The following is a 57,296-nucleotide window of genomic DNA, read 5'->3' on the forward strand; positions in this document are numbered from 1 at the left end:
ACGGCCGGCAAGTTCGACGACGAGCACTACCCCGGCTACACCATGGGGCGGGCCGCGGAAATGCTCGGCACTACCCAGAACTTCCTGCGCAGCCTCGACGAAGCCGGCCTGATCGAGCCACAGCGCTCCCCCGGCGGGCATCGCCGCTACTCCCGTCACCAACTGCGCATCGCCGCGCGCGTACGGCACCTCGTCGACGAGGGCACGGCCATCGACGCCGCGTGCCGCATCATCACCCTCGAAGACCAGCTCCACCAAGCCCAACGACAGAACACCCGGCCCCAACCCGCCGCCGGCTGAGCCACGAGGTGTGCCGCCGAGGCCCCGCAGGTGGCACACCTCGATCGCAGCATCTTGACTTCTACGTCAGGACGCCGAGCGTCGGCGATCGCCCTCAACGAGAAGGGCTTGGCTCGATGAGCGGGAGGTCAACCCCGCCTCACCGGACCGACGACATCGCCTTCATCGGCGCGGCGGCCCTGATCCGAAGATCGATCACGACCTTGCCGTGCACGTGCCGGCCCGCCTGCAGCTCGGCCGCGCGCCGGATCTGCTCGACCGGGAAGCTTGCCGCGATCGGCACCCGGAGCCGACCTGCCGCCACAAGGCGAGCGATCTCCTCGAGGGCACCCGGAGCGGCGTTCGCGCCGTTGGCCGTCGACACGCCGTCGACCTGCGCGGCGATCGTACCGATGCGACCGTCCGGAACGCCGAGTTCCCTCGCCACCTGCACTGTCTCCGTCCCGTGCAAGTCGATGGCGGCGGTGACACCGCCGGGAGCGAGGCCCCGGACTCGGTCGGCCAGGCCCTCGCCGTAAGCGACCGGCTCGGCTCCGAGATCGCGCAGGAAATCCGACGATGCGGCCGATCCCGTCCCGATCACGCGCGCTCCGGCGATCCGGGCCAGCTGGACGGCGAACACCCCGACCCCGCCCGCCGCGCCGCCGATCAGCACGATGTCGCCCGGGCCGGGGCCGACCACGGCGAGGGCGGCGGATGCCGTGCGACCGGCGATCGCGAGGGTGGCGGCGGTGCGGTCGTCGACGCCGTCGGGGGTGTGTTGAGCCTCGTTCGCCGCAATCGCCCCAGCTGCATCGACCACCACGAAGTCGGCGACCGCGCGGGACAGCGCGCCCCCGAACACCCGGTCGCCGGGTGCGAAGCCGGAAACGCCGTCGCCGACCTGGTCGACCACTCCCGCGTAGTCGGTCCCGAACCCCGCCGGCAGGCTCAGGCCGAACCGGGCCGCAGTGTCCGCGTCGGCGGTCATGATCCAGTCCATCGGATTCAGGCCGGCCGCAGTGACCCGCACCCGGATCTGTCCCGAGCCGGCCTGCGGCGCGCGGACCTCCTGGACGTCGAGCACTTCCGGGCCGCCGAACGCCTCGAGCCGGACGGCCCTGCTCCCGTGTTCCCGCATGAGTCTCCTCCGGACGCGCCGAAACGGACTATGCTCCGTTTCTGCAGACGACCCTAGCACAACCGGAGCGTGATCCGTTTTGACCGAGGTGCCGATGCGCGCGGACGCGACCCGCAACCGCGACCAGCTGCTCACGGTGGCGACCCGCATGTTCGCGGCGGCGGACGCCGAGCCGTCGATGCGGGCGATCGCCCGCGAAGCCGGAGTCGGCATCGCCACGCTCTACCGGCACTTCCCGACCCGCGAGTCGCTGGTCGACGCGGTCTACCGAGACCAGGTCGCGCGGCTGACGGCCGGTGCCCACGAGCTGCTCGACCGGCTGCCCCCGGCCGCGGCGATGCGGCGCTGGACAGACTTGTTCGGAGACTGGATCGCGACCAAGAACGGCATGCTCGACACGCTGCTCGCCATGGTCGAGTCAGGCGAGATCGCCCATGCCCAGACCCGTACCGAACTGCTGGCGGCCATCACCACGATCCTCGCCGCCGGCAGCGCGGCAGGAGACCTCCGCTCCGACGTCAGCGCCGAAGACATCGCGGCCAATCTCATCGGCATCTTCACCGTGGCTCCCCTGCCCGAGCAGGCAGCCAAAGCCGGTCGCCTGCTGGACGTGCTGCTGGACGGCCTCCGGCCCATCGCCACGACTGAGCGGCCTTGAACCGCCGGGCCGGAGCCCTGCGTGTCGACCACGTCCTCGGACTACGCCTCGATGACTGGACCTTCCTGTTGATCTTCCTCTCCGCGCCGGCCGTGCTCCACTGGTCTCAGTTCACCGGAGGGCACCTTCATCGGTCCGCCTCACCCCGGCGAAGGTCGACAGTGGACGGTCAGCGGTGGACCTGCCACTGGTCGTTGGCGTGCACCACGGTGCGAGACAGGTTCGGACACAGGAAGTTCGCGGTGGAGGAATTGGAGAGCACCGAGGTGTTGCCGGTGCTCGCGGCCTGCCAAGAACCGTTCAGCTTGATCCGGTAGCTGCTGCTCTCGACGTTTCGGGTGCCCAGCGCGGTGCAGTAGGTCGCGGTGGTGTTACCGCTGGCGTAGACCTCGAAGATGTTCCAGCTGCGGTTGTCCCGGGACTGGTCGGTGCCGGACTGAGTGTAGAGCGTGTCCCATCGGTTGGCGCGATAGTTGAACAGCGACGCGGTCCACGTGTTCCTGCCCGCGTCGGTCTGCTCCACCTTGCCATGGTAGGAGTCGTGGCCGTTGACCGAAGTCACGTAGTTGGCGCGGAAAGCAGAGTCGATGTTGACCGACCTGGCCACGTTCACGCCGACGCACCAGTCCCAGGCCCAGACTTGCTTGGCCCCATTGTTGTAGGCGGTCACCAACTCCACGCAGGACCGTGGGGCCTTCATCGTCGGGGCGTAGAGGGTGTCGCCGGAGACGGTGAGGTCGTTGTAGGCCGACTGGATGGCGTCCTGCCCGGTGACCGCGCTGCCACCGGTGTACACGCCCCAGTCGTCATGGATGCTGGTGGCCTGGGTGCGGTGGCCGGCTTGCCCGGTCCGGATCTCCCGGAACCGGTCGGCGGCGGCGACCTCAGTGGTGCCGTCGAGGGCACCGACCACGGCGGTGCCCTCCGCTGTCATCGGAGCCGGTGCCGCGATCGAGGTGGCCGGTACGCTGAGGAATACCGCGGCGGAGAGCGCGATGAGGGATTTTCGCATCAGAACTCCTTGTCTGAAAGCGCATCGCTCAGGCTCCGGGCCGGCGACGACGCGCGCGAAGGGCGCACGGGGCCGGTGGCCCCGCACGCGGATCAGGAGGTGACCAGCTGCAGGCAGTACTTCTGCGGAATCTCGTTGACCGGCTGGAACCAGGTGTCCCCGCCGGAGGTGCCGGGCTCGGCGCACACCGAGGTGTGGATCAGCTGATGCACCGCGCCCCGGGCGCAGTCGACGGTCTCGTCGAGAGACTTTTCGTTACCACAGTGCGAATGCGTGGTCGAATCCGAGCGGCAGATCTACTGCCGGCCACGGCCACGCTCGACCCGTGCGCGAGCGGGTCGCCGATGGTGCCCCAGCCCGGCAAGAGGTCAGTGAACCATCAGCCGTTGAGGATGCGGACAGGTGAGTAGTCGTTGGCCGGGAAGGAGAATCCGGCGAAGGAGCCCGCCGTTGATGGAGCAGTGGTCGCGCCCACGGTTCCCGCCGCCGTCGTCGAGGAACGCGCCGCCGACCCGACTTCCACCCCGACGCCGAGTTTGCCGTGCGGTGGAAGCGCTTTCTGACTGCGACGTCGTCACCGCGGAGTCGCTATCGCCGACCACGAGCCGGACCGGGGAAACACCTGCCCCGGCCCGAAGAGGTCAAGGCGGAACCGAGGTGGCGAGCGCCGGCAGTACTGCGCCACCCACCACGGAAGCAATCTTTCGACGCATTCTGGGTAGCACCTCCGGGGACAGGGAGATATTCACCCACCAGTGTGAGAAGGGCCTACCCCGTGGTCTAGACTTTCGCCCCAACCTGTCTGATTCCTGTCTCTGCCGCGAAACCCGGCGCAGGACCGGACGATCCATCGGCATGGACCGAGCTCGCCGGCACCGGCGCGTTCACGGTCAGGCGCGCCGAACACGACGGCCGCTACGTCGGCTTCCGGAGCGGCCGGAGGGGTTTCCGCAGTCGGCGTCGGTGATCACGGTGGATACGAAGTGCGCTCCCCTTCCACCACGACCTGCCCGAAAGCCGAGCCAGGTCGGCTCGATCCGTGTGCAGGCGGCGCCGTCCGTCTCACGCGATCGATCGGCTGCTCTCCCCTTGCGCGGGCACGTCGACGACCGTCACCTTCACTCCCACCGCCCGGATCGCCGCCACGCTGCCCGCGTCGGCCGATGAATCCGTGATCAGCTCGTCGACCTCGGTGATGTCACCGATCCGCGCCAGCGTTCGCTTGCCGAGCTTGCTGCCGTCCGCGATGACGACCACCCGTTGCGCGCGGCCGAGCATCGCGCGGTTCGTTCTCGCCTCGTTTTCGTCGTGGGTGGTGATGCCGCCCGCCGCGTCGATGCCGTCGACCCCGATGAAGGCCGTGCCGATGTTGATCGACGCCAGCACCTGCTCCGCCCACGGGCCGACGAGCTCGTAGGACCGCGGACGGGAGACGCCGCCGACGACGACGAGCTTCACCCGGGGCCGCAGCACGATCTCCATGGCCGTGTTCAGCGCGTTGGTCACCACTGTGAGATCCGCGCGGTCGGGCAGCTCCTTCGCCAGCTCGCCCGTGGTCGTACCGCCGGTCAGCGCGATCACGTGCGGCCCCACCGGCAGCCTGCGCACCGCCTGCCGGGCGATCGCCCGTTTCGCGTCCCTCGACCGGCCTTCCCGGTACCGGACCGGCAGCTCGTACGCCATCCCCTGGGCCAGCGCGCCGCCGTGGGTCCGGGTCAGCAGCCGCTGCTCCTCCAACGCGGTCAGGTCCCGTCGCAGCGTGGCCTCGGAGACGCCGAACCGGCGCGCGAGCTCACCGACGCGCAGGCGGCCCGTTTCGCCCAGTTCGCGCACCATCTCCGCCATCCGTTCGGACCGGGACGCACGCGCTCGGGGCCGCACATCGACAAGGCTCATAATTGCACACTATACGACACTTTCGAGCATTTTCACGCATCGTTCCGACAACTCACCGGCAGTAACGCGGCAAACGAACATCCGCGATGCTCGTTTGCGCGGCAACTCTTGCCCACCGGACGCGGCACGACGTACCAAGAGCGGACCGCTTGGCGGAGCCGGCCGAACCGGCCACGACCCGAAAGGTGATGTGGGTGTCAGTGCACCAAAAGCAGCCGGGGCACCAGAAGCAGCCGGACGAAAGCCGCACCGCCGGTGAGATCCGGCAGCAACCCGGCACGTGGCCCGCGGTGGCGCGGACCGTCGCCGCCGTGCGGGCCGACATCGACCGCCTGCTCGGCGACGCGCTCGTCGATCCGCGGACCCGGGTCGTCCTGACCGGCGCGGGGACCTCGGCCTACATCGGGGAAGTCGTGGCTCCCGACCTCGCCCGGCACCTCGGCCGGCCGATCGAACCGGTCGCGACGACGGACATCGTCGCCGACCCGCACTCCGTGGTCGTCGACGACCGGCCGGTGCTGCTGGTGTCGTTCGCCCGCAGCGGCGACAGTCCCGAGTCGATCGCCGCGGCCGAGCTGCTGCAGCGGCTCACTCCCGCGCTGCACCACATCGTCATCACCTGCAACCCCGCCGGCGCTCTCGCCCGCCGCTGGGCCGACGCCAAGAACGCCGTCGTGGTGACGCTTCCCGACCAGCTGAACGACCGCGGCTTCGCCATGACGTCGTCGTTCACCGGGATGACCTTGGCCGCCCTGCTCGCCCTGGGCCTCGAGGTCGACGTGGAAGGCGCGGCCCGGGCGGCGTCCGCCGTCCTGGTCACCGCGGCGAGCCGGGCGGAAGCGGTCGCCGCCGCCGATCCGGCCCGGCTGGTCTACCTCGGTGCCGGCGCCTTCAAGGGACTGGCCCGCGAGGCCGCGCTGAAGTGCCTCGAACTCACCGCCGGCGCGGTCGTGGCGGTCGCCGACACCCCGCTGGGCTTCCGGCACGGCCCCAAGTCGGTCCTCGACGAACGGACCGTCGCGATCATCTTCCCGTCCGGCGATCCGTACACCCGCCGCTACGACGACGACATCACGCGCGAGCTCGTGGAGTCCCTGGGGCGCGAGCGAGTGCTGGTCATCGGCTCCGACGCTCCCGCCGGCGCCGGTGAGTGGCCGATCCCGGGGACCACGCACCTGCCCGATGCACTACGGGCCATCGTGGCGGCCATCCCGGCGCAGTCGATCGCCCTGGCGTGCTCGCTCGCCCAGGGCCTGACCCCCGACAACCCGTTTCCCGGCGGTGAAGTCAACCGCGTGGTCCGAGGGGTCGTCATCCACGAGTTCCCGAACCCGGCGGAGGGCTGAGCCATGTTCCTCGGTGTGGACGGCGGCGGCACGAAAACCGCCTTCTGCCTGGTCGACGCGCGGGGCCGGGTCGCCGCGGAAGCCGGCACGGCCGGCATCTACTACCTGCAGCAGGGCATCGGCATCGTCGAGCCGTTGCTGCGTCAGGGAATCGGCGAGGTGTGCGCCACCGCGGGCATCGACGTCGCCGACCTCTCCTACGCCTTCTTCGGCATTCCTTGCTACGGCGAGATTTCCGCCGACGTGCCGGTGCTCGACGCGCTCCCCCGCCGGATCCTGGGCGAAGTCGGTTACGCGTGCGGCAACGACATGATCTGCGGCTGGGCGGCCTCCCTCGGTGGCGCGGACGGGATCAACGTCGTCGCGGGCACCGGGTCCATCGCCTACGGGGAACACCGCGGACGGCAGTGGCGAGCCGGCGGCTGGAGCGAGCTGTTCGGCGACGAAGGTTCCGGCTACTGGGTGGCGGTCCAAGGTCTCGGCGCGTTCTCCCGGATGAGCGACGGGCGCCAGCCGGCGAGCGCGCTGGCCGAAGAGATGCGCCGGACGCTCGGGGTGACCACCGACCTCGACGCCATCGACATCGTCATGAACCGGTGGCACGGGGACCGCGGGCGGATCGCGGACCTCAGCAAGGTCGTCACCCGCGCCGCGGAGGCGGGCGACCCCACCGCGGCCGTCATCCTCGGACGCGCCGGGCGGGAGCTCGCCCTCCACGTCGAAGCCGGTGCCGCCGCGCTGGGGTTCGAGCCGGACCAGACCGTGCCGGTCTCCTACTCCGGCGGCATGTTCGGCTCGGCCCACCTCCTGGGTGCCTTCCGCGAAGCGCTCCAGCACGGCAGCCACGGCTACGAACTGCGAGAGCCCTTGCTGCCTCCGCACGTCGGTGCGGCGGTCTACGCCGCCCGGCTGGCGGGGCGCCCCATCCCGCTCGACCGGATTTCCGCCGTCCCCACCTTGGAGGGGTTGTCATGAGCGCATCGAAGCGCCGCGCCACCTGGATTCCCTACGCCGGCTTGCTGGTCCTGTTCTGGGGTGTCTGGGGCGCGTTCTCCAGCCTGCCCACCTCCCGCTACGGCTACCCCGACCCGATGGTCTACGTCATCTGGTCGATCACCATGCTCATCCCCGCGTACTTCTCCCTGCGCGGGCAGAAGATCGACCGCCGCCCCATCGCCGCGGCCTACGGCCTGCTGATCGGCCTGACCGGCGCCGGCGGGCAGCTGGTGCTGTTCAAGGCGCTCACCATCGGGCCGGCCTACATCATCTTCCCGATCGTGGCGCTCTCCCCGGCGATCACCGTCTTGATGGCCTTCGCGGCCCTGCGTGAACGGCTCACCGCGCTGAGCTGGATCGGCGTCGGCCTCGCCTTGGTCGCCATCGTCCTGTTCTCGGTGTCTTCCGGCGACTCGCAGGAGACCAGCGGGACCTACCTGTGGCTCGCGATCCTGGTCTGCATCGCCTGGGGCGTACAGGCGTACTTCATGCGCAAAGCCGCCGTCGTCGGGGTCAACGACGCGACGACCTTCGGCTGGATGACCGTCAGCGGGCTCCTGCTGATCCCGGTCGCCCTCATCATGATGGGCGGCCTCCCCCTGTCGTTCCCGTGGCAGGCTCCCGCTTTGACCGCGATCACGCAGCTGCTCAACGCCGTGGGCGCGCTGTTCCTCGTGATGGCCATGAGCCGTGGCAAGGCCACGATCGTCGCGCCGGTCACCAACGCGCTGGCGCCGGTGCTGACCATCGTGCTCTCGCTGATCGTCTTCCGGACCCTGCCGACCGGTTTCCAGGTCGCCGGCATCGTGCTCGCCCTCGTGGGCTCGTCGCTCATGGTCTACAGCACGGAGAAAAGCGGCGACGAGCCGGCCGCGCAGCTACCCGAAGCAGCCCCGGCCGATCGGCGGGAAGCCGCGTCGTGACCACGATCCTCACCGTCACCCTCAACCCCGCGATCGACGTCACCTACCGGGTGGCCGGGCTGGCGGTCGGCGAGACCGTCCGCGTGGCGAACGTGCGCAGCCGCGCCGGCGGCAAGGGCGTGAACGTCGCCGCGGTGGCCCGGCACCTGGGCAGCGACAGCCTGGTCCTCGCGTTGACCGGACGAGCGGAGCCGGACGAGTTCCGGGCCGGCCTCGACCGGCTCGGTCTCCCCCACCACCTGATCCCGGCGCTGGACGCGGTCCGCCGGACCGTGGCGGTGGTGGAGGACAACGGAGTCACGACGAGCTTGCAGGAGCGCGGCCCGGCCGTGGCGGCCGGAGTCCGGGACGAGGTCGTGGCGGCCTTTCGCGCCGAGCTGGCGGCCGGTGCGGGGGCAGTGGTCATCTCCGGGAGCGTGCCGCCCGGGCTCGGCGACGAGGTACCCGCCCGGCTGGCGGTGCTCTGCGCCCAAGCCGGCGTCCCGGTGATAGCCGACGTCTCCGGTGCCGCCCTGCGCGCCGCGGCGACGGCCCGAACTGTGCTCGTGCCCAACCGCGACGAGCTGTCCGAGCTGGCCGGAAAGCGCCTTCACCAATCCGGCGAGATCGTCGCGGCCGGTCGGCAGCTGGTCCGGGACGGCGCCGCCGCCGTGGTCGCCACACTCGGCGAAGAGGGCGTGATCGCGGTGACCGCCGACCACGAGTTCGGTGTCCGGCCGGTCGAGCGGGTCGTCGGCAACCCCACCGGTGCCGGCGACGCGGCCGCCGCCGCGCTCGCCCGCCACCTGGCGGCCGCCGGCGATGTGTCCGGAATGGACTGGCCGGCCGCGCTGGCCGACGTCGTCGCGACGTCGGCCGCCGCTGTCCTGCGCCCCGTCGCGGGCGAAGTCGATCTCGAAGCACGAGCCGGCTGGCTCGGTGCGCTCACCGTGAAGGAGACCGCGTGAACACCGACGCCAAGGACATCTTCGCCGGTCTGCGCGAGGAGGGCGGCGCGGTGGGGGCGTTCAACGCGATCCTCCTCGAGCACGCGGAGGCCATCGTGGCGGGCGCCGAGCAGGCCGGTCTCCCCGTCATCCTGCAGATCTCCCAGAACGCCGTCCGCTACCACGGCTCACTCGACCCGTTCGGCGCGGCGTGCCTGAGCATGGCGAGCACCGCCACGGTGCCGGTCCTGGTGCACCTCGACCACATCGAGGACGAAGCCCTGGTCGACCAGGGTCTCGCACTGGGCATCCGGTCGATCATGTTCGACGCGGCGAGTTCGGCCTACACGGAGAACGTGACGCGGACCCGGGCGGTCACCGACCGGTGCCACGCCGCGGAGTGCTGGGTGGAGGCCGAGCTCGGTGAGATCGGCGGCAAGGACGGTGCGCACGCACCGGGCGTCCGGACCGCCCCGGCCGAAGCGGCCGCGTTCGTCGCCGCGACCGGCGTCGACTCCCTCGCGGTGGCCGTCGGGTCGTCGCACGCGATGGCCGGCCGCGACGCGGTGCTGGACGACGAGTTGATCAGCCGGCTCGCCGGCGCCGTGCCCGTGCCGCTGGTCCTGCACGGCTCGTCCGGAGTCCCCGACGACGGCGTCCGGCGCGCGGTCGAGCGCGGCATCCGCAAGGTCAACGTCGGCACCCGGCTCAACCAGGTCCTGACCGGCGCGGTCCGCGCGACGCTCGCCGAGCGGCAGAGCCTGACCGACCCACGCCGCTACCTCTCCCCCGGACGCGACCGGATGCGCGACGAGGTCGCCCGGCTCTTGGAGCTCCTGGCCGGAGCCTGACCTCCACCACGTGGCGTCGCGGGCCACGCCACGTGGCCCGGCAGTCAGTCCTCGTCGCGACGCCCAACGGCAGCTTCGGGCAGCCGGGCTGGGGAATCCCCGGAGTCGGCCAGCCCGGCAGCGCCCGCCCTGATGCCCCTCGCAGCCGGTCACCTGCCTACCCCTGCGCCGAAGGCGCCGCGCGGAGCGAGCAACCCGGTCGCGAAATCGCCTCTTCCCAGCGAGCTCACCCCGGACGTATAGTCGGCCTCGTTAACACTTCGGGTACCGGAACATACGGGGGCCTAAATGTCCGCTCGCGACACCGCGACTTTCGACGAGCCGGGGCCGGACGCCACTCTCGGCGAGGTCCTCCTCGCCCTGGGCGGGCGGCTCACCCGGCTCCAGACGGAACTGCTGGCGGGCCTCGAGCAGCCGCTCACCATCCGGCAGTACCGGATCCTGTCGCGGGTCGGGGCCGGGCACACGTCGCTCACCGCGCTGTGCAAGCTCGCGCACCGCAACCCGTCGACCATGTCCGAAAGCGTCGACAAGCTGGTCAACCAGGGATTCCTGTCCCGCCGTCCGTCGGCGACGAGCCGTCGCACCATGCAGCTGGACCTGACCACCAGAGGAGTCGACGCACGCGACGCCGCGCGGCGCGCGCTCGACAAGTTCACCGCCGAACTCACCGCGGGCCTCACTCCTGAGGTCCGCGAACAGCTCCTGCCCACCCTCGCCCACCTCTACCACGGCGTCCAGGGCAACCTCGACGACCGGTAGCCGGCCAAGACCCAGGGGGGGTCCGCAGAGCGCACAACACCGGGTTCCCAGCCACAAGGAGGTGGCCCGCCATGCCCCCGTCCCCCGCCACGTCGTCCCCCTCACTGCTCGGCCGGCTCGACGAGTCGGCGTTCACCCCACGGCACCTCAGGATCTACGTCACCGTCCTCTTGGGACACTTCCTGTGCGGGTTCGTCATCAACCTGACCGGCGTGATCCTGCCGGGTGTCATCAAGTCGTTCCACCTCACCAGCGCGTCGGCGGGAGTGTTCTCCTCCGCACTGTTCGCCGGCATGCTCGTGGGCGCCGCCGTCGCGGGCACCGTGTCCGACCGGTACGGCCGGAAGGTGCCGCTGGCCATCACCCTCATGGTTTACGCGGTCTTCTCGCTGGCCGCGGTGTTCGCGTCCAGCTTCGGCGCACTGGTCACCTTCCGGGCTCTGCAGGGGATCGGGCTCGGCGCGGAGATCGCCGTGGTGCTGCCCTACATCGCGGAGTTCGTGCCGTCCCGTCACCGCGGACCGCTCGTCACCGCGGCTACCGCCGCCTGGCTGATCGGCCTGCCGACGGCGGCCGCGGTCGGCACCGCCGTGGTCCCGGCGTTCGGCTGGCGGGCGATGTTCGTGATCGCCACCGTGCCGGTGCTCGTCGGGGTCTTCATGGTGGCCACGCTGCCGGAGTCGGTGCGTTACCTGCTGCGCCGCGGCCGCTTCGACGACGCGAGGGCGATCGTCGAGGTCCTCTGCCGCAGCGCCGGCAAGACCGTACCCACGGAGTACCACGAGACACCCGTAACCCACGGCAGCGTGCGCACGCTCGTCGCCCGGCACTATCTGCGCTACACCATCGCCATCTGGTTCATGGAGGTCTGCGCCGGGGCGTTCCTCTACGGGCTTTCGAGCTGGCTGCCTTCGGTCCTCGAGGGTCAGGGCGTGAGCCTGCTGAAGAGCTTCGGCTACACGGCGATCATCACCACGGCCGGCGTGGTCGGCGCGCTCCTCGCCGGGCAGCTGATCAACCGGATCGGCCGCCGGGTGGTGCTCGGCGGCGGGTTCGTCCTCAGTGGACTGTTCTGCCTGGCCTGGGGCACGACGTCCGCCACCGGCGCGGTGATCCTGCTCGGCTCGCTGGCGACGTTCTTCGGCAGCGGCCTGGCCGGCAGCACGCTCTTCGCCTACGCCAGTGAGCTCTACCCGACCGCGAGCCGCGCGACCGGGCTCGGCTGGGCCGCGGCGTGGCAGAAGGTCGGCGGCCTCGTCATGCCGGTGCTGGTCGGGTTCGTGCTGGCCATGCACACCTCACAGTTCCTGTTCTTCCTGCTCTTCGGGGTCATCTCGGTCCTCGCGGGGATCGCCGCGCTGGTGGCGACCTTCGAGACCCGGGGCCGCACCGTCGAGCAGATCACCCAGGAGATCACCGGGTCGCGGGCGACGACCGACCCGGCGATGGCCCGCTCCTGACCCACCCACCACACCGTGGAGGAACGATGACGATCGACCACGCCCCGGCACCCGCCGGAGCGGGCCTGTCCCCCGAGGATCGCGCGGAGCTTCGGCTGCGGCACCGCAAGATCCGCGACGCGATGGCCGAGCAGGGCGTCGACGTCGTGCTCGCCTACGGGCCGGCCTGGCGGCGGGAGAACATCCGCTACTTCACCGACGTGACCCCCGCCGGCAGCGCCGCGCTCGTCGTGTTCCCGGCCGAGGGCGAGGCGGTCGCGTTCTCGACCCGGCCGTCGGACCTCACGGCATTCACCGCGCAGGGCTGGGTCGGCGAAGCCCGGCGCCTCGACCCGGCGAACCCGGCGGACCTCGCGTCGGTTCTCGAGGACCTGGCGCCGCGGCGCATCGGGATCGCCCACCACGAGCTCGTGCCGCTCGTGCTCATGGAGACGATCCGCGCCGCCGCACCGGGCGCCGAAGTCGGCTCCGCGACGGCACTGCTCGACAACGCAAGGCTCGTGAAGAGCGAATGGGAGCTGGCCCGCATGCGCCGCAGCGCCGTGGTGTGCGCGGCCGGCTGGGAAGCGTTCGTGGACGTGCTCGAGCCGGGGCTGCCGGAATACCGGATCGTCGCCGAGGTCGAGGCGCGGCTGAAGAACCTCGGCGCCGAGGACAACTTCATGCTCATCGCCTCGGGGCGCGACGAGGTCCGCGGCATGACCCCGCCGGGCGACCGCCTGCTGGAAGCCGGCGACATGGTGCGCACCGAGCTGACCCCCAAGATGGACGGCTACTGGCTGCAGATCTGCCGCTCCGCCGTGGTGGGCAAGGCCGACGACGGGCAGCGCAAGTCGTTCGACCTGTTCGACGAAGCCGTCGAAGCCGGCATCTCGGTGGTACGGCCCGGGATCACGGCGCACGAGGTCGCGGTGGCGCAGAACGACGTGTTCCGCAAGTACGGCTACGGCGAGTACTGCTCGAGCCAGTACACCCGAGTGCGCGGCCACGGCCACGGCCTGCACCTCGACGAGACGCCGATCATCGAGGGCAACCACACGGTGCTGCCCGAGAACTCCGTCTTCATCATCCACCCCAACACCTACACGCCGCTGGCCGGCTACCACGTGCTCGGCGACCCGGTGCGCGTGACCGCCGACGGCTGCGAAGTGCTGATCACGACCGAACGCAAGCTGTTCGAGACAGGAGACCTGGCGTGAAACGAGGTTTGCACGTACTCGATCCCGCGGAGATCCCGGACCGGGAATGGCACGAGCGCGTCTCCACGCTGCAGCGCGCCATGGCCGCCAAGGGCATCGACGTCGCCCTCGTCTACGCCGACGTGTCGCGCTCCGACGACCTCGCCTACCTGACCAACCTGTGCCTCTACTGGAACGAGGGAGTGCTGGCGATCCCCGCCGAGGGGCCTGTCACGTTCCTGACGAAGCTCTCGCTGCGCGTGCAGAACTGGATGAAGGCCTCGTCGACGGTCACCGAGTTCAGCGGCGGCAAGAACTTCGCCGACCTGATCGCGAAGTACCTGCGGGGCAAGAAGAACGGCACAGTGGGCTTGGTCGACGCCGCGCTGTGGCCCGCCGACGTGGCCGACGAGATCGTCACCGCGGTGCCCGGCTGGGAGGTCCGCCGCTTCGGTGGGCTGGTGCGCGAACAGCGGCTGGTGCCGTCGCCGGCCGAGACCGAGCTGCTGCGCGCGGCGGGCCGGATCCTGGACGACGCCGCGGCGAAGGCGACCGTCGAGGGCAATACCGCGGGCAGCCGCGTCGAGACCGTGGAACGTGCGTTGCGCGGCGACGGTTTCCTCGACCTGTACCCGACCTCACTGTCCACTTCAGACGGTGTGACGTCGTTCGGCGTCACCGGCCAGTACCGCATGAACTGGGTGCACTCCAGCCGCGTGCTCGGCGACGGCGACGGCTGGCCCGGCGCACTCGAGGAAGCCCTCGCGAAGGCGATCGCCGCGGCCGAGGCCGGTGCCACCGTCGGCGCCCTCAACGAAGCCGCCGTACCTGGCCTGGCGAAGTTGCCGGACGGCGCGAAGGCCGAGGTCCGCTGGGTCAACCAGGCCGACCTGTCCACCGGCGGCGAGTTCCGCGCCCAGGACCCCGCCACCGTGCTGGCCGACGGCGAAGTGGGCGCGGTGTCCGTGGAGGTCGCGTTCGCCGACGGCGGCCACGCGGCCGTGGCCGAGACCGTCCGCGTCACCGAAGGCGAACCCGAACACCTGACAGGAGCACACCGGTGAGAATCCTTTCCAACAGCGACATCGAGCAGGTGCTCACCGCCGGCGAAACACTCGACGCGCTGGAGACCGCGTACCGGGAACTCTCGTCCGGCCGGGGCGCCAACCGGCCGCGCAACCACACCTACTTCCCGGTCGAGGACAGCCGCCACCCCGGCTTCCGCTTCCGGTTCAAGTCGCAGGAAGGCGGCACCGTCTCCAGCGGCGTGTGGGCGCTGCGGATCACCTCCGACATCGCGGGTGTCGAAACGCTGCCCAGCGGCGTGCAGCGGCGACGGCTCATCCCGGCCGCACCCGGCGGCCGGTACGTCGGGCTCGTCACGCTCTACAGCCTGACCACCCTCGAACCACTCGCCATCATGCACGACAGCTTCATCCAGAAGATGCGCGTGGGTGCCACCTCCGCGCTCGGCATCCGGGAGCTCGCCAACCCGGACGCGACCGTCGCCGGCATGTTCGGCTCCGGCTGGCAGGCCGAGGCGCACCTGGAGTGCCTGCTGATGGTGCGCCCCGGCATCGAAGAGGTCCGCGTCTACAGCCCCACGGCCGAGCACCGCGAGGAGTTCGCGCGGGTGTGGAGCGAGCGGACGGGCCGCAAGATCGTGGCCGTCGGCGAACGGCGCGACGCGGTGTCCGGCTGCCACATCGTCACGTGCGCCACCGCGGCCATGGAGGCCTGCTTCGACGGCGACTGGCTCGAGCCCGGCACGCACGTCACCGCGATCACCTCGCCCGACGGCACGGCCACCCGGCGCGAGCTCGACGACACCACCTTCGACCGCGCGGCCCGCATCACCGTGCTCTCGCGGGAACAGGTCCACCACGACAAGCAGTACGACATCCTCGGCCCGGTCGAGCGCGGCCTGAAGGCGTGGGACGACATCCGCGAGCTGGGCGACCTGCTGCTGGGTGACACGCCCGGCCGCATGAGTCCCGACGACATCACCGTGTTCGCGAACAACACCGGCATGGGCGTGCAGTTCGCGGCCGTGTGCGCGCGGGCGCTCGCGCTGGCGGAGGAACGCAACCTGGGGCACACCGTGCCGACCGACTGGTTCCTGGAGGAGACCAGCCCCTGACCCGGCGCGAGACACCACCGGAACTTCGAGCGGAGACGCATCCATGGGCAGTGAACATCGTGTCGGGGGCAAGGTCATCACCTTCGGCGAAAACGTGAACACCGACGTCATCATCCCCGGCCGCTACCTCGTGAGCATCGACCCGGCGGAACTCGCCGAGCACGCCTTCGAGCCGCTGGGGCCGGAAACGCAACAACGGCTGCGCGCCAGCGACGTCGTCGTCGCCGGCCGCAACTTCGGCTGTGGCAGCGCGCGGGAGCAGGCGGCCACGTGCCTGATCGGCGCCGGGATCAAGGCGGTCGTCGCGGCCTCCTTCTCCCGCGTGTTCTTCCGCAACGCGATCAACACCGGGCTCGTCGCGGTCGAGTCGCCCGCCGCGGCGGCAGCGGCCGCGGACGGCGGCCAGATGTGGGTCGACTACGACGCGGGCACGGTCGAGACGGGCGGGCAGACCTTCCCGTTCAGTCCGTACCCCGCGGTGCTGCGGGAGATCATGGCCGACGGCGGCCTGATCCCGCACCTGATGGCGAGTTCCACGGCAGGAGGGAAGAAGTGACCGGAAAGACCTTCGCGCAGAAGGCGATCGAACGCGCTTCCGGGGTCGCGGACCTCGCGCCCGGGCAGATCGTCGACGCGTACCCGGACCTGTACATGAGCCACACCGCGAGCTGGCGGTGCATCCGGACGCTCGAGAAGATGGGCGTCGAGCAGCTCTACGACGTGAACCGCGTGGCGATGGTGATGGACCACCTCTCCCCCGCCATGAACGCGAAGACGGCCGCGGACCACGCGTTGTGCCGGGAGTTCGCGAAGAAGCTGGGCGTGAAGAACTTCTTCGACGTCAACAGCGGCATCGCGCACATCGTGCTGATGGAGCACGGACTGGTGCGGCCCGGCCAGTTCATCATCGGCACCGACTCGCACTCCACGATCTACGGCGCGCTGGGCGCGTTCGGCACCGGGGTCGGCTTCAGCGAGATCACCGCCGCGTGGGTCACCGGCAAGCTGTGGGTCAAGGTGCCCGAGTCGGTTCGCGTGGTCATCGACGGCGCCCTCGCCCCCGGCGTCTACGCCAAGGACGTGATGCTCAAGCTCATCGGCGACCTCGGCGCCGACGGGCTCACCTACGACTCGGTCGAGTTCTCCGGCTCCTACGTCGAGGGCATGTCCGTGTCGGAGCGCATGACGTTCTGCAACCTGGCGATGGAGATGGGCGCGAAGAACGCCTTCGTGGCCCCGGACGACACCACGCTCGCCTACCTCGACGAGGCCGGTGTGCCGCGGGCCGAGCTGGACGTCCTCCCGCCGGACGAGGACGCGACCTACCGGGCCACCGTCGACCTCGCCGGACCGGCGCTCGCACCGCAGATCGCGGTGCCGCACACGGTCGACAACGTCGTCGGCGTCGGCGACGTCGCCGGCACCAAGCTCGACCAGGTGTTCATCGGCTCGTGCGCCAACGCCAAGTACGACGACCTCGTGATCGCGGCCGACGTGCTGGCCGGCCACCGCGTCGCACCCGGCCTCCGGCTCATCGTGACACCGGCGTCGGCGAAGATCATGGCGCAGGCGTCGGACAGCGGTGTGCTCACGAAGCTCATCCAGGCCGGCGCGATGATCACCAACCCGGGCTGCGGCGCGTGCGCGGGCAGCGGCGGCGCGATGGCCGACGGGGAAACCACGCTCTCGACCGCCAACCGCAACTTCCAGGGCCGCATGGGCAGCTACGACTCGAAGATCTTCCTTTCGAGCCCGGCGACGGCCGCGGCCTCGGCGATCCGCGGGGTCATCACCGACCCGCGCGAGATCATGGCGACGGCGGTCCTCGCGTGAACCTCGTCGAGAAGGTCCTCGCCCGCGCCAGCGGCCAGGAATCGGTGGAACCGGGCGAGATCGTGGTCGCGAAGGTCGATCGGCTGATCATGCACGACCTGTCCGGCTACCTCACGTCGCAGGTGTTCGAGAAGCGCGTGAACACGCCCATTCCCGACCCCGAGCGGGCGGTGATGGTGTTCGACCACCACTTCGCCCCGCCCACCGAGCAGCAGGCCGACGTGCTGCGGCACAACCGGGAATGGGCCCGCAAGCACGGCCTCACGCTTTACGATTGCGGCAACGGCAACCTGCACCACGCGGCCGTCCGCAACGGGCACATCAAGCCCGGCATGATCGTGGTCGGCTCCGACAGCCACACGCCCGTGCACGGCACGCTGGGCGCCCTCGCCGTGGCCTTGGGCAACGACTCGCACGCCGGAACCGTGCTGCCGTACGGGAAAACGTGGTTCAAGGTGCCCGAGACGACGCGGGTCCGCCTGGAAGGCACGCCCACGCCTGGCGTCACGCCGCGCGACGTCGCGCTGTGGCTCGTCGGCCGCATCGGCGAAGGTGAGCTGAACTACCGAGCCGTGGAATTCGGCGGGCCGTACGTGCGCGGACTGTCCTTCTGGGACCGGTGGCTGTTCCCGCTGCTGTGTGTGGACCTCGGCGCCAAGTGCAGTTTCGTCGAACCGGACGAGGTGACCGAGGCGTTCGTGCGGACACTGCCCGGTACCGGGCCGGACCTGCTGGTGCGCGGCGACGGCGAGGAAGCGGCTCAGGTGCTGCGCTTCGACGTCGCGGAGGTGGTCCCGCAGGTCGCGTGCCCGCCGACGGTGGGCAATGTCAAGCCGGTGACCGAGGTCGCGGGTACCCCGATCCAGTACGCGGAGCTGGGTGGCCACGGCGGGGGCCGGCTCGAGGACTTCCGCGCGGCGGCCGGGGTGCTGTCCGGGCGCCGGGTGCACCCGGACGTGCGGTTCCACCTCGTGCCCTCCAGCCGCGAGGTGTTCGCCGAAGCGGCCCGGGAAGGGCTGGTGCTCGCGCTGCACGAGGCCGGGGCGACGTGGTTCCCGCCGAGCACGGGCTCGAACCAGGCCTACAACATGGGCGCGCTGGCGGCGGACGAGGCGATGATCTCGACGCACGCCCGCAACTTCCCGGGGCGCAACGGCAGCCCCGACGCGTCGATGTACCTGGCGTCGTCGGAGACCGTCGCCGCGTCGGCCGTCGCCGGGGTCATCGCCGGCCACGACGTCCGGTCAGGGGGGAACTCGTGAAGTTCGAAGGCCGTTGCTGGCGGTTCGGGGACAACATCCCGACCGACCGGCTCGTGAAGACGCAGTACGTGTTCGAACCCATGGACGTGCTCGTGCAGCACGTGCTGGAGGACCTCAACCCGGAGTTCCCGAAGAAGGTGCGAGCCGGTGACATCGTGTTCGCCGGCAAGCACTTCGGGCAGTCCTCGGGCCGCGCGATCGCCACCAAGGCCCTGCAGGCGACGGGGATCGGCTGCGTGGTCGCGGAGACGTTCGCGCGGACTTTCTACCGCAACTGCTTCGAGATCGGGTTGCCCGCACTGGAGATCGGGCTCAACCCCGACCTCGCGGCCGACGGCGACCGCGTGCGGGTCGACCTCGCGGCGGGCGAATTCACCAACCTCACCACGAGTGTCACGGTGCGTGGTGCCGCCGCCGACCCGTTCCTCGTCGACATGCTCGACGCCGGAGGTCTGATCAGCTTCGCGAAGAGCCGGCCAGAGGTGTTCCAGTAGGACGGACGGCGACCGAGAACCCCTGACGGGTCGAGACTTTCGCCCGCCAGGGGCTTCGCCGGGCCCGCGCCGCGGAGCCTGGCGGCGCCGTCGACGCGCAACAGGCCGGCATCGGCCATCGGTTCCGGGCCGGCCACGACAATCCGGTAACCCGGGTGCCCCTCCCGGGCACCCCGACGCGCCCGAACGTGGCGAGATTCAGGTGTCACCTGTCCAGATAGCCAGTGGCCGGCGACCCGCAGAGTGCGCAGCATGGCAAGTGATCACCGGTCTCCGGTACCCCCGGCATCACGTTCATCAGCCGACCACCGCGGTGACCTCGGCTTCGACGAGAATCCCCGGCTTGGACAGGATCTCGACACCGATCAGCAGGGTCCGGCTGGACCTTGCTGGAGATCAGGGTGCCGATGGCGGCTGTTCGACAACTCGTTGACCGCCACGCTCCCCACTCCGTAGGTTCGACACCAAGCGCTGTTCAGTGTCACTGAACGAGGAGGTCCGGGATGAGCCACCTGGTGCGTTTCGCCGACGAAGCCGGCAACACCCGAATCGGCCTGCTCACCGATGGTGAGCTGCGGCCACTCGCGGTCGCGTCGATGAGCGACCTGCTGCGCCGCCCCGCGACGGAGATCCGCGAACTGGCCGAGACCGCCGGGGAACCCGTCTCCACAACCGGGACACGCCTGCTGCCGCCGCTGGACGGACGCATGGAGGTGTGGGCCGCCGGGGTGACCTACCTGCGGTCCGAGGAGGCCCGCCGTGAGGAGAGCGCCGACGAGGACGTCTACGCGCGGGTGTACCGCGCGAAGCGGCCGGAGTTGTTCTTCAAGTCGCCCGCGTGGCGCGTGGTCACCGACGGCGAGCCGATCGCCATCCGCACCGATTCCGCCAACAACGTGCCGGAGCCGGAACTCGGCCTGCTGCTGACCGACGCTGGCGAGATCGCCGGGTACGTGGTCGTCGACGACGTCAGCTCCCGCAGCATCGAAGGCGAGAACCCGTTGTACCTCCCGCAGGCCAAGATCTACACCGGTTCGTGCGCGGTGTCGGCGCGGGTGCGGCCCGCTTGGGAAGTGCCGGACCCGCTGTCGCTGGGCCTCCGCATGCGCATCCTGCGCGACGGTCACGAGGTCTTCGCCGGCGCGGCCAGCACCGCTCAGCTCAACCGCGAACCGGCCGAACTGGTCGGGTACCTGTGGCGGGACAACGACTTCCCCGACGGCGCCGTGCTCTCGACGGGCACCTCCGTCGTACCGGGGCTCGATCTCGGCCTGCGACCGGGAGACGTCGTCGAGATCGAGATCGACGAGGTCGGCTCACTGCGCTCCCCCGTGGTGTTGGGCGCGGAGGAGGTGCGTCGGAGGCTCGCGGCCCGACAGCCCGGTTCGGACCACTGACCGTCAGCGTCAACGCGGGCGTGCTGCGGGTCCGATATTCGACCACCAGGCCCGACGGCGGCCATTAGCGGCCAGCCGAAGTGGGCCTAGCGCTGCACGGGCTCACTCAGGATCTCGTCACACAGGTCGAGGACGTAGGTCTCGCGCCTCACCATCATGCCCGCGAACGCGGCTGGCGCCTACGTCGAGTTGCCGGCTTCACGTCCAGCGACGGTCGGTGACCGGCCCGCGAGGCGTTCCCGGACGCCGCTCTTCTCCACGTCCCGGACAGTTCAGTCGCTGTCCGCGGCGACGAGGGCTCAGTCCCGGACCGTGGCCGGCCAAGTGCGCCGTCAGTCGTCAGAACCGGTCGACGTCCACAATGGCCTTGGCGAACGGCTCAGGAGCTTCCTGAGGAACGTTGTGCCCGATCCCCGCGAAGATCCGGTGCTCGTACTTCCCGGTGAACTTGGCCCGATAGGCCTTGCCGTCCGCGGCGGTGCCGTCGAAGTCGCTGCCGATCGTGATCGTCGGGACCCCGATCGTGGGCGCGGCCGCCAGCTTCTGCTCGTAGACGTCATACTGCGGCTCGCCCGGAGCGAGGCTCTGCCGCCACCGGTAGTTGTGGACGACGATCGCGACGTGGTCCGGGTTGGTGAAGGACTCCGCGGTGCGTTCGTAGGTGGCGTCGTCGAAGTCCCACTTCGGTGAGACGTTCTTCCAGATCAGCTTGTTGAAGTCGTGGCGGTACCGGTCGTAGCCCAGGGCGCCGCGCTCGGTGGCGAAGTAGTACTGGTACCACCAGCCGTACTCGGCGGCCGGGGGCAGCGGCCGCCGGTTGGCCTCGAGGTCGTTGATGCCGTACCCGCTGACGGCCACCATCGCCTTGACCCGTTCCGGCCACAGCGCGGCGATGACGTCGACGGTCCGCACGCCCCAGTCGAACCCGCCGAGCACCGCCTGATCGATCTTCAGAGCGTCCATCAGCGCGATGACGTCCAGCGCCACCGCGGCCTGCTGTCCATTGCGGACGGTGTCCTTCGCCAGGAAGGTCGTCGGGCCGTGCCCCCTCAAGTAGGGGGCGATGACGCGGTAACCGGCCGCCGCCAGCAACGGGCCGACGTCGACGTAGCTGTGGGGGTCGTACGGCCACCCGTGGACGAGGATCACCGGCTTGCCGTCCGCCGGTCCCCACTCGGCGTAGCCGACGTTCAGCACACCTGCCTCGACCTGCTTGACCGGGCCGAGCGACGTGTTCTTCCCCGAGCCGGCCCGGAGATCGTCGGCCGGCGGAGCCGACCGGGTCGAACAGGCGGCCAGTGACGCGGCCGTCGCGGTGGCGGCGAAGGCCCGGGCGAACTGCCTCCGGTTGAGCATCGAATCTCCTTCTACGTGGTGAGGGTTCCGTGGACGGTGACGGTCTCGCCGTCACACTCGAATCGGCCGTCGGCGAGGAGCCTCCCCAGCCAGTCGAGGACGAGCTTGTTGTCGCGGAGCACGTCGCAGCGCACCCGAGCCGGGCCGGGCGCCGTCAATGCCGTGGACAGGTCGCTCACCAGCCTCCGGCCGACACCCCGGCGCCGGTACGCCTCGGCGACGACGACGCCGATGTCGGCCGCCCGGTCGTCGGCGAGGACGGCCATCACGTGGCCGACCACGGTTTCCCCGTCGAGCGCGAGCAGCACCAGTTGCGCGGAGGTCATGGCCTCGACCATGCCCGGGGTGATCTGCCTGATGCCGGAGAAGAACCGGTGGTACCGGCTCGTCAGGGACAAGCCGGTCAGGAAACTGCCCACCGCATCATGGTCTCCCGACCGCGGCGGCCGGACGACGATCCCACGCGCCTCCACTGTGGACACCGTCAGCCGGCCGGCACGGGCAGCCCTAGTGCCTTCGCGGACTCCACGCGCATCTCGACCTTGCGGATCTTTCCGGTGACGGTGACCGGGAACTCCGTCACTGTGCGGACGTACCGCGGGATCTTGTAGTGCGCGAGTTTGCCCGTCGCGAAGGCGCGGATCGCGTCCGCGTCCAGCGGAGCAGCTCCGTCGCGGACCTTGACGCACGCGCAGAGCTCTTCGCCGTACCGCTCATCAGGCACGCCGACGACCTGGACGTCTTCGATGTCGGGGTGGCGGTGGAGGAACTCTTCGATCTCGCGCGGGTGGATGTTCTCGCCGCCGCGGATGACCATGTCCTTGATGCGGCCGACGATCAGCGCGTAGCCGTCTTCGCGCATGACCGCGAGGTCGCCCGTGTGCATCCAGCCGTCGTCGTCGATGGCCTCGGCGGTGCGCTCGGGGTCGTTCCAGTATCCGAGCATCACCGAGTAGCCGCGGGTGCAGAACTCCCCCGGCGTTCCGCGGTCGACCGTCTCCCCCGTCTCCGGGTCGGCGATCTTGATCTCGACGTGCGGGTGGACGCGGCCGATCGTGGCGGTCCGGCGGTCGAGGTCGTCGCCGGCGAGGGTCTGGCACGACACCGGCGACGTCTCGGTCATGCCGTACGCGATGGAGACCTCCGCCAGGTGCATCTCGGTGACGCACCGCTTCATCACCTCGACGGGGCACGGCGCCCCGGCCATGATCCCGGTCCGCAGGCGGCGCAACTCGTACTCCGCGAACCCGGGCAGGGCCTGCATGGCGATGAACATCGTCGGCACGCCGTAGAGGGCGGTGCACCGCTCGTCTTGGACCGCGCGCAGCGTGGCGGCGGGGTCGAACGCGGGACCCGGGATGATCATGGCGGCACCGTGGGTGGTGCAGCCGAGGTTGGCCATCACCATGCCGAAGCAGTGGTAGAAGGGCACGGGGATGGCGAGCCGGTCTTCGGGGGTGAAGCCGATCGTCTCGGTGACGAAGAAGCCGTTGTTCAGGACGTTGCGGTGGCTCAGCGTGGCGCCCTTGGGGAACCCCGTGGTGCCGGACGTGTATTGGATGTTGATCGGGTCGTCCGGCGACAGGGCCGCCATCCGGCCCGCCAGGTCCTCCTCGCCCGTTGCGCGGTCGAGCAGCTGCTGCCAGTCGCCGGTGTCGAGGTAGACGACGGTGCCGGGACGGACCTCCTCGATCATCGCGCGGTAGTCGCTCGTCTTGAACCCGCTCGCCGAGATCAGCAGCGAGACGCCCGACTGGTCGAGGGCGTAGGACAGCTCGTGCGTGCGGTAGGCCGGGTTGACGTTGACCAGGATCGCGCCGATCTTCGCCGTGGCGAACTGCGTGATCGTCCACTCCGCGCAGTTCGGCGCCCAGATCCCCACGCGGTCACCCTCCTCGATGCCGACGGCCATCAGCGCGCGGGCGAGCGCGTCGATGTCGGTGTTGAGTTCGGTGTAGGTCCACCGCCGGCCGGTTGCGCACTCGACGAGGGCTTCGCGTTCGCCGTGGACGGCGACCGTGCGTTCGAAGTTCGCGCCGATGGTCTCGTCCAGCAGCGCCGGGCTGTCGGGTCCCCGGGCGTACGACTCCATCGCCCCGGTGCTCACTTGAGTTCCGCCGAGGACTTCCCGAGCAGCCGACGCGCCACGATGAGCTGCTGGATCTGTTGCGTGCCTTCGAAGATGTCCATGATCTTCGCGTCCCGAGCCCACTTCTCGAGCAGCGAGCTTTCCGAGTACCCGAGGCTGCCGACGAGCTCGACGCAGCGCAGGGTGATGTCGGTGGCGCAGCGGCCGGCCTTGGCCTTGGCCATCGACGCGTGCAGGGAGTTCGGCCGGGCGTTGTCGGCCATCCACGCGGCTTCCAGGGTCAGCAGGTAGGAAGCCTCGTAGTCGGCTTCCAGCTCGATGAAGGCCGCGACGGCCGCGGGCTGACGCGGGCCCGCGCGGTCGTAGTCGATGGTCAGTCCCGCCTCGGCGAGCAGCCGGCGGGTCTCGTCCAGCGCCGCCCGGGCCACGCCGACGGCCATGGCCGCGACCAGCGGGCGGGTGTTGTCGAAGGTCTGCATGACGCCGGCGAACCCGAGCCGGACGTCGATGTCCGGGTCGCCGAGCAGGTTCTCCCGGGGCACCCGGACGTTCTCCAGGCGAAAGTGCGCGGTGTCGGAAGCCCGGATGCCGAGCTTGTGCTCCAGGCGCACCAGCTCGAACCCCGGCGTGCCCTTCTCGACGACGAACGACTTGATCGCGGCCCGGCCCTTCGATTTGTCCAGCGTCGCCCACACCACGACCACGTCGGCGCGCTCGCCGGAGGTGACGAAGATCTTCTCGCCGTCGAGGACGTACTCGTCGCCGTCGAGGACGGCCGTGGTGCGGATCGCGGCCGAGTCCGAGCCGCAGTCCGGCTCGGTGATCGCCATCGCCGCCCACTTGCCGGCGAAGCGCTTCGCCTGCTCCTCGTTCGCGACCGAGGCGATCGCGGCGTTGCCGAGGCCCAGGCGCGGCAGCGACAGCAGCAGCGCCGCGTCCCCCCAGCACATCTCCATGATGCCGAGCACGCTGGTGAGGTTGCTGCCGTTGCGGTTCTCCGCCTTGCTCGCGGGTTTCGGGCCGCCGCCCGGGCCGATCGCGCTCAGGTGGCCGGCGAGCGTGCCGAGCACGTCGAGTTCCGGCGGCCGGGTGTGTTCGGCGCGGTCGTTGCGGCGGGAGCCGGGCCGGAGGATCTCGGCTGCGGCGCGATGGGCCTGGCTGACCACAGTGGCCAGCTTGTCCGACACCTCGAGGGTGATCATGTGCTGCTCCTTGGGTACCGAGGGTTCAGACGAGCACGCCGCCGGTGGCGACGCCGACCGCGCGCAGGTCGCGGTACCAGCGTTCGACCGGGTGCTCCCGGACGTAGCCGTGGCCACCGAGCAGCTGCACGCCGTCGCTGCCGATGCCCATGCCCTTGTCCGCGCACAACCGGTGGGCCAGTGCGGCCTCCCGGGCGAACGGCAGGCCCGCGTCGGCGCGGGCGGCCGCGCGGTAGGTGGCCAGCCGCATAGCCTCCAGCTCGATGGCGATGTCGGCGACGGTGAACGCGACGCCTTGGCGGTGGCTGATCGGCTCGCCGAAGGCGACGCGGTCGTTGACGTAGGGGATGACGTAGTCGAGCACGGCTTGGGCGGTGCCGACGGCCAGCCCGCACCAGGCCAGCCGGGACAGCCGCACGCATTCCGCGTAGGCGTCACCGAGGAGGGCCGTCTCGGGCACGCGGACATCGGCCAGATCCACCCGGCCCAGGCCGGCGGCTCGGACACCCATCGCGGGATCGGCCGTCACAGTCAGGCCACTCGCGTCCGCCTCGACCACGAACAGGGCGGGCCCACGGCCTTCGAGGTACGCCGCGATCACGAACAGCTCGGCCTGCGCCGCCCGGGCGACCATCGACTTGGTGCCGTCGAGGACGAACCCGCCTCGCGCGCGCCGGGCCACCGTGTGGGGCTCGAACGGGTCGGCCAGGGCGTGCGGCTCCGCGATCGCGAGGGCCGCGGCCGGCACTTCGGCGCCGACGAACCGCGGAAGGTAGGCGGCCTGGGCGTCACCGCTGCCCCACAGCGCGAGCGCGGTGCTGACGGCGGCGGAGGCGAGGCAGGCGACGGCTAGGCCCATGTCGCCGGTGGCGAGGGCTTCGGTGACCAGCACCGAGGTGACCGTCGAACGGGCAGTGGCGACGCCGCCGAGCTCCTCGGGCACGCCGAGCAAGGTCAGGCCGAGTTCGGCGGACTTGGCGACCAGGTCGTCCGGTGCGCCGCCACGAGCGTCGGCTTCGGCCGCGCGATCGCGCAGCTGCTCGGCCGCGAACTCGGCGGCGGTGTCCCGGATGAGCCGCTGGTCCTCGGTCGGGGTGAGGTCGAACAGGCCGGGCGCGGGCGTGCCGACAGCCATGGGGTTCTCCTGAGCTGCGAAAGGTCGACGCCCGGCAGTCAGCCAAGCGTCGACGAGAGGTGACGAGTCCTATTTGGAGCGGGTACGGCGTGCGGGGCCGAGACCGGTGATGAGCGCGGTCAAACCGAGCCGCCAGCGGCGGTCGACCGACTGCTTCGACGAGCCGAGCCGTCGGGCGCTTTCGGCGGTGGCCATGCCCTCGACGTAGGCGAAGAACACGTGGGCGAGGTCGGTCGCGTCCCCGGCGAGCACGCCCGCCTCGACGGCGTTCCGGACGCGCTGGACGAAGATCTTGCGCACCTTGATGCCGGCCTTGTCCTCGTCCCCGGTGGGGTCGAAGTCGACGAACGGGCGGGAGAACATGATCTGGGCCAGCACCGGACGGGTGACGACGAACCGGCGGAAGGCCTCGGCGAGGGCGAGGAGGGCTTCGAGCGGCCCGGCGTCCGCCGGCAGCGCCGCCAGGTCGTCGCCCAGCAGCCGGAACCCCTCGAAGAAGACCTCGCGGATGAGGCCCGCCTTGTCGCCGAAGACCTCGTAGATCGCCGGGACGGACGCGTCCGCGCGGCGGGCGACGGTCCTCGTGGTCAGCCCGGCCACCCCTTCTTCGGCGAGCAGCGCCAGCGCACTGGCCACACCGCGCTCGCGGAGAGCGTCGGTGCGTTGCTTCACCCGAGGCACAGCGTGATGCTAACACCTGACTCCCGATCTGAACAGACGTTACGGAACGTCGATACGGAACAGCGTTACGACTTCCGCCACTCTGCACCGGCCGACGTGGGGCCGCTACCCTGGAACGGGGGTAATCGTTGGGCACCAACGGGAACAGCTCGATACGGTGGGTGGACAGCGGCACCCACCGCGGCTAGCATCGCCGGTGTTAACGACCGCTAACAGGTCGCGACGAGCGGGCACGCACCCGCTCACGATCACCGCGCCGGACGGCTCGCCGCCGGATCCGCGGTCCCGCTCCGGCCTCGCCCACGCCGGACGCACCCACTCCCGGACTCGAAGGAGTCACCATGATCGACAACCGGCTCGGCGACGAACACGAAGCCCTGCGCAAGACCGTCGAAGCGTTCGCCCGCAACGAAGTCGCGCCGGTGATCGGCGACCTCTACGAACGAGCGGCGTTCCCCTACGACATCGTCGCGAAGATGGGTGACATGGGCCTGTTCGGCCTGCCCTTCGACGAGGCGTACGGCGGCATGGGCGGCGACTACTTCGCGATGTGCGTCGCCGTCGAGGAATTGGCCCGAGTCGACTCGTCGGTGGCGGTCACGCTCGAAGCCGGCGTCTCCCTGGGCGCGATGCCCATCTACCGCTTCGGCACCGAGGAGCAGAAGCAGGAGTGGCTCCCCCGGCTGTGCACCGGCCGGACGCTCGGCGCGTTCGGCCTCACCGAGCCCGGCGCCGGCTCCGACGCGAGCGCGGCGCGCACGACCGCGGTCCGCGACGGCGACGACTGGGTCATCACCGGCTCCAAGGCCTACATCACCAACTCCGGCACCGACATCACCGGGCTGATCACCGTCGCCGCCGTGACCGCCACGGACGACGACGACGGCAAGGCGATCTCCACCATCATCGTGCCGGCCGGCTCTCCGGGCCTGCACGTCGCCAAGGCGTACTCGAAGGTCGGCTGGTGCGCCTCTGATACCCGCGAACTGGGCTTCGACGCCGTACGGGTGCCGGCCGGGAACCTGCTCGGCGAGCTCGGCCGCGGCTACGCGCAGTTCCTCTCCATCCTCAACGAAGGCCGGGTGGCGGTCTCGGCGCTCGCCACCGGCCTCGCGCAGGGCTGCGTCGACGAATGCCTGCGCTACGCGAAGGAACGCGAGACCTTCGGGCAGCCCATCGGCAAGCACCAGGCCATCGCGTTCAAGATCGCCGAGATGGCGGCCCGTGCCCACACCGCCCGGCTCGCCTACTACGCGGCGGCGGCGAAGATGCTGCGCGGCGAGCCCTTCAAACGCGAGTCGGCCATCGCCAAGCTCATCTCCTCCAACGCGGCCATGGACAACGCGCGCGACGCCACGCAGATCTTCGGCGGCATGGGCTTCATCAACGAAGCACCGGTCGCCCGCTTCTACCGCGACGCCAAGATCCTCGAGGTCGGCGAGGGCACCAGCGAGGTGCAGAAGATGCTCATCGCCCGCGAACTCGGGCTCTAGAACGGAGGCACGATGGAAGGCACTCGGACCTACAGCTGGGTCGATCCGCGGGACCTGGCCAAGCTCAGCAGCGAAATGGACGGGCTCGCGTTCAGCCGGCACCTGCTCGACGCCGGCGAGGCGGGGATCATGCCGATCGCCGCGACCCTGGGGTTCCGGCTCGCCGAGATCGACCGCGGACACGCGGTGCTGACCGGTGAGCTCGGCGAGCACCTCTACAACCCGATCGGCATGGTGCACGGCGGAGTCGCCGCGACGCTGCTCGAAAGCGCGGCCGGGTACGCCGTCCAGACGACCGTGCCCGTCGGCAACGGCTACACCACGCTGGATCTGTCGGTGCACTACCTGCGCCCGCTCAGCGCGGACCTCGGGCCGATCCGCGCTATCGGCACGGTGCTCAACCGCGGCCGGCGGACCGCGCTCGCGCACGCCGAGGTCCGCGACGGGAACGACCGGCTCCTCGCCCACGCGACCAGCTCGTGCATGATCTTCGCCACCGACGAGTGAACTGACATGAACCGGCAAGAAGAGCCGGCGCTCCAGCGGATCATCGACGAGCTGCTGCCCGAGCGGCTCGAGCGGCTGCGGAAGGTGACCGGCCTGCCGATCGTCCTCGGCGGCGCGACCCGCCGGGACGCCACCGGCGTGCGGCTGGTCCTCGACCGGCTGGTGGGCAACTCCGGGGAGTCGTTGCGCGGGCTGGTCGTCCACGCCGGAAAGGGCCTCGGCGGCTGCGTCCTGCGCAGCCGCACCCCGTTCCGGGTGAACGACTACGCGTCCACCATGGCCATCACCCATGACTACGACCAGGCGGTGCACCAGGAGGGACTGACGTCCGTCTTCGCCGTGCCGATCCTGGTCCGCGGCGAGGTCGGCGGCGTGCTCTACGGCGCGGTGCGGGAGGGCAGCCCGATCGGTGACCGGACGGTTCGCGGCGCCGTCGTGGTCGCCGGGCAGCTCCAGTCCGATGTGGAGCTGCGCCTCCGGCGCAACCCCGCCGACCGTTCACGCGAAGCACTCGCCGAGCTGGCCGCGCTCATCCGGGACACCGCCGATCCTGTGCTCCGCGCGCGGCTGGAACGGATCCGGACGGACCTCTCCCGCGAACCGGTGCGTCCCGAGGCGGAGTTCTCGCTCTCACCCAGGGAGATCGACGTTCTGCAACTGGTCGAGGTCGGCGCCGCGAACCTCGAGATCGCCGCCCGGCTCGGGCTCAGCCTGGAAACCGTGAAGGCGTACCTGCGGTCGGCCATGCGCAAGCTGGAGGTGCACAACCGGACGGCCGCGGCGCACCGCGCACGGCTGGGTGGACTGCTTTGACGGTCAGCCCGGGTCGCCGATCGCCGCGGCCGGCGGGCCGTGCTCCGGCCGGCCCTGCTGATCTCGGTGTTCGCCTCGCTCGCCCTGATGCTCGGCCCGCTCCGGTGGCCGTCGCTGTACCTGGGCCGGTTCCTGACCGGGGCGGCGTCTGGCACCGCGGTCACCTGCGCGCGCCCGTCGTCGGCTTGCTCGTGACGGCGCTCGGCCTCATCGGCACCGCGCTGGTCGCGGCGCGCCCGTCCGCGGCCCTGGTCATGGTGACGGCCGTCGTCCTGGACAAAGTGCTCGCCGCTCTCGCTTACGGGGGTCTCCTACCCGTTCTGGCTGCTGGTCGCCGCCCTCGCGACCGTGGCCACGATTCCGCTCACGGTGCTCGGTGCCCGCCGCCCCGGGTGAGTCAGCCGGCTTCGGCGTACGCGGTGGCCAGCCGGTGGACGCCTTCGCCGATCTCTTCCGCGCCCGCGGTGTCGGCGAAGGCCAGGCGCAGGTACGGCGCCGGCGCCTCCGCGGCGAAGTACGCGCGCCCGGCCGACACCGCGACCCCCGCTCGCCACGCGGCGGAGACGACCGCGGTCTCGTCGGTGCCGGCGGGCAGCCGGAGCCAGAGGTAGTGGCCGCCCGTCGGGAGCCGGGCGGGTGCCAGCTCCGGGATGTCCCGGCGCAGCGCGGCCACCATGGCGTCGCGGCGTTCCCGGAGCCCGGCGGCGAGCGCACGCAGGTGGCGGGGCCACGCCGGCGCGCCCACGAGGTCCAGGGTCGCCTCCTGCAGCGGGCGCGGCACGAAGAAGCTGTCGACGACCTGGATCGCCCGCAACCGTTCGCGCACCGGGCCGCGAGCGACGAGCGCGGCGATCCGCAGGTTCGGCGACGTCACCTTCGTCAGCGAACCGACGTGGACGACCGCGCCGTACGGGTCGTCGGCGATCAGCGGCGGCGGCACCGGCCCATCGTGGCCGAGGTGGCGCGCCCAGTCGTCCTCGAGCAGGAACGCGCCCGCGGCGTGCACGACCTCGATGACCTCGCGGCGCCGGTCCGGAGCCAGGACGGCGCCGGTCGGGTTCTGGAACAGCGGCTGGGCGTAGAAGACCTTCGCGCCGGTCGCGGCGAAGACCTCGCGGAGCAGGTCGAGGCGGACGCCGTCGGCGTCCACCGGTACCGGCACGGGCCTCAAGCCGGCCGCGCGGGCCGCAGCCAGCGCGCCCGGGTACGTCGGGGATTCGACCAGCACGGCGGACCCCGGCGGGGCGAGCGCGCGCAACGCCGTGGTCAGCGCGGCCTGTCCCCCGCCGCTGATCAGCACTTCGGCCGCGGTGAGACCGCCGCCCAGCTCCCGGGCGAACCACGTCCGCAGCGCGGTCAGCCCCTCCAGCGGCGGCCGTTCCCACGCACCCGGCCGGCGAGCTGCCGCGGCCAAGGCGGTGGCCAGCGGCCGTTCCGGCTGCAGCGACCGGTGCACGAACCCGCCGTTGAACGAGATGACACCAGGCGGCGGCACGGCGAGGTTGGTGCTCAGCCCCGAGGCGTCGACGACGCCGCGCTGATCGTCCGCGGTGAGGGCGACCTGCTGCCACGACGTGTCGATGGTCCTCCGCTCGTGGGCGGCGGGCTCCGCGCGATACGCCCCGGCGCCCGGGCGCGTCACCACGAGTCCTTCCGCGGTGAGCATCGCCAGTGCCCGCGACACGGTGACGGGACTGACTCCGAAGCGTTCGACCAATGCGCGGTTCGACGGCAGCTTCTCACCTCGCGAGTAGTGGTGAAGCTCATCTCGCAGGGCATTGGCGAGATTCCGCGCACTGCTATCGTTGGACATGAAGATGCATGATAGCGCTACTGTCGACCCGAGAGTAACGGTCGACGTGCTCCCCTCAGTGCTCGACGCGGTCGGCGCCACCCCGATGGTGCGGCTCGACCGGCTCTCGGACGACGTCGAGGGAGTCGTGCTGGCGAAGCTGGAGTACCTCAACCCCGGCGGCTCCAAGAAGGATCGGGTCGCGAAGCGGATCATCGAGGACGCCGAGCGAGCCGGCGTGCTGCGGCCCGGCCAGCCCGTGGTCGAGCTGACCAGCGGCAACACCGGCGCCGGGCTCGCCATCGCCTGCGCGGTGACCGGCCATCCGTTCGTGGCGGTACTGTCCCGCGGCAGTTCCGCCGAACGCGCTCGCATGATCGCCGCGCTCGGCGCCGAGGTCGTGCTCGTCGACCAGGCCCCCGGCTCGGTGCCCGGCCGGGTTTCGGGCGCCGACCTGACCCTCGTCGAGGCCGAGGCACGGCGGATCACCGAAACGCGCGGCGCGTTCCGCTCGGACCAGTTCGAGAACCGCGGCAACGTCGACGCCCACCGCACCGGCACCGGCCCGGAGATCTGGGAACAGGCCGGCGGCGAACTGGACGCGTTCGCCGACTTCGTCGGCACCGGGGGCTGCCTGGCCGGCGTCACCCTCGCCCTGAAGGAACGCAACCCGTCCATCCGTTGCTACGCCGTCGAACCCGATGGCGCCGCGGCCCTCGCGGGCGAGGACACCTCCCGGCCGAACCATCCCATCCAGGGCGGCGGTTTCGGCCGGGCCGACCTCACCCACCTGCACGACGTCCCGCTTGACGGCTACCTCCAGGTCACCGGCGACGAGGCCCGGAACACAGCGCGTCTGCTGGCGACCCGCGAAGGCATCTTCGCCGGCTGCTCCGCCGGTGCCAACGTCGCCGCCGCGCTCCGGCTGCTGCGGGGCGACCTCGCCGGCGGCACGGTGGCCGTCGTCATCCCGGACTCCGGCCTGAAGTACCTGTCCACCGACCTGTGGGAGCGGTCGTGACGGCCCTGCGCGAGCGGACCGAGATCACCCCGTACCTGTCTTTGCTCACCACGATGGCGTTGTTCGGCTCGGCCTTCACCAGCTCGAAGGTCGTCGTCGGCGAGCTGCCCCACGACGTCGCGGCGTTCCTGCGGTTCGGCGGCGGCGCCGCGATCCTCCTCGTGCTGCTGTGCCTTCGCCCCGGTTCGGCGCGCTTCTCGTGGCACGACCTGACCCGCGCGGGTGCGGCCGGCCTGGTCGGCGTATTCGCCTACAACTTCTTTTTCTTCTGGGGCCTTTCCCTCGCGCCTTCCCTCGATGGCGTCATCATCGTGCCGGTGCTGAGCCCCGTGCTGACGACGCTGTTCTTTCTCGTGACCAGGCGAGAGCCCGCCTCCACGGCACGCGTCACCGGACTCGCGCTAGCGGTCGGCGGCGCCGTCGTGTTCTTCGCCGGCATCGGCGGAACCGGCGGTTTGAGCGGCTCCCGCCTCGCGGGCGACTTCGCCTATCTCGCCGCGGCCGCGTGCTGGGCCGCCTACAGCATCACGTCCAAGAAAGTGTTGAGCGGCATGGAGCCGTTGCGCGCCACGACGTACGCCACCGGGATCGGTGCGGTGGCGCTGGCCCTGGTGGCCCTTCCCTCGCTTCCCCGTACCGATTGGACGGCGGTCTCGACCGGTACCTGGGCGAACGTCATCTTTCTCGCGATCGGGCCGACCGCCGTCGCGTACCTCTGTTACTACCGCGGGCTGCGCTCGGTCAGCCCGGTCACCGCGACGATCACCATGTTCGCGGTGCCGGTGTTCGGGACCGTCACCTCGGTCTTGTTCCTGGGAGAGTCTTTCACCGCGATCCAGGTCGTCGGCGCCCTGATCACCGTCGCCGGCGCCCTGCTCGCCGTCACCAGCGAAAGAAATGTCCGGACCCACAAGGAGAACCGTTGACCGACAGCGTCCTTCAGCTGCTGCGAGACCGCAAGCACCACGGAAGCACCCCGGGCCACCGCGACGACGACGCGCGGCTCGTGCTCTTGATCGAAGGCGGAAGTTCACGAGGCGCGTACTCGAGCGGGATGACCGTCGCCATCGAACGGCTCGGCCTGCTGCCGGCGTTCGACGCCGTCTACGGCAGCTCCGCGGGAGCGCTCAACGGGGCGTGGCTGCTGTGCGGCCGCGCGGAAAGCACCATGCACGCGTGGTGGGACCCGGCCATCATGGGCGCGACGATCGCCCCGATGCGCGCGCTGCGCGGCCGCCCGGTCGTGGACACCCGCTACCTCGTCCACACCATCTACACCGAAATCATGCCGATGGGGTTCGGGGAAGTCCTCGGCAACGCCGTCGAGTTCCACCCGACCGCGACGGACGCCTTGACCGGCGAAGCCGTCGACCTGCACGACCAAGTCACCGACCAAGCGTCGCTGCAAGCCGCATTGCGGGCGTCGACGGCGATGCCGCTGCTGGCCGGCAAGCCGGTCGAACTCGGCGGACGGACGTACGTCGACGCGGGCGTGAGCGAGGCCGTCCCCATCCGGACGGCTCTGGCGCACCAGGCCACCCACGTCGTGGCCCTGCGCACCAAGCGCCTGGACGAGCCCGTCGTGACCGCTCCTTCGCGCGGAGAGCGCCTGATCGCGTCACGCTGGTTCGCCCGGCACGCTCCCGGCGCCCAGGCGACGTGGCTGCGCCGCGAGGTCATCCGAGCCGAAGAAGAACGGCTTCTGGCCACGCATCCCGCGACACTGCAGATCCGTCCCCCGCTGGGGAGCGCGCGGATCGGCCGCACCGAACGGGATCCGGACCTGCTGCGGGCGGCCGTCGACGCAGGTATCCAGGCAGCGTCGAGTGAGCTCTCCGCCGCCGGTGTCACCACAGACCTCGAGGAGCTGCCGTGGACCTGACGACCCACCGCGTGCGCACCGTCACCTGGGCGGACCGGCTCGAGTTCGCGACGGCAGCCGAGCTGTCCGGTCTAGAATTCCTGCAGGCCATGGCCCGCGGCGAGATTCCTTCCGCGCCGATGATGGACCTGATCGGGATGCGGCTGATCTCTGCCCGCGAAGGCGAAACGGTGTTCCGGCTACTCCCCGGCGAGTTCCACTACAATCCGATGTGGACGGTCCATGGCGGCGTGTACGCGACCATGCTGGACTCGGCGGCCGCCTGCGCCGTTCACACGACACTGCCGGCCGGCGCGAGGTTCAGCACCCTCGACCTGTCGGTCCGGCTCCTCAAAGCCATCCGAGCCGACACGGGAGAGATCACGGCCACCGGCCGGGTGGTGCACGAAAGCCGGAACTTCGCGCTGGCCGAAGCGCGCTTGGAGGACTCCACGGGCAAGCTGCTGGCGACGGCCACAGCAGGTTGTTCCGTCGTCCGTCCGCGCTTGCCGGCAACGGGCGAAACAGGCGTCTGATCGCGCACGACAAACAGCGTCCGGCGTTCAGTGGCTTGCTCCGTCAAGAACCGGACGAGCACTCGCCGGCCGAGCGGAACGCAGGCCGATTCGATGGGCGACCGCCGCGCCCGCTACGCCAGCGTCCACTCTCCGGTCCAGCCCAGCGGCGGGGCGTAGCGCTGAACCCAATACTTGTTGCTGGATGCCACCCACACCACGACCCCCTTGGATCCGTTGGAGCCCTCGTCCACGGCGTAGGCGACGTCGTCGGCGAGCCCGTTGCCGCCCATTTTCTTCCAGCCTCCGGAGTTGGGCCATGCGTGCCAGATCGTGCGGTCGGTGGAGATGCCGAAGCACTCGTCGCTGGTGTGGACCCAGTCGACGACCATGACGTAGGACCCCTGTTTGAACGTGCCGTAGTACCCGTAGCAGGAAACCCTGCCACTGGCGGGTACCGGGGTGAAGCGGTATGACGTGCTGGTGGTCGCGGCCGGCTCCTGCGCGGCCGAACTCGCCTTCGGGGACGCGTTCGCCGCTGCGGGGGAAGCGGAGATGATCACTGCGGCGAACACCATCCCTGCCGCCATTGACCAGCTTCGCGCCGCTCGTGTCGCGAACATCATCCAGTACTCCCGTCGCCGGCTGCACCCGGTCGTTCCGGGCGCACCGAAGACCAACGCCCGGGTCGCTTACCTGGTTGACGGGCAATCGATCGGTTCACCCGAACGGCCGCATGACCAGTCCTGGTGGCCGGTGCGGCGAACGCCATTTCTCCCACGGAGCACGATTGTGTGGTAGGACGGATTCCGGCTTATCAGGGACCGTGAGCACACGATGAGGGGACAAGGCCGATGAGGGAGAATTCCGGGTTCAAACCGCAATGGCCGGCAATGGCAGTGGCCGCGGCAATCGCCGGGTTGGTTCTGATGGAAGCACCCGCGGCCACCGCCGCACCGGCCGGGATTTCCCATGATTTCCTCGTCTACGGCGCGGACGGAAACAGCTACATCACCGGAAGCGTGCTCTTCTCAAACCGTTCAGCCAGCGTCCAGGCGACTTTTCACGCTGCCGGATGCCGACGGTTCTACGCTTACTCACTTGCGGGCACCACTCAGCTGGACGCCAGAAGCACGAGCACTCATTGCAATTCCACTACCGGGGAAGACATCCCTCTCAAAGCTGATGTCCCCGGTGGAGCCAACCACGTCAAAGTCAGCTTGACCGACCAGAACGGACAAAACGCTCGCACAGGAGATATTTACCGCTGAATGGGATCTGCGCCGAGCAGGGCCGTAGCTCTGCCAAGGTGTGCGCGTCGGATTGGGGCTGCCATCGAGAGGGCCGGTGTAGGCCTCGGACCCAGTGGGTGTGGTCATGGCTACTGCGGTGCCGTTCCGTAGATCTTCTTCAGGTCGACTTCGGTGACTCGAGAATGCCTCCGTCGACGGCCTTTTCGACGTAGAAGCGGAGGGATTCGGTGAAGAACGTGGCGACCTACGCGAGCTGTTCCCTCGGGGCCGGTGCGCCGGTAGCTGCGGCCAGCCGGAGGTTGGTCTCGGCGGCACTGCCCGGGACGGCGGTCATGATCACGATCTTCAGCTCGGTGTCGCCGTCTCCCAGCACGTCGCAGTTCACCGCGATCGGTCCCACCGACGGGTGGTGGATCGTCTTCTCGTCCTCGCGGTGACCGGCGACGGAGCCGGTCGCCCACAGCTGCGCGAACCGCCGGTTGCCCGCGGTCAGCTCGCGGATCAGCCCGGCGAGGCGGGCATCGCGCGGGAAGCGCCCGGTGGCGCGGCGCAGGTCGGCTACGACGGCGAGGTCCGTGGTCTCGGCGTCGAGCTCGGTCACGGGCCACTGGGCCAGACAGGCGGGACCCGCGCCCAGCGGGAACCGGTCGCGGGCGAAGTTGCGCAGGCGGGGCTCCGCGGACGAGGGGTCACCCAGCAGCGCGGCCCAGCTGCGGTTCCACCAGACCAGCTGCCAGTCGGCCGCGAACACCGCGACCGCGACGTCGCCGAGCCGGGAGAGCACGCGGTGGACCCCGGGCGGGATGTGGTCGGAGATCGTGCCGTCCGCGGGCGGGGTGAGCCCGGCGAGCCGGTACAGGTGGTCCCGTTCGGGGCCCGAGAGCTGCAACGCACGCGCGAGGGAGGCGACCACCTGCACCGAGGGCGTGGTGGCCCGGCCCTGCTCCAGGCGGACGACGTAGTCGACCGACAAGCCGGCGAGGTCGGCGAGCTCCTCGCGGCGCAGCCCGGCCGCGCGGCGGTTGCGGCCCACCGGCAACGCCGCGGCGGAGGGCGGGAGGCGGTCCCGCCAGGTGCGGATCATCGCGCCCAGCCCGGCCCCGGGTGTCGTGCTCACGTTCCCATCTTCCCCCGGGCACGGCCGCCGGGCACGGGCCGAGGGTAGTACTGCTGTTCCTACCGCCGAGGCATGCCTGGCCGGCCGCGCCCGGCGGGCCGAGGATCGACCGCATGACGATCACCTTCATCACCGGAGCGAACAAGGGTCTCGGCCGCGAGACCGCCCGCCGTCTCGTCCAGGCCGGCCACACCGTGCTGGTCGGCGCCCGCGACCCGGAGGCGGGCGCGAGCGCCGCCGCCGCGGTCGGTGCGCGGTTCGTGCCGATCGACGTGACCGACGACGCGTCCGTTGCCGCCGCGGCCGCCGACGTCACCGCGCACGAGGGCGCGATCGACGTGCTGATCAACAACGCCGGCGTCCACGGCCCGGCCGGCGACCCCTCCGGCCTGACCGGCGCCGACGTCCTGGGCGTCTTCGACGTCAACCTCGCCGGCGTGGTCCGGACGACCACCGCGTTCCTGCCGCTGCTGCAGCGGTCGGCGGACCCCGTGATCATCAACGTCAGCAGCGGGATGGGCTCCCTCGCCCTCACCCACGACCCGTCGCGAGCCGAGTCCAAGGTCGTCGCACCGCTCTACACCGCCTCGAAGGCGGCGCTGACGATGCTGACCACGCAGTACGCGAAAGCGTTTCCCGGCATCCGGATCAACGCCGCGGACCCCGGCTACACGGCGACCGACCTCAACGGCCACCGCGGCCCGCAGACCGTCACCGAGGGCACCGACGCCATCGTCGGCCTGGCCACCGAGAAACCCGGCGCCGGCTCCGGGCGCTTCGTCGCCCGGAGCGGCGAGATCGCCTGGTCCTGAAAGCTTCATCCCGTGTCGACAACACCGACTCGCGGGCCGGGCATACCGCTTGGGCACCAGCGCGTCCGGGCCGCCTCGGTACCCGGTTGCGCTGCCGGCCAGCTTGCGGCGGACCGCGTGTCGAAGCTTGGCGTCTCAAAGGCCGCCTACGGCATGCTGGCGGTCATTGAAGAGTTCGGGCCTCCGAGCCAGGCCGACCTGGGACGCCGGCTCGGAATGGACAGGAGGAGCGTCTCCGAGGAAGCGGCCAGGCTCGAGCATGGCGGGTTTGTGAGTCGCGGACGGGCTCACGCAGGCAGATGCGCCACGTACGGGGCACCGTCCCAAGGCTGGTCGGTGAAGAAGCGAACGGTCAGGTCGGCGACGTCGGCGGCGCGTTCCAGGACGACCCAGTGGTCGGAGTCCTTGATGGTGGCGAAGCGGCTGCCCCGGATCGTGGCCGCGAAGGCGCGTTGCCGTTCCGGGGCGGTGATGGAGTCGTGCTCGCCGGTGAACACCAGGGCCGGCACCCCGGACAGGCCGCCGTCGAAGGACGGGCTGCTGATCAGCGACCGCTGCAGGTACTCCAGCACGTCGGGCACGTGGACGGCCACGTGGAGCATCGAGCGCTTGACGTAGCGGTACACCAAAGAACGACGGGGAATGTGGCGGTCCTCGTCGAGGCACAGCTGCATCCGCGCGGCCACCGCGGCGAAGTTCTCGGTATCGCCCTGCGCGAGGTGACCGGCCGCCAGCCGCAACGACTCCCGCTGGGCGGAGCCGGTGTGCGAGACCACGCCGCCAAGCATCAGCCGCGCGATGCGGTGCGGATGTCGCTGCGCGCAGCCGAAGGCCAGTTCCGCGCCGTAGGAGTAGCCGAACAGGTTGACCCTCGGCGCGCCGAGGTCGTCGAGGATCCGGTCGACCGCGGCGCCCGCGAACTCCGTTCCGGCCCCGGGCGGCAGGGAATCGGACGCGCCCACGCCGGGCAGGTCCGCCGTCACGAAGTCCGCCACCGGGGCGATCCGGTCCTCCATGTGCGGCCAGCCCCGGCTGCCCTGGAACCCGCCACCGAGCACGATCACCGGTTCCGCCCGCGGGCCGGGGTGCCGGAGGAGCCGGTAGCTGAACCGCGTTCCGCCGAGCGCCAGCGGGCGGACCACTTCCTCGCGCATGATCTCCTTCTGCTCCGGGACCGGGCTCAGCAGCTCTTCGTGAGGACAAGGGCGGCGTTGTGGCCGCCGAAGCCCATCGACGTCTTCACCGCGCACTCGAACGCGGCCGACCGGGCTTCCTTCGCGACGACGTCGACCGGGATCCGGATGTCCCGGGTCCGGAAGTTGCCTGTGGGAGGCACCAGCTGCCGCTCGAGGGCCAGCACGGTGAGCGCGGTTTCGATGCCGCCGGCCGCGCCGAGCGCGTGCCCGGTCATCGCCTTGGTCGAGGTGACCAACGGCCGGTCGCCGAGCACCCGGTGCAGCACGGTGGCCTCGATCAGGTCGTTCATCACGGTGGACGTGCCGTGGGCGTTGACGTGGCCCACCTCGGCCGTCGCCACGCCCGCGTCGGCCAGTGCGGTCCGCAGCGCCCGCTCGATCCCCGCGCCTTCGGGATCCGGCGCCACGGCCGCGTACGCGTCGCTGGACGCGCCGTAACCCGCGATACCCGCCCGGATCCGCGCTCCGCGCGCCGCGGCGTGCTCGGGCCGCTCCAGAACGACGAGACCGGCGCCCTCCCCCACCACGAACCCGTCGCGGTCGGCGTCGAACGGGCGGCACGCCGTCGACGGATCGTCCCGGCGGGTGGACACTGCCCGCATCTGACAGGCGCTGGCGATCAGCAACCGGGAGCACACGGATTCGGCGCCGCCGGCGATGACGATGTCGCACGCTCCGGCGCGCAGCAGCTGCAGCGCGGTCCCGATCGCGACGGTGCCCGACGAACACGCGGTGGAGACGCTCAGGCTCGGTCCGCGGGCGCCGAGGTCCATGCACACGCTGCTGGCGGCGCTGTTCACCGTGGTCATGGGCGCGAGTTTCGGCGAGACCCGCCGGACGCCCTTCTCCGCGAGGACGGCGCTTTGCCGGTCGTAGAACGGAAGGCCGCCGTGTGCGGACCCGATGACGACCGCGACCCGGTCCGTTTCCCACACCGAGGTGTCGAGACCTGCGTCGGCTACCGCCTCCCGGGCCGCGATCACGGCGAGCTGGGAGAACCGGTCCATCATCCGCAGTGCCGGCACCCCCAGCACGCTTTCGGTGTCGAGATCGTCGACGGTGTACATGAAATCGCAGGACAACCCCTGCAGTTCCGCCCGATGGCGGACTCCCGGGGCGGCTCCGGACCCGGTCACTCCCCGCCACGCCGCGCCGGCACCGACGCCCGCCGCGGTGACCAGGCCCAGACCGGTCACCGCCGCTGCCGGACGCGCCGTCACCGCGCGGTCTTCTCGTCGACGGCCGTCGCCAGCTGCCCCACGGTCTCCCGGGAGGTCAGCTGGACGTCTTCGAGGTCGATGTCCAGGCGTTCCTCGAGCAGGACGCGCAATTCCTCCAGGGCCAGCGAATCCATCCCCAGGTCGTGCAGCGACGCTTCGAACCGCACCTCCTCCGGTTCGATGCCGAAGTTGCGGTGCAAAAGCGTGGTGATCTCTTCGGTGACGGTCACTCTGCTGTCGACTCCCATTCCGTTTCCGCACGACCGCCGATTCGCGGTGGCTCAATGGCCTCGGACGCGCCGTCGTCGAGGTCCTCAAGGCAGCGTTCTACGCCGCGCGGAAGCAAAAATTACTGCGGTGCCGGGTCAGCTTTCCACCTCATGACACCATCGAATGAACACCGCGAGCCCCCGACCACGGGGCATTGACTCGTTCGTGGCAGCACGGACAGGGACCGGTAAAATACGCGGTTTCGCTGGCGTCGAGCGAGAGCCGGCCGGTTCGTGACGAACCGGCCGGGCCTCGGCGGTTCACCTCGGGGACGCGGTGGGATACGACTTCAGGAACCCCACCCGGCCGGCCTCACAAGCTCTTCCAGCTCCTTTTGGTCAGCTCTTCCGGACGATCCGGGATGTCGATCACGACTTCGGGCTTGGCCAGCGGCGCGACCTGCGCCCCGATCGCCGCGGCGAAGCGGGCGCCGAAGTCTCCCCCTGGTCGTCTCGAATGCGATCCGCGCCGGTCCACATCCACATCTGGGCCGGCCGGCGCCGTCAGCATCGCCAGCAACCGATGTTGTTCGCAGCTACCACGTTCACGTCGGGGCAAGAACGGCAAGCTGTTCGTCCAGGACATCACCCCGGACCCCCTCCGCTGAAGACGCCGCCGACGTGCGAAGAAGGCGGCGCGGCTGCTGCGGCATCCTTCCACTTCCGGAGCGTGACAAGTTACAGATTCTGAAACCTGTTACGCTGCGGCGTGCAGACACGCAACCTCGGACCCGTGGCCACCTCCTCCATCGGCCTCGGTGCCGCCGGGCTCACCGACACCGCTCTCTCCCTCGATACCGTTCGCGCCGCCGTCGATGCCGGGGTCGTCCTGCTCGACACCGCCGACTTCTACGACGCCGGCCTCAACGAGCAGCTGATCGCCCGTGCCCTGCGCCCGAGGGACCGCGATCGGGTCCAGCTGAGCGTGAAGTTCGGCGCGCTGCGCGATCCCGGCGGGCGGTTTGTCGGCCTCGAAGGCCGGCCCGCGCACGTGCGGAACTTCCTGGCCTACTCACTTCAGCGGCTGGGCACCGACCACGTGGACATCTACCGGCCCGCGCGGCTCGACCCCGCCGTGCCGATCGAGGACACCGTCGGGGCGATCGCCGACCTCGTCCAGGCCGGGTACGTGCGACACATCGGGCTGTCCGAGGTCGGGCCGGACACGATCCGGCGGGCCCACGCGGTCCACCCGATCTCGGACGTGCAGATCGAATACTCGTTGTTCAGCCGCGGCCCGGAGCGGGCGATCCTGGAGCTCTGCCGCGAGCTGGGCGTCGGCGTGACCGCCTACGGGGTGCTCGCGCACGGGCTGCTGACGGGTGTCCACCGCGCAGACGCCCCGGCACCCGGGCACCTGCCCCAGCTGCAGCCCGGCAACGTGGAACACAATCTCACGCTGGTCGAGCGGCTGCGCCGCGTCGCCGATGGGCTCGGGGTGACCGTGGCCCAGCTGGCGATCGCCTGGGTACTGGCCCGAGGACCGCACATCGTGGCGCTGGTCGGTGCGAGCAAACCGAGCCGCATCCCGGAAGTCGTGGGCTCCGCCGAGCTGACGCTCACCCCGGAGACCCTCGCGGCGATCGACGAAGCCGTCCCGGACGGCTCGGCGGCGGGTGAGCGCTACGCGGCTCCGCTCATGGCCATGCTGGACAGTGAACGCCGATGACCGACAGACCGAAACCGGCACTGGACAGGGAAACGATCCTCGCCGCCACCGAAGAGGTCCTGCGCCGCCACGGCGCGGGCAAAGCCGGCGTGGTCGACGTCGCGCGAGCGCTCGGTGTCAGCCATGCCGCCGTGTATCGCTACTTCACCTCCAAGACAGCTCTGCGCGACGCCGTGGCGCGACGCTTCCTCAACCGCTCCCGCGCCGAACTGGTCGCGATCGCGGATGGTCCCGGTCCGGCTCCGGAACGGCTGAAAGCGTGGCTGTGGCACGTCTTCACCACCAAACGCGCCGCGGTAACCGCAGACCCCGAACTGTTCGAAACCTACCGCACCCTGCTCGGCGAAGAGGCCACCGCCGCCGGTGAGCACGTCACGGACCTCCTGTCCCAGCTGACCCGGATCGTAGCCGGTTTCGGCGTCCCGCAGCCCGAACGGACAGCGTGGGCGGTATTCGACGCCACGACCTCGTTCCACCACCCCGCGCACTCCGCCGAATGGTCCGCGCCGGACGCCGAGGAACGGTTCACGCGCGTCTGCGGTCTCGTACTGGCCGCGTTGACCCGCGAAACCGGCACCACGGCTCCGCCCCTTTGACGGACGGATCAAGACGAGCGGCCCGGGTTCTGCGGACGCAAGCCAGAAGAGAGCCGTGCCGAAACACGCTGGAACTACCGGCCCGACGACCCCCGGGCGACGAACCTCGCCAAAGCCGTCCGGGCCTGCCTCGGCTGACGCGACTCCCGGAGACGCGTGCCCTCCCTGTGGTGGGCACGCGTCACGGAGCGCCGTTCTCCTCGGCTGCACGGCACTCACCGGCGTCGACGTCCGGACCACCCTCAGCAGGTGAAGCGACCGAGCCGGAGCTGCCCGGTTCGACCGAGCGGCGAATTCCACCGGACACCGGTGAAACTGTCGCTCGAAACGAGCTCATCGCCTGGAACTGCTCGCACGATCCCGCGGCCCGCGCCGTGAGCGGAAGCTCCACCAGGACCTGCTGCGCTGCTCCGACCTGCGGCGGTGAGCCACGGGCAGTACCTGAACCAGCGCGACGCGACGGCCCGCTTTCCCGGAGGCGTCCCTGGAGGCGGCCCGGTCTGGCTGAGAAAACGCGGCGACCGGGTGAGTGCGCCGACCACGCTGTCGGCACTGCGGCTGGGGGTTCGCCGCGGCGCGCGGCGACCGGGTTACTGGGGCCGGCTACGGCGCGTCGGCCGCGCTGCTGATGATGGGTGCCATCGGCCTTCCGTCGCCGGCGCTCCTGCCCGGCGTGCACTTTTACGACCTGCCTGAAAGGCTGGCCTTCTTCATGTTCGCCGGGCTGATGTTCGATCAGCATGGTCCGATTCAATCCGAGCCGATCCTCCCCTGTGATGGCGATGGCGCACCGGACGAAACTCGCCTATCACGGACACTCGACTGCGACGAGGGCCACCGGGCAGGCAGATCTATGCGGTCGCCGGCCCGGTCCACTGCTGGTTGGCCCCGCCGTTGCAGGTCCAGATGATCACGGTGGTCCCATTGGCGGTCGCCGCGCCGTTCACGTCCAGGCAGAGTCCTGACTGCCCGTTCGTGATGGTGCCGTTGGCGTTCGACGTCCACTTCTGGCCATTCCCGCCGCCGCAGTTCGCGATCACCGCCGCGGTACCGGCGGCGGTCCCGCCGCCCGCGGTGTCCAGGCACCGCTGCGAGTCACCGGAATAGACGGTCAGCGCCCCCGCGCTCGTGCGGGTCCACTGCTGGTTCGTCCCGCTGTGACAGTCCCAGATCTGCAGGGAAGTGCCGGCCGTGGTCGACGAGCTGGGCACGTCCAGGCACCGGTTCGCCGCCACGGCGCGCAGCGCGCCGTCACCGCCGCTCCCGCCGCCACCACCGTTGAGCACGTCGAGGACGGCGGTGTAGGCCTGCTTCTTGCCGTAGTTGCCGTCGAACAGCAACGGCGTGTCGCCCGACCGCCACGAGTACTTGTCCGTGACACCCCAGACGGTGATGCCGGTGCAGCGGGACACCGCCATGCACGCCTGGGTGACCTGCCGGTACACGTTCGCCTGTCCGGAGCCCGAGCCGCCGACGTCCAGTTCGGTGATCTGCACGTCGACACCGAGGTCGGCGAAACGCTGCAGGTTCGCCTGATAACTGCTGAGGTTGGAGTTCGAGCCGAGGTGACTCTGGAAGCCCACGCAGTCGATCGGCACACCGCGGCTCTTGAAGTCCCGCACCATGTTGTAGATCCCGGTGCTCTTCGAGTTGACGCCGTCGGTGTTGTAGTCGTTGTAGCAGAGCTTGGCGTTGGGGTCGGCCGTGCGGGCGGCGCGGAACGCGTCTTCGATGTAGCCGTCACCGAGCTTCTGCTGGAAGACCGACTGCCGGCGGGTGCCGTTCTCCTCGAACGCCTCGTTGACGACGTCCCACGCGTAGAGCTGGCCCTTCCAGTGGCCGGCCACCTGGCTGATGTGGTTCTGCATCGCGGCACGCAGGTTGCTCGCGTCCAGCCCGCTCACCCACCCGGCCAGCTGCCCGTGCCACACCAGCGTGTGCCCGCGGATCTTCATGCCCCGGCTCCGGGCCGGGCTGACGATCTGGTCCGCGGGCCCGAAGGCGAACTGGTTCCGGTTCGGCTCGACCGTGGCCCACTTCATCTCGTTTTCCGGGGTGACGCCGTTGTACTCCGACGTCCACGTGTTCACGTAGGCCGACTCGCCGAGGTGGCTCGCGGAGATCGCGGCGCCCAGGTACCTTCCGCTCTGCGCCGCCGCGGCCCCGAGAGTGCTCGCCGCCCCGGCGGCACCGGGGAAGAGCACCAGGGCGCTCGCCGTCAGACCGGCGGTCGCCGTGGCGGCGACCGCGGTCCGGAGGCACCGCCACCGGGATGGGCTGGTGGTCATGACAACCTCGTTCCGTCGTTGAGGGGGGTCATCGCCGGGGTGCTCAACCCAGCGTCCATTGCTGGTTGCTGCCGCCGTTGCAGGTCCACAGCTCCACCAGCGCGCCGTTGGCCGTGGACGCGCCGGTCACGTCCAGGCACAGGCCGGACTGCCCACCGGTGACCGTTCCGTTGGAGTTGACGGTCCACTGCTGGTTGGCCTGGCCGTTGCAGGACCAGGTCACCACCTTCGTCCCGGCACCGGTCCCGTTGCCCGAGGCGTCCAGGCAGAGCGTCGTCCCGCCGACGGTGGCCGTCAGCTGGTTCGACGAGGTGCGTGTCCACGCCTGGTTCGCCTGGCCGCTGCAGCCGTAGATCTGCAGCTGGGTGCCGGCCGTCGTGGTGGAACCCGGCACGTCGAGGCACTTGCCGGCGCCCACCGCGTGCAGTGGCCCGGTGCTCGTGCCGCTGCCACCGCTGCCGTAGGCGGCCGCGGTGATGTTGGCCTGCACGGCGTTCTCGGTGGCGTCCGACGGGTAGCCGGAAGTCATCACGCCTTCGTAGAAGGTGCCCGCGGAACCGATGCTGTTGTCACCACCGGTGCCGAGGATGATCGCCCCTTCCTTCCGCATCGGGTGGTACCCGGACACGTTGGGGCGTGGGCCGTTGTAGAAGGTGGACAGGCCACCGGACTGCGCGTTGCCCCCGCGGATGGACCAGTGGTTGGACTCGCCCTTGAGGATCGCGGTCAGGTAGCGGTGGTTGATGGTGGGGTCGTTGGCGTTGTAGCCGGCGTTGACACCGGAGTAGAGGCCGTTCTCGAGGTCGGACATGACCCACGGGCCAGGTCCGGCGCCGTAACCCCAGACCTTGATGTTGCCGAAGTAGATGGCCTCCATCGTGCCGTTGCCGTTGTCCCGGCTGTTGCGTTCGGCGTTGCCGTAGTCGAAGCAGCAGCCGCCGTTGTAGTGCGTGCCGTCGAAGATCGCGTACATGCCCTCCGGCTGGTCGCCGGTCGCCGTGCCGGTGGCGTTGTTGTTCCGGTACCCGGTGCCGGGAGCCACGAACACGCCGTAGGCCCGCTGGCCGCCGAGGGTGATCGGGGCGGCGGCCGCGTTGGCCAGGTTGTCGTACCCGCCGGCCGCCGGGCCGGGGAACCCGCCGGGAGGGGCCTGGGTGAGGTGGTTGTTCCGGCCGGACTGGTCGTAGATGACGGTGATGAGGCAGGTGGTGCCGGCGCAGAACGAATCCTGGGCCGCGGCGTTCGCGACGCCGCCCGCGCTCAGGAGGCCGATGTCCCTGGTGGTGTTGTCGGAGGCTCGCCGGACTTGGTAGAGCGAGCCGTTGTAGGCGCCGTACAACGCCCGGGTAGTGGAATGCGCGGCCACGCACGACGTACCTCCGGCGGCGTAGAGGTCGCACGGCCCTTGCGTGGCGGCCTGTGCCGGCGCGGCCGGGCCGGCCAGCGCGCCCGCGGCGAGCGCCACCGCCGCACCTGTGGTCCGAAGCAGCCTTCTCCATCGTGAGGTCATGAGCGAACTCCTTTGTCCGGTCGAAGATGCGGCTAGCTTCGAGTCCACTTCTGGGCATTGCTGCCCGCGCAGGCCTGCAGGGTCATCGGCGTGCTGTTCGCGGTGCCGCCGCCGTTCGGGCCGAGGCACAGTCCTGAGGGGACACCGGTGATCGTGCCGTCGGCGTTCGCGTTCCACTGCTGGTTGGCCCCGCCCGTGCAGTCCCAGATGATCGCCCGGGTGCCGGCTGCCGTGCTCGCGCCTTCGGCGTCGAGGCATTTGGTGCCGTACACCTGGAGCTGTTTTCCGGAGGTGAGGGTCCACTGCTGGTTGCCGCCGCCGTTGCAGTCCCACAGCGTCACCGGGGTGCCGTTGGTCTGCGACGCGCTGGGGACGTCGAGGCACCGTCCCGAGCCGGTGTTGCGCAGCACGGACGTCGACCCGCCGCCCGAGCCGGCCACGGCGAAGTTGTCGAACTGGGCCGTCTCCCCTTGGCTGGTGCCGATCCCGACTTGGCCGGCCGGGAAAGTGCTGTCGGTGACCGTCCCGAGCGCCACGCCGTCGGCACTGGCGGTGATGGTGCTGCCGGAGAAGCCCAGTGACAGCTTGTGCCAGCGGTTGGTGCCCAGCGCGGTCGTCGTGCCGCTGCGCAGCGTCGTGACCTGCTGGCTGGTGTTGTTGCGCTGGATCGACCACACGCCGGTATCGCTGACCCGTAGGTAGTACGCGTTCACCGCGCCCTGGTTGCCCGTGTCCTGCGAGCCGACCCGGCCGAGCAGCTGGACGTACCCGGACTTCTCCAGCAGCACGTCCGAGTTGACCGTGTAGTTGCTCCAGGCCACGTTGCCCAGCAACGCGTACGGATCGGTCGTCTTCTTCCAGGGGATCGCCTTCTGCGGAGCGGCTTGGCGCACGCACGTGCCGGTGCGGCCGGCGCCACAGGCGGCCGTCTCGAAGGCGCCCTCCATGTCCATCAGGTACTTGGCCTCCTTGCCCGGCGCGTACCCGTCGAAGTCGTCGCTGTAGGGCAGGTTCAGCGAACCCTGCGGCGGACTGCTCGCGGTGCCCTTGCCCTGCCCGGTGGTGGTCGTGACGGTGTACAGGTAGCCGGGTTGGGCGGTCAGGGTGAACGCGCCGCCGGACGGGGTGATGTCGGCCGTGTGCCCGAAGAAGTCCGCCGGGTTGTTCGAATTGAGGTTGGTCGCCCACACGTGCACCTGCCCGGTGGACACTCCGCCGGTGGTGGTGAAGTTCAGCGTCTGGGCCGAAGTGGCGTCCATGGTCTCGATGATCGTGCTGTAGTCGTTGGTGCTCGGGGACTTCAGCGAGACGTAGCTGCCGTTGGCGCGGTTCCCGCCCAGGTAGCCGCTGGAAGCGTCGAGGTACTTCCAGCCGGGCGCGGTGAACTGCGTGGTGTGCGCCAGCGCCCAGGCGTCCTTGCCGACCGAGTAGTACCCCGACCACGGCTGGTTGGCCAGCGCCAGTCCCACGGTCGGCCAGGGGATGTTCGGGGTGGTGGCGGCGATGAGGTCCCAGTTGAGGTACGCGGTCATCTTGCCGTCGAGGTAGACGCGGTTGATGCCGCGGGCCAGCGGCTTGGCACCGTCGTTGTAGTCCTGGGAGCCGTTCTCGCTGGACCACAGGGTCTTGCCGGAGCTGGTGACGTTGGCCGGGACGCTGCAGGACGTCTGCGCGCTGAGGTAGCCGCAGGTGTAGTGGGCGCTGAGCACGTCGGTCGCGTTGCGGTAGGCCGTGTTCGTCGAGATCGCGCTCGCGGGTCCCCAGTCCCCCGGCCAGGAATCCCCGGAAATGAGCTTGACGGCGTTGTACCCGTTGGCGTTGAGCGCGTTGCGGATCGTGACGGTCCAGTCGGCGCTCCACTGCTTCTCGTTCTGGACGGTCGTGAGGTAGTCGATCGTCAGCCCGTGCTGCTTGGCGCATCCGAGCCACGAGAGGTAGTAGTCGGTCAGATCACTGGAGAAGAAGGTGCCGTTGCCGATCCAGCCCGGGGCACCCCAGGGCAGGCCCACGAGCTTGATGCCGGGGTTGCGCGCCTTGGCCTGCTCCATGAGCCACCACTCGTAACCGCGGTTGCAGTCGAGATCACCGCGGAAGTGCGCGTGGCTGGGCTCCGCTCCGCTGGTGGAGTTGGTGTCCCCGCCCATCTCCACCTTGAGGATCTGCAGGGCGGCGCCGTAACCCGGCTTGAACAGGTAGTCGAGGATCTGGCCGCGCTGGGGCTCGGGGTAGTCGATCAGCAGGCGGCTGTTGCCCCCGCCGCCGCTGACCGCGCCGACGCCGTCGAACGTGCGGCCGGCCGAACCGCCGTTGATCGTGATCGAGGTGGCGGCCTCGGCCGGCGCGGCACCGGCCACCACGCCGGCGGCCAGGACGACGACCGCGACCATCGAGGCTCGCACCCTCCGGAGCAGGGTTGCAGGCATGGCGGTTCTCTCTTCCGACGCAGGGGTTCAGACGGCCGTGACGGTCCATTGGTTGTTGGTGCTGCTGTTCGGGGCCCACAGGACCACGGCCGACCCGGCCGTGGTGGTGCCCGCGCCGTCGAGGGCGGTGCCGGTGCCCCGGTTGACGATCTGGTAGCGGCCGTTGCCCAGGCCGGCCAGCCGCCACTGCTGGCTGTCGCCACCGTTCCAGGCCGCCTGCACCGCGTTGACGCCGTTGCCCGTCCGGCCGCCGCTGTCGGCGACCAAACCGTTGGTGCGGTTGACGATCCGGTAGTAGCCGCTGCCCAGGTCCACCAGCTGCCACTGCAGGTTGGCCGAGCCGTCGTAGGACCATTGCTTGAGCACCGACCCGGACGCGACGGTCCCGCCGCTGTCGAGCACCAGACCGGTCGTGACGTTCGCGATCCGCACCCAGCTCGTGGGCACCGGACCCGACCCTGGCGCCGGAATCTGGCCGGAGAAGGTCAGCTTCACCGCGTACGCCGGGGCGCTGAACGGCGCCGTGGCCGACGGCATCCGGAGGTGCAGCCCGGAGCCGTCCTGGGTGCGGTCGGGCAGGTCGGTGTAGGACCCGGCGGTGGAGCCGAGCAGCTGCACGGTCTTCAGCGAACCGAGGTCGATCCGGCTCGAGCCGAGCGTCGTGATGTCCAGCGTGCTGCCCGGCCACCCCAGGACCGTGGCGTACAGGACGGTGTTGTCCTTGCTGCGGGTGAACCGGATGTCGCGGTTGGTGCCCTCGCGCGGCGTCGTGAAGGAGCCGCCGCCCATCTGCGTCGGGCCCTCGCCGTAGGCCGACCACGCGCGGGTCGCGTAGATCGACTCCCCGAAGCGGGCGAGGTAGTCGCCGATGCCGAGCAGGACGGTCCGCTGTCCCGCGGGGATGGTGCCGTCGGCCATCGGCGCGATGTTCAGCAGCATCGTGCCGTTCTTGCTGACGCGGTCGATGAGCGCGTGCAGCATCGCCTTCATCGAGTAGTAGCCGATGCCGGTCGTGTAGCACCAGCTGGAGCTGGAAATGCTGTCGTCGGTCAGCCAGTACGGGTTCTGGATGTCCCCCGGTCCGCCGCGTTCGAAGTCGAAAACCTCGCCCCGGTTGTCAAAACCGTCCTTGTAGGTCGCGACGACGTCCTTGTTCCCCGCGACGGCCTTGTTGTAATAGTACGAAAGGAAGTTCAGCCGCCGGGATTCGTCGACGCGGGGCAGGTTGAAGTCCTGCCAGAGGAGATCCGGCTGATAACCGTCGACGACCTCGGCCAGCTTGTCGTACCAGAGCTGGTTCTCCGCCGCCGTGCCCAGCTGGCCGTAGAGCTTGCGCAGACTGGCGTCCGATTGCGCGGGCACGTGGTCGTAGTAGCCGGTGAAGTGGTAGGCGTGGTGCAGCGACACCATGAACTTCAGGCCCCGGGCGCGGATCGCGTCGGCGTGCAGCCGCACCAGGTCCAGCCGCGGCCCCTTGGCGACCGAGTTCCACTCGTTGACGGTGCTGTTCCACATCGAGAAGCCGTCGTGGTGTTCGGCGACGGGTCCGGCGAACTTGGCGCCGGCGTCGGCGAAGAGCTGCGCCCACTCCGCCGGGTCGAAGTTCCCGCCCGTGGACTTGAGCTTCGGCGCGAACTGCACCCAGTTGCCGGCCTTGTCCCGGGCCCCGTTGACGAAGTTGTGGTAGGGCCACGCCGACGGGTCGCCGTACACGGCCTTGTGGTGGTTGTTCTCCGCCGAGCCCCCGACGTACATGTTGCGGGGGTACCACTCGTTGCCGAACGCGGGGACGCTGAAGACACCCCAGTGGAAGTAGATGCCGAACTTGGCGTCTTGGAACCACTCCGCCGCGGGCGGGTGCTGGTCGACCGACGCCCAGGTGGGCGTGTAGCTGCCCGGCCCGGCGGTGGCCCACGCGGCCCCGCCGCGCAGGAGGCCGGCCGTCGCCGCGCCGCTCACCGTGATCAGACCCAGCATCGTGCGACGGCTGAACTCGGGCATGGCGGGAAGCCTCCTCGGGTCCGAAATCACGTTAGCGTTAACATCCGTTCTGACGGATGTCCGTGTCGTGAATCACCAGCACTGACAACAGGTGTAGGCGCGGACGACGTCAGTGGTCAAGCCCCGCGGGCAATCGAGATCAGGTGAGACGGCGAAACCCCAGCGTGCGCCGGGCTCGCCGGGTGTAACTTTCATGCGCTGCGACGAATGCTTGTGAGCGTGAACATCGCCGTGTCACACTGCTCGTCGCCTGGCTCTGGAGCGCGAGCAACGGTGACCACTACCGAAGGAGCACCTGTGAGAGTCGCGTCCTCCCCATCGGCGATCGGCAAGCCCCGGCGCAGTCTCGCCCTGATCGTCGCGCTGCTGTGCGTTCTGGGGTTGTTCCCGGCGGTGGCCAGAGCGGACAACCCGATCGTCCAGACCATCTACACCGCCGACCCGGCGCCGCTGGTGTACAACGGCCGCGTCTACCTCTACACCGGCCACGACGAAGACGCCTCGACGTACTTCACCATGAAGGAATGGCGGGTGTGGTCGTCGGCGGACATGGTGAACTGGACCGACCACGGCTCCCCTATGAACCTCGCCACCTTCACGTGGGCGAGCGCCAACGCCTGGGCGGGCCAGACCGTCTACCGGAATGGTAAGTTCTACTGGTACGTCCCGATGACGGTCCGCGCGACCGGCGCCATGGCCATCGGCGTGGGCGTGTCGACCAGCCCCACCGGGCCGTTCAGCGACGCACTCGGGCATCCGCTCGTCGGCAACGGCGAGATCGACCCCACGGTGTTCGTCGACGACGACGGGCAGGCCTACCTCTACTGGGGCAACCCGCACCTCTGGTACGTGAAGCTCAACGCCGACATGATCTCCTACTCGGGCGGCGTGACCCAGATCCCGCTCACCACCGCCGGGTTCGGCACGCGCACGGGGAACACGAGCCGGCCGACCCTGTTCGAGGAAGGCCCCTGGGTCTACAAGCGCAACGGCCTGTACTACAACGTCTTCGCGGCGAAGTGCTGCTCGGAGTTCATCGGCTACTCGACCGCGCCCGGCCCCACCGGGCCGTGGACCTACCGCGGGACGGTCATGCCCACCCAGGGAGCCAGTTTCACCAACCACCCGGGTGTGCTCGACTTCAACGGGAACTCCTACTTCTTCTACCACAACGGGGCTTTGCCGGGCGGCGGTGGCTACACACGCTCGGTGGCCGTGGAAAAGTTCACCTACAACGCCGACGGCACCTTCCCCACGATCACCATGAGCACAACAGGCGCGCCGCAGGTGGGCACGCTGAACCCGTACACGCGGCAGGAAGCGGAAACGATCGCCGGGGAGTCCGGCGTCGAGACCGAGCCGTCCACCGAAGGCGGGATGAACGTCGGCTACCTCGAGAACGGTGACTGGATCAAGGTCAAGGGGGCCGCTTTCGGTGCCGGCGCCCGGTCCTTCACCGCGAGAGTGGCCTCAGCGGCCGCCGGCGGCCGGATCGAGGTCCGGCTGGACGGCACCGGGGGCACTCTGGCCGGCACCTGCACCGTCGGCGGCACGGGCGGCTGGCAGAGCTGGACGAGCGTGTCCTGCCCGATGACCGGGGCAGCGGGGACGCACGACCTGTACCTCCGGTTCACCGGGGGCAGCGGTTACCTGTTCAACGTGAACTGGTGGCAGTTCGCCACCTGACATCGCTACCTCCACCCTCCGGAAAGGGGCGACGATGCCCGTTCGACCGCGCCACCGCATCCTCCACCTGATCACCGCCGCGACCACCGCACTGGCCGTGATCACCGTTCCCACGGCGGCCCTGGCCGCGCCCGGCAGCCCGGCGCTCACCCCGCCGCTGGGCTGGAACAGCTGGAACAGCTTCGGGTGCGGCGTCAGCGAGACCGCCATCCGCCAGGCGGCCGACGCGATGGTCTCGTCCGGGATGAAGGACGCGGGCTACCAGTACGTGGTGGTGGACGACTGCTGGTTCGACCCGAATCGCGACGCCCAGGGCGCGCTGCGCGCCAGCCCGTCGAAGTTCCCGAGCGGCATGAAGGCACTGGGCGACTACATCCACGGCCGCGGCTTGAAGTTCGGCATCTACCAGGTGCCGACCGACCGCACCTGCGCCCAGCGCACCGGCACCTACCCCGGTTCCACCGGCAGCGCGGGGCACGAGGTCCAGGACGCCGGCACCTTCGCGTCCTGGGGGGTGGACTACCTCAAGTACGACTGGTGCTCCCCCGCCGGCACCCGCGACGAGCAGGTCGCGCGGTTCACCGTCATGCGCGACGCCGTCCGCGCGACCGGGCGCCCGATCGTCTACAGCATCAACCCCAACAGCTACCACGCCATCACCGGCGACAAGTACGACTGGGGCCAGGTCGCCGACCTCTGGCGCACCACCGAAGACCTGCTGGACATCTGGCAGAACGGCAACACCAACAGCTACCCGATGGGCGTGGGCAACGTCCTCGACGTCACCGCCCCGCTGGCCGCGCAGGCCGGCCCGGGGCACTGGAACGACCCGGACATGCTCGTGGTCGGCCGGCCCGGGCTGTCGCTGACCGAATCCCGCGCCCACTTCGCCCTGTGGGCCCTCATGGCCGCGCCGTTGATGGCGGGCAACGACATCCGCACCATGTCCGCCGACATCAGCGCCGTCCTCCGGAACCCGCGCCTGCTGGCGGTCGATCAGGACTCACTCGGCGCCGGGGGCCGCCGGGTGCGCGACGACGGCAACGTCGAGGTCTTCGCCAAGCCGCTGGCCGACGGGTCGGTCGCGGTCGGGTTGCTCAACCGCGGCGGTGCCACGACCACCGTGAGCACAACCGCCGCGCAGATCGGGCTCTCCGGCACGGCGTTCACCCTGACCGACCTGTGGACCGGCACCACGTCCGCGACGGGCGGCCCGATCGCCGCGAGCGTGCCGGCGCACGGCGCCGCGGCGTACCGGGTGTCCGGCGGTTCCCCGCTGGCCGCCACGACGGCACGGCTGCGCGGCGCGGGATCCGGGCGCTGCCTCGACGTCGACAACGCCTCGACGGCCGCCGGGGCGGGCGCGCTGATCTGGGACTGCCAGACCGCGGCGAACCAGCTGTGGACCACCTGGGAGACCGGCGAAGTCCGCGTCTTCGGCGACAAGTGCCTCGACGCCGACCACCAGGGCACGACCAACGGCACCCGGGTGCTCAGCTGGCCGTGCAGCGGGCAGGACAACCAAAAGTGGACGTTCGCCCAGGACGGCTCGGTCCGGAACGTCCATTCCGGACTGTGCCTGGACGCCGAAGGCGCGGGCACCGCCAACGGGACCCACGCGATCCTCTGGACCTGCAACGGACAGCAGAACCAGCGCTGGGGCCGCGCCTGAACCACCCGCACCCCGAGCTCTCCCGGGCTTCCCCGGGCTGATGCGGGACCGTCTTCCCTCCGCCGACCTCGCGGTACCCGCTGTCCACGCAAGCCGAACGCCCGAGCCGTCCGATCCGGCTCGGGCGTTCGGTTTCCCCCGGCAACCAACGGCTAGCGGTAACCGGCGGCCACGATGTTCGCCTGCACCGCGTTCTCGGTCGCGTCGGACGGGTAGCCGGCGACCATCGCCCCTTCGTAGAACGTGCCGGCGCTGAGGTTGGCGCCGCCGCCGGGCTTGCAGCAGTCACCGCCGCTGCCCAGCACGATCGCTCCCTGCTTCTTCATCGGGCTGTACCCGCTCGGGAGGCCGCCGTCCCACAGCGTGGTCAGGCTGCCGGACTGGGCGTCGCTGCCTTTCATGGCGAACCGCGAAGTCCCGTTGTTCTTCAGCACCGCGGTGACGAACTTGCTCGTGAACGCCCGCTGGTTGGGGTTCCACGACTGGCTGCCGCCGGGGTAGAGGCCCCACTCGAGGTCGGCCTGCACCCACGGGCCGGTTCCGGAGCACCCGCCGAACCAGCACTGCTTGCCGAAGTTGATCGCGTCCATGGCGCCGGCGGCGTCGGCCTTCCTGGTCGTCTCGCTGTTGCCGTAGTCGAAGCAGCAGCCGCTGTTGACGTGCGTCCCGCTGGTCACCATGTACATGCCCTCGGGTGCGCTGCCGGTGGGCACGCCGGTCAGGTGACCGTCCCGCCAGTAGCTGTTGCCGGCGTTGATGTACAGGGAATAGGCCTTGCGGCTGCCGACCGTGAGCGATTCCGTGGTGGCCTTTGCGGGGCTGCTCTGGCTGGAGCCGGGAACCACGCTCGACCCCTGGTACCACAGGTCGTTCCCCCGCCCGGACTGGTCGTAGACCACCGTGATGACGCAGGACGTGCCGCTGCAGAAGGAATCCTGGGACCCGGCGTCGGCGGCACCGCCCGCCGCCACGGCGCCGACGTTCCTGGTGGTGTTGTCCGACGCGCGCCGGACCTGGTACAGGTTCCCGGTGTAGGAGCCGTAGAGCGCGCGAACCGTGCTGTGCGCGGCTATGCACGGCGTGCCGCCCGAAGCGTAGATGTCGCACGGGCCCGCGCCGGTCGGTGGCGGGGTACCGGTGCTCCACCGCTGGTTGGTCTGGCCGTGGCACGTCCACAGGATGACCGCGGTGCCGTTGGCCGTCCCGGCCCCGTTCACGTCCAGGCACAGCCCCGACTGGACACCGGTGACCGTCCCGTCGGAGTTCTGCCGCCACTGCTGGTTCGCCTGACCGGTGCAGGACCAGATGATCACCGCCGTCCCGGGCGCCGTCTGGTTGCCGTAGGCGTCCACGCACCGCGTCCCGCTCATCGCCCGCAGCTCACCGGCGGCGGTGAACTCGAAGGCCTGGCTCGCCTGGCCGGTGCAGTCCCGGATCTCGAGCGCCGTGCCCTGCGTGTCGACGCCGCCCGTCACGTTCAGGCACCGCCCCGACGACGCGCTCGTGAGGGACGTCGAGGCCGCGGACGCCGGTACCGCGCCGGTCAGCGCGGCAGCCACCATCGCGGCCAGGACCAGTACGGCGCGCACTTGCCGCCGTCCCGGCCGGGACGGGTTGATTCGAGTCGTCACGAATCCTCCTTCGAGCACAACGGATCTCACCCGCGGCAGGTCACCGCCGGTGAAGTGTTAGCGTTAACATCAGGCCGAGTCCCGCAGGACGAGCTCGGTGCCCAGCACCGCGCAGCGGGGCGCGGCCGAGCCACCGAGCATCGCGAGCAGCTCGCCCGTCATCCGGGCGCCCATCTCTTCGATCGGCTGGCGCACGGTGGTGAGCGGCGGATCCGTGCGACGCCCGATCGGCAGGTCGTCGAACCCGATGACGGCCACGTCGCCGGGCACCCGCCGCCCGGCGCGGTGCAGGGCCCGCATCGCGCCGACGGCCATCATGTCGGACGCGGCGAAGATGGCGTCGACCTGCGGCCGGCGGTCCAGCAGGCGGGCGGTGGCGTGCTCGCCGGACGCCTGGCCGAAGTCGCCGAACACCACCAGCCCCCGGTCGCCGCGGCCGGCGCCCGCCACCGCCTGCCGGTAACCGAGCAGGCGGTCCACGCCGGCGGTCATGTCCTGGGGTCCGGCGATGGTCGCCACCGTGCGCCGGCCCGCGTCGATGAGGCGCTGGGTGGCCCGCTGGGCACCACCCCGGTTGTCGACGTCGACGTACGAGCAGCGGCCGGAATCCCCATCGCGGACCGGGCGTCCGCCGAACACCACCGGGATGCCGAGCCAGCCCAGGTCGAGCGGGCGGCGGCCGTGCATGCCGACGACGAGGGCCCCGTCGACGTGGCCGCCGTCGAGGTACCGCACCACTGGGGCCTGGTAGTTCTCCGCCGCCGGCACGGTGAGCAGGACGAGCTGCAGGCCCGCCGCCGTCAGCTCCCGGCCGGCGCCGGCGGCGATGCGGGAGAAGAACGGATCGGCGAATAGCCGCAGCACTTCCTCGCACACCACCAGCGCGACCGATCCGGTAGGCCCGGCCGTCGCCCGCGCCGCTCTCTGCCGGGCG

Annotated in this window: 53 protein-coding genes and 1 pseudogene (1 of these 54 running past the window's edge); 32 read left to right on the forward strand and 22 right to left on the reverse strand. The window is 70.4% G+C overall.

Translation table 11 applies throughout. The features are described from left to right. A partial coding sequence (locus AB0N03_RS40585) for a MerR family transcriptional regulator (protein WP_364384029.1) occupies positions 1-300 on the forward strand: 300 nt, incomplete at its 5' end. 139 nt (positions 301-439) lie between these two features. On the opposite strand, the gene AB0N03_RS40590 is transcribed toward AB0N03_RS40585, so the two are convergent. Next, positions 440-1,420 carry an NADP-dependent oxidoreductase gene (locus tag AB0N03_RS40590; protein ID WP_364384032.1) on the reverse strand — a complete coding sequence of 327 codons (981 nt, stop codon included), beginning with the start codon at positions 1,418-1,420 and terminating at the stop codon, positions 440-442. A 94-nt stretch (positions 1,421-1,514) separates the two neighbouring features. Between AB0N03_RS40590 and AB0N03_RS40595 the strand changes: the two genes are divergently transcribed. Next, the gene (locus AB0N03_RS40595) at positions 1,515-2,078 is read left to right on the forward strand and encodes a helix-turn-helix domain-containing protein (RefSeq protein WP_364384218.1); all 564 of its coding nucleotides are present in this window, start codon (positions 1,515-1,517) and stop codon (positions 2,076-2,078) included. Positions 2,079-2,247: 169 nt separating this feature from the next. Here AB0N03_RS40595 and AB0N03_RS40600 read toward each other — a convergent pair whose 3' ends face one another. Next, positions 2,248-3,090, reverse strand: a complete 843-nt coding sequence (locus AB0N03_RS40600; RefSeq protein ID WP_364384035.1) for a carbohydrate-binding protein — start codon at positions 3,088-3,090, stop codon at positions 2,248-2,250. Positions 3,091-4,152: 1,062 nt separating this feature from the next. Then, on the reverse strand, positions 4,153-4,986 hold the full coding sequence (locus AB0N03_RS40605; RefSeq protein WP_364384038.1) for a DeoR/GlpR family DNA-binding transcription regulator: 834 nt from the start codon (positions 4,984-4,986) through the stop codon (positions 4,153-4,155). Between the two features lie 194 nt (positions 4,987-5,180). On the opposite strand from AB0N03_RS40605, the gene AB0N03_RS40610 reads away from it, so the two are divergent. From AB0N03_RS40610 to AB0N03_RS40680, 15 genes are all read left to right on the forward strand, one after another. Further along, positions 5,181-6,332, forward strand: coding sequence for an SIS domain-containing protein (locus AB0N03_RS40610; RefSeq protein ID WP_364384041.1), 1,152 nt, complete (start codon positions 5,181-5,183; stop codon positions 6,330-6,332). Positions 6,333-6,335: 3 nt separating this feature from the next. Continuing rightward, on the forward strand, positions 6,336-7,307 hold the full coding sequence (locus AB0N03_RS40615) for a BadF/BadG/BcrA/BcrD ATPase family protein (protein ID WP_364384044.1): 972 nt from the start codon (positions 6,336-6,338) through the stop codon (positions 7,305-7,307). Further along, positions 7,304-8,251 carry a DMT family transporter gene (locus AB0N03_RS40620; protein WP_364384047.1) on the forward strand — a complete coding sequence of 316 codons (948 nt, stop codon included), beginning with the start codon at positions 7,304-7,306 and terminating at the stop codon, positions 8,249-8,251. The genes AB0N03_RS40615 and AB0N03_RS40620 overlap by 4 nt, the downstream gene beginning before the upstream one ends. Then, entirely contained in the window at positions 8,248-9,198 is a 951-nt protein-coding gene (locus AB0N03_RS40625) for a hexose kinase (RefSeq protein ID WP_364384050.1), read from the forward strand. The genes AB0N03_RS40620 and AB0N03_RS40625 overlap by 4 nt, the downstream gene beginning before the upstream one ends. Beyond that, positions 9,195-10,028 (forward strand): class II fructose-bisphosphate aldolase, encoded by an 834-nt coding sequence (locus AB0N03_RS40630; protein ID WP_364384053.1) that lies wholly within the window; start codon positions 9,195-9,197, stop codon positions 10,026-10,028. Before AB0N03_RS40625 ends, AB0N03_RS40630 begins: the two co-directional genes overlap by 4 nt. Positions 10,029-10,316: 288 nt before the next feature. Beyond that, positions 10,317-10,790: a MarR family transcriptional regulator gene (locus tag AB0N03_RS40635; protein WP_364384056.1), complete on the forward strand. Its 474-nt coding sequence runs from the start codon at positions 10,317-10,319 to the stop codon at positions 10,788-10,790. A gap of 71 nt (positions 10,791-10,861) precedes the next feature. Continuing rightward, the gene (locus AB0N03_RS40640) at positions 10,862-12,250 is read left to right on the forward strand and encodes an MFS transporter (RefSeq protein ID WP_364384059.1); all 1,389 of its coding nucleotides are present in this window, start codon (positions 10,862-10,864) and stop codon (positions 12,248-12,250) included. Positions 12,251-12,276: 26 nt separating this feature from the next. Beyond that, a complete protein-coding gene (locus AB0N03_RS40645; protein ID WP_364384062.1) occupies positions 12,277-13,449 on the forward strand; it encodes a Xaa-Pro peptidase family protein in 1,173 nt (390 codons plus the stop codon). Continuing rightward, positions 13,446-14,492 (forward strand): aminopeptidase P family N-terminal domain-containing protein, encoded by a 1,047-nt coding sequence (locus AB0N03_RS40650; RefSeq protein ID WP_364384065.1) that lies wholly within the window; start codon positions 13,446-13,448, stop codon positions 14,490-14,492. The genes AB0N03_RS40645 and AB0N03_RS40650 overlap by 4 nt, the downstream gene beginning before the upstream one ends. Continuing rightward, the gene (locus tag AB0N03_RS40655) at positions 14,489-15,568 is read left to right on the forward strand and encodes an ornithine cyclodeaminase family protein (protein ID WP_364384068.1); all 1,080 of its coding nucleotides are present in this window, start codon (positions 14,489-14,491) and stop codon (positions 15,566-15,568) included. The genes AB0N03_RS40650 and AB0N03_RS40655 overlap by 4 nt, the downstream gene beginning before the upstream one ends. Positions 15,569-15,611: 43 nt before the next feature. After that, on the forward strand, positions 15,612-16,124 hold the full coding sequence (locus tag AB0N03_RS40660; RefSeq protein WP_364384071.1) for a 3-isopropylmalate dehydratase: 513 nt from the start codon (positions 15,612-15,614) through the stop codon (positions 16,122-16,124). Then, positions 16,121-17,401 carry an aconitase/3-isopropylmalate dehydratase large subunit family protein gene (locus tag AB0N03_RS40665; RefSeq protein WP_364384073.1) on the forward strand — a complete coding sequence of 427 codons (1,281 nt, stop codon included), beginning with the start codon at positions 16,121-16,123 and terminating at the stop codon, positions 17,399-17,401. The genes AB0N03_RS40660 and AB0N03_RS40665 overlap by 4 nt, the downstream gene beginning before the upstream one ends. Next, positions 17,398-18,663, forward strand: a complete 1,266-nt coding sequence (locus AB0N03_RS40670) for an aconitase family protein (RefSeq protein WP_364384076.1) — start codon at positions 17,398-17,400, stop codon at positions 18,661-18,663. The genes AB0N03_RS40665 and AB0N03_RS40670 overlap by 4 nt, the downstream gene beginning before the upstream one ends. Then, on the forward strand, positions 18,660-19,157 hold the full coding sequence (locus AB0N03_RS40675) for a 3-isopropylmalate dehydratase (RefSeq protein ID WP_364384079.1): 498 nt from the start codon (positions 18,660-18,662) through the stop codon (positions 19,155-19,157). Before AB0N03_RS40670 ends, AB0N03_RS40675 begins: the two co-directional genes overlap by 4 nt. Before the next feature lie 503 nt (positions 19,158-19,660). Then, positions 19,661-20,554 (forward strand): fumarylacetoacetate hydrolase family protein, encoded by an 894-nt coding sequence (locus tag AB0N03_RS40680; protein ID WP_364384082.1) that lies wholly within the window; start codon positions 19,661-19,663, stop codon positions 20,552-20,554. A gap of 339 nt (positions 20,555-20,893) precedes the next feature. On the opposite strand, the gene AB0N03_RS40685 is transcribed toward AB0N03_RS40680, so the two are convergent. From AB0N03_RS40685 to AB0N03_RS40710, 6 genes are all read right to left on the reverse strand, one after another. Beyond that, positions 20,894-21,910 carry an alpha/beta hydrolase gene (locus AB0N03_RS40685; RefSeq protein WP_364384085.1) on the reverse strand — a complete coding sequence of 339 codons (1,017 nt, stop codon included), beginning with the start codon at positions 21,908-21,910 and terminating at the stop codon, positions 20,894-20,896. An 11-nt stretch (positions 21,911-21,921) separates the two neighbouring features. Then, positions 21,922-22,329 (reverse strand): GNAT family N-acetyltransferase, encoded by a 408-nt coding sequence (locus tag AB0N03_RS40690; protein ID WP_364384088.1) that lies wholly within the window; start codon positions 22,327-22,329, stop codon positions 21,922-21,924. A 65-nt stretch (positions 22,330-22,394) separates the two neighbouring features. Continuing rightward, positions 22,395-24,002 carry an AMP-binding protein gene (locus tag AB0N03_RS40695; RefSeq protein WP_364384221.1) on the reverse strand — a complete coding sequence of 536 codons (1,608 nt, stop codon included), beginning with the start codon at positions 24,000-24,002 and terminating at the stop codon, positions 22,395-22,397. Between the two features lie 11 nt (positions 24,003-24,013). Further along, complete coding sequence (locus tag AB0N03_RS40700) at positions 24,014-25,201, reverse strand: acyl-CoA dehydrogenase family protein (protein WP_364384091.1); 1,188 nt, start codon at positions 25,199-25,201, stop codon at positions 24,014-24,016. 25 nt (positions 25,202-25,226) lie between these two features. Next, positions 25,227-26,336 carry an acyl-CoA dehydrogenase family protein gene (locus tag AB0N03_RS40705; RefSeq protein WP_364384094.1) on the reverse strand — a complete coding sequence of 370 codons (1,110 nt, stop codon included), beginning with the start codon at positions 26,334-26,336 and terminating at the stop codon, positions 25,227-25,229. A 69-nt stretch (positions 26,337-26,405) separates the two neighbouring features. Continuing rightward, entirely contained in the window at positions 26,406-27,017 is a 612-nt protein-coding gene (locus AB0N03_RS40710) for a TetR/AcrR family transcriptional regulator (protein ID WP_364384097.1), read from the reverse strand. 341 nt (positions 27,018-27,358) lie between these two features. Between AB0N03_RS40710 and AB0N03_RS40715 the strand changes: the two genes are divergently transcribed. The 4 genes from AB0N03_RS40715 to AB0N03_RS40730 are packed head-to-tail and all read left to right on the forward strand — an operon-like array spanning position 27,359 to position 30,025. After that, a complete protein-coding gene (locus AB0N03_RS40715) occupies positions 27,359-28,510 on the forward strand; it encodes an acyl-CoA dehydrogenase family protein (protein WP_364384100.1) in 1,152 nt (383 codons plus the stop codon). Positions 28,511-28,522: 12 nt separating this feature from the next. Further along, complete coding sequence (locus AB0N03_RS40720; protein WP_364384103.1) at positions 28,523-29,017, forward strand: PaaI family thioesterase; 495 nt, start codon at positions 28,523-28,525, stop codon at positions 29,015-29,017. A 6-nt stretch (positions 29,018-29,023) separates the two neighbouring features. Further along, a complete protein-coding gene (locus AB0N03_RS40725) occupies positions 29,024-29,830 on the forward strand; it encodes a LuxR C-terminal-related transcriptional regulator (protein ID WP_364384106.1) in 807 nt (268 codons plus the stop codon). Positions 29,831-29,869: 39 nt separating this feature from the next. Next, a complete protein-coding gene (locus AB0N03_RS40730; RefSeq protein ID WP_364384108.1) occupies positions 29,870-30,025 on the forward strand; it encodes a hypothetical protein in 156 nt (51 codons plus the stop codon). A 202-nt stretch (positions 30,026-30,227) separates the two neighbouring features. Here the strand turns inward: AB0N03_RS40730 and AB0N03_RS40735 are convergent, their stop codons facing one another. After that, entirely contained in the window at positions 30,228-31,643 is a 1,416-nt protein-coding gene (locus AB0N03_RS40735; RefSeq protein WP_364384111.1) for a PLP-dependent aminotransferase family protein, read from the reverse strand. 46 nt (positions 31,644-31,689) lie between these two features. Between AB0N03_RS40735 and AB0N03_RS40740 the strand changes: the two genes are divergently transcribed. Genes AB0N03_RS40740 through AB0N03_RS40755 form a run of 4 tightly spaced genes read left to right on the forward strand, consistent with a single transcriptional unit; the run spans position 31,690 to position 35,040 of the window. Next, complete coding sequence (locus AB0N03_RS40740; protein WP_364384114.1) at positions 31,690-32,643, forward strand: cysteine synthase family protein; 954 nt, start codon at positions 31,690-31,692, stop codon at positions 32,641-32,643. Beyond that, positions 32,640-33,569, forward strand: coding sequence for a DMT family transporter (locus AB0N03_RS40745; RefSeq protein WP_364384117.1), 930 nt, complete (start codon positions 32,640-32,642; stop codon positions 33,567-33,569). The genes AB0N03_RS40740 and AB0N03_RS40745 overlap by 4 nt, the downstream gene beginning before the upstream one ends. Then, entirely contained in the window at positions 33,566-34,525 is a 960-nt protein-coding gene (locus tag AB0N03_RS40750) for a patatin family protein (protein ID WP_364384120.1), read from the forward strand. The genes AB0N03_RS40745 and AB0N03_RS40750 overlap by 4 nt, the downstream gene beginning before the upstream one ends. Next, positions 34,516-35,040, forward strand: coding sequence for a PaaI family thioesterase (locus tag AB0N03_RS40755; RefSeq protein ID WP_364384123.1), 525 nt, complete (start codon positions 34,516-34,518; stop codon positions 35,038-35,040). Before AB0N03_RS40750 ends, AB0N03_RS40755 begins: the two co-directional genes overlap by 10 nt. 113 nt (positions 35,041-35,153) lie before the next feature. On the opposite strand, the gene AB0N03_RS40760 is transcribed toward AB0N03_RS40755, so the two are convergent. Continuing rightward, a complete protein-coding gene (locus tag AB0N03_RS40760) occupies positions 35,154-35,597 on the reverse strand; it encodes a hypothetical protein (protein ID WP_364384126.1) in 444 nt (147 codons plus the stop codon). Positions 35,598-35,873: 276 nt separating this feature from the next. On the opposite strand from AB0N03_RS40760, the gene AB0N03_RS40765 reads away from it, so the two are divergent. Continuing rightward, a complete protein-coding gene (locus AB0N03_RS40765) occupies positions 35,874-36,290 on the forward strand; it encodes a hypothetical protein (RefSeq protein ID WP_364384129.1) in 417 nt (138 codons plus the stop codon). Between the two features lie 226 nt (positions 36,291-36,516). On the opposite strand, the gene AB0N03_RS40770 is transcribed toward AB0N03_RS40765, so the two are convergent. Further along, positions 36,517-37,389 carry a helix-turn-helix transcriptional regulator gene (locus AB0N03_RS40770; RefSeq protein WP_364384132.1) on the reverse strand — a complete coding sequence of 291 codons (873 nt, stop codon included), beginning with the start codon at positions 37,387-37,389 and terminating at the stop codon, positions 36,517-36,519. 113 nt (positions 37,390-37,502) lie between these two features. On the opposite strand from AB0N03_RS40770, the gene AB0N03_RS40775 reads away from it, so the two are divergent. Together AB0N03_RS40775 and AB0N03_RS40780 are read left to right on the forward strand one after the other, a co-directional pair. Further along, a complete protein-coding gene (locus AB0N03_RS40775; protein ID WP_364384135.1) occupies positions 37,503-38,201 on the forward strand; it encodes an SDR family NAD(P)-dependent oxidoreductase in 699 nt (232 codons plus the stop codon). A gap of 117 nt (positions 38,202-38,318) precedes the next feature. Further along, a pseudogene (locus AB0N03_RS40780) lies at positions 38,319-38,474 on the forward strand (MarR family transcriptional regulator); the annotation flags it as partial. A 14-nt stretch (positions 38,475-38,488) separates the two neighbouring features. On the opposite strand, the gene AB0N03_RS40785 reads toward AB0N03_RS40780, so the two are convergent. From AB0N03_RS40785 to AB0N03_RS40800, 4 genes are all read right to left on the reverse strand, one after another. Continuing rightward, the gene (locus AB0N03_RS40785) at positions 38,489-39,355 is read right to left on the reverse strand and encodes an alpha/beta fold hydrolase (protein ID WP_364384137.1); all 867 of its coding nucleotides are present in this window, start codon (positions 39,353-39,355) and stop codon (positions 38,489-38,491) included. Positions 39,356-39,381: 26 nt separating this feature from the next. After that, entirely contained in the window at positions 39,382-40,617 is a 1,236-nt protein-coding gene (locus AB0N03_RS40790) for a beta-ketoacyl-[acyl-carrier-protein] synthase family protein (RefSeq protein ID WP_364384140.1), read from the reverse strand. After that, positions 40,614-40,847 carry a phosphopantetheine-binding protein gene (locus tag AB0N03_RS40795; RefSeq protein WP_364384143.1) on the reverse strand — a complete coding sequence of 78 codons (234 nt, stop codon included), beginning with the start codon at positions 40,845-40,847 and terminating at the stop codon, positions 40,614-40,616. Before AB0N03_RS40795 ends, AB0N03_RS40790 begins: the two co-directional genes overlap by 4 nt. A 352-nt stretch (positions 40,848-41,199) precedes the next feature. Then, positions 41,200-41,472, reverse strand: a complete 273-nt coding sequence (locus AB0N03_RS40800; RefSeq protein ID WP_364384145.1) for a hypothetical protein — start codon at positions 41,470-41,472, stop codon at positions 41,200-41,202. Positions 41,473-41,619: 147 nt separating this feature from the next. Between AB0N03_RS40800 and AB0N03_RS40805 the strand changes: the two genes are divergently transcribed. Further along, entirely contained in the window at positions 41,620-42,555 is a 936-nt protein-coding gene (locus tag AB0N03_RS40805) for an aldo/keto reductase (protein WP_364384148.1), read from the forward strand. After that, the gene (locus AB0N03_RS40810; protein WP_364384151.1) at positions 42,552-43,151 is read left to right on the forward strand and encodes a TetR family transcriptional regulator; all 600 of its coding nucleotides are present in this window, start codon (positions 42,552-42,554) and stop codon (positions 43,149-43,151) included. Before AB0N03_RS40805 ends, AB0N03_RS40810 begins: the two co-directional genes overlap by 4 nt. Positions 43,152-44,002: 851 nt before the next feature. Here AB0N03_RS40810 and AB0N03_RS40815 read toward each other — a convergent pair. Genes AB0N03_RS40815 through AB0N03_RS40830 form a run of 4 tightly spaced genes read right to left on the reverse strand, consistent with a single transcriptional unit; the run spans position 44,003 to position 51,373 of the window. Continuing rightward, positions 44,003-45,439 carry an endo-1,4-beta-xylanase gene (locus AB0N03_RS40815; protein ID WP_364384153.1) on the reverse strand — a complete coding sequence of 479 codons (1,437 nt, stop codon included), beginning with the start codon at positions 45,437-45,439 and terminating at the stop codon, positions 44,003-44,005. 43 nt (positions 45,440-45,482) lie between these two features. Continuing rightward, a complete protein-coding gene (locus AB0N03_RS40820) occupies positions 45,483-46,949 on the reverse strand; it encodes an arabinofuranosidase catalytic domain-containing protein (protein ID WP_364384156.1) in 1,467 nt (488 codons plus the stop codon). A 32-nt stretch (positions 46,950-46,981) separates the two neighbouring features. Beyond that, the gene (locus tag AB0N03_RS40825; protein WP_364384159.1) at positions 46,982-49,372 is read right to left on the reverse strand and encodes a ricin-type beta-trefoil lectin domain protein; all 2,391 of its coding nucleotides are present in this window, start codon (positions 49,370-49,372) and stop codon (positions 46,982-46,984) included. 27 nt (positions 49,373-49,399) lie between these two features. Continuing rightward, positions 49,400-51,373 carry an alpha-L-fucosidase gene (locus AB0N03_RS40830; protein ID WP_364384162.1) on the reverse strand — a complete coding sequence of 658 codons (1,974 nt, stop codon included), beginning with the start codon at positions 51,371-51,373 and terminating at the stop codon, positions 49,400-49,402. Between the two features lie 297 nt (positions 51,374-51,670). On the opposite strand from AB0N03_RS40830, the gene AB0N03_RS40835 reads away from it, so the two are divergent. Then, positions 51,671-53,059, forward strand: a complete 1,389-nt coding sequence (locus tag AB0N03_RS40835) for a glycoside hydrolase family 43 protein (RefSeq protein WP_364384165.1) — start codon at positions 51,671-51,673, stop codon at positions 53,057-53,059. Between the two features lie 34 nt (positions 53,060-53,093). Continuing rightward, positions 53,094-54,731 carry a ricin-type beta-trefoil lectin domain protein gene (locus AB0N03_RS40840; RefSeq protein WP_364384168.1) on the forward strand — a complete coding sequence of 546 codons (1,638 nt, stop codon included), beginning with the start codon at positions 53,094-53,096 and terminating at the stop codon, positions 54,729-54,731. Between the two features lie 152 nt (positions 54,732-54,883). Here AB0N03_RS40840 and AB0N03_RS40845 read toward each other — a convergent pair whose 3' ends face one another. After that, positions 54,884-56,362: an arabinofuranosidase catalytic domain-containing protein gene (locus AB0N03_RS40845; protein WP_364384171.1), complete on the reverse strand. Its 1,479-nt coding sequence runs from the start codon at positions 56,360-56,362 to the stop codon at positions 54,884-54,886. 69 nt (positions 56,363-56,431) lie between these two features. Then, positions 56,432-57,296, reverse strand: partial view of a LacI family DNA-binding transcriptional regulator gene (locus AB0N03_RS40850; RefSeq protein ID WP_364384174.1) — the 3' portion only. The gene runs 161 nt beyond the window's last position; 865 of the gene's 1,026 nt are visible here — the last part of the coding sequence; its start codon lies off the right edge, out of view; it ends in the stop codon at positions 56,432-56,434.

It is taken from the genome of Amycolatopsis sp. NPDC051061, assembly GCF_040682935.1.
Classification (GTDB): Bacteria; Actinomycetota; Actinomycetes; order Mycobacteriales; family Pseudonocardiaceae; genus Amycolatopsis.

Bases quoted from the DNA above. Each gene is read 5' to 3' on its own strand.
- AB0N03_RS40765 (WP_364384129.1), top strand. From the start codon at position 35,874: ATGAGGGAGAATTCCGGGTTCAAACCGCAATGGCCGGCAATGGCAGTG.
- AB0N03_RS40660 (WP_364384071.1), top strand. From the start codon at position 15,612: ATGGGCAGTGAACATCGTGTCGGGGGCAAGGTCATCACCTTCGGCGAA.
- AB0N03_RS40825 (WP_364384159.1), bottom strand. From the start codon at position 49,372: ATGCCTGCAACCCTGCTCCGGAGGGTGCGAGCCTCGATGGTCGCGGTC.
- AB0N03_RS40760 (WP_364384126.1), bottom strand. From the start codon at position 35,597: ATGGTGTTCGCCGCAGTGATCATCTCCGCTTCCCCCGCAGCGGCGAAC.
- AB0N03_RS40775 (WP_364384135.1), top strand. From the start codon at position 37,503: ATGACGATCACCTTCATCACCGGAGCGAACAAGGGTCTCGGCCGCGAG.
- AB0N03_RS40595 (WP_364384218.1), top strand. From the start codon at position 1,515: ATGCGCGCGGACGCGACCCGCAACCGCGACCAGCTGCTCACGGTGGCG.
- AB0N03_RS40720 (WP_364384103.1), top strand. From the start codon at position 28,523: ATGGAAGGCACTCGGACCTACAGCTGGGTCGATCCGCGGGACCTGGCC.
- AB0N03_RS40645 (WP_364384062.1), top strand. From the start codon at position 12,277: ATGACGATCGACCACGCCCCGGCACCCGCCGGAGCGGGCCTGTCCCCC.
- AB0N03_RS40810 (WP_364384151.1), top strand. From the start codon at position 42,552: ATGACCGACAGACCGAAACCGGCACTGGACAGGGAAACGATCCTCGCC.
- AB0N03_RS40820 (WP_364384156.1), bottom strand. From the start codon at position 46,949: ATGACCTCACGATGGAGAAGGCTGCTTCGGACCACAGGTGCGGCGGTG.
- AB0N03_RS40680 (WP_364384082.1), top strand. From the start codon at position 19,661: ATGAGCCACCTGGTGCGTTTCGCCGACGAAGCCGGCAACACCCGAATC.
- AB0N03_RS40735 (WP_364384111.1), bottom strand. From the start codon at position 31,643: ATGTCCAACGATAGCAGTGCGCGGAATCTCGCCAATGCCCTGCGAGAT.
- AB0N03_RS40590 (WP_364384032.1), bottom strand. From the start codon at position 1,420: ATGCGGGAACACGGGAGCAGGGCCGTCCGGCTCGAGGCGTTCGGCGGC.
- AB0N03_RS40635 (WP_364384056.1), top strand. From the start codon at position 10,317: ATGTCCGCTCGCGACACCGCGACTTTCGACGAGCCGGGGCCGGACGCC.
- AB0N03_RS40815 (WP_364384153.1), bottom strand. From the start codon at position 45,439: ATGACCACCAGCCCATCCCGGTGGCGGTGCCTCCGGACCGCGGTCGCC.
- AB0N03_RS40605 (WP_364384038.1), bottom strand. From the start codon at position 4,986: ATGAGCCTTGTCGATGTGCGGCCCCGAGCGCGTGCGTCCCGGTCCGAA.
- AB0N03_RS40620 (WP_364384047.1), top strand. From the start codon at position 7,304: ATGAGCGCATCGAAGCGCCGCGCCACCTGGATTCCCTACGCCGGCTTG.
- AB0N03_RS40615 (WP_364384044.1), top strand. From the start codon at position 6,336: ATGTTCCTCGGTGTGGACGGCGGCGGCACGAAAACCGCCTTCTGCCTG.
- AB0N03_RS40785 (WP_364384137.1), bottom strand. From the start codon at position 39,355: ATGCGCGAGGAAGTGGTCCGCCCGCTGGCGCTCGGCGGAACGCGGTTC.
- AB0N03_RS40705 (WP_364384094.1), bottom strand. From the start codon at position 26,336: ATGGCTGTCGGCACGCCCGCGCCCGGCCTGTTCGACCTCACCCCGACC.
- AB0N03_RS40685 (WP_364384085.1), bottom strand. From the start codon at position 21,910: ATGCTCAACCGGAGGCAGTTCGCCCGGGCCTTCGCCGCCACCGCGACG.
- AB0N03_RS40715 (WP_364384100.1), top strand. From the start codon at position 27,359: ATGATCGACAACCGGCTCGGCGACGAACACGAAGCCCTGCGCAAGACC.
- AB0N03_RS40830 (WP_364384162.1), bottom strand. From the start codon at position 51,373: ATGCCCGAGTTCAGCCGTCGCACGATGCTGGGTCTGATCACGGTGAGC.
- AB0N03_RS40700 (WP_364384091.1), bottom strand. From the start codon at position 25,201: ATGATCACCCTCGAGGTGTCGGACAAGCTGGCCACTGTGGTCAGCCAG.
- AB0N03_RS40600 (WP_364384035.1), bottom strand. From the start codon at position 3,090: ATGCGAAAATCCCTCATCGCGCTCTCCGCCGCGGTATTCCTCAGCGTA.
- AB0N03_RS40800 (WP_364384145.1), bottom strand. From the start codon at position 41,472: ATGTCCTGGACGAACAGCTTGCCGTTCTTGCCCCGACGTGAACGTGGT.
- AB0N03_RS40640 (WP_364384059.1), top strand. From the start codon at position 10,862: ATGCCCCCGTCCCCCGCCACGTCGTCCCCCTCACTGCTCGGCCGGCTC.
- AB0N03_RS40695 (WP_364384221.1), bottom strand. From the start codon at position 24,002: ATGGAGTCGTACGCCCGGGGACCCGACAGCCCGGCGCTGCTGGACGAG.
- AB0N03_RS40725 (WP_364384106.1), top strand. From the start codon at position 29,024: ATGAACCGGCAAGAAGAGCCGGCGCTCCAGCGGATCATCGACGAGCTG.
- AB0N03_RS40840 (WP_364384168.1), top strand. From the start codon at position 53,094: ATGCCCGTTCGACCGCGCCACCGCATCCTCCACCTGATCACCGCCGCG.